The sequence below is a fragment of the Legionella gratiana genome (genome assembly GCF_001467695.1).
In the GTDB taxonomy this organism is placed as follows: Bacteria; Pseudomonadota; Gammaproteobacteria; order Legionellales; family Legionellaceae; genus Legionella; species Legionella gratiana.
Window position 1 is genome coordinate 790,783 of the sequence record NZ_LNYE01000029.1, and the last position, 57,407, is coordinate 848,189.

Below are 57,407 nucleotides of genomic sequence, written 5' to 3' on the forward strand. Positions count from 1 at the left end.
CGGTAATATTTGCAATCACTTCGATTTGCAACGGTAAAAACTGAAAAGGTTCGATAAATTGTTTAAACTCATCCGCAGCTGCTTGCATGTATCGTGAATGAAATGCACCACTGACTTTTAAAGGGACACACATCAAAGCTTCTTGAGCGAGTATTTCATTTGCCCTAGCTATATCTGCTGCGAGTCCTGAAAGAACAATTTGTTTCGGTGAATTAAAGTTAGCACAATCTATAGAATCTAATCCATTGATTTGCAACAATGATTTAATTCTGTCTTCTGCTAAATTAACCACTGCGAGCATCCCGCCTCCGCTGGCTTTGGCCATCAACTCACCACGTTTTTTCACCAGCTTCAAACCAGTCTCAAAATCAAAAACACCAGCAGCAAACAAAGCGGTATACTCCCCTAAACTATGGCCTATTAGATAATTAGGTGTTGGTTCTTCAGAAGCTCGAGCTAGAAAAGATAAAGCCTCGATAACATATAGTGCAGGTTGTGTATACTCGGTATTATTTAATTGCTGTTGTGGATCATCCAAACATAATTCTTTGAGAGAATACCCTAAAATTTCATCGGCTTGCTTGATTTGTTCGGGAAAATATGAAAATAATTCAATTCCCATGCCTTTTATTTGAGAACCTTGTCCTGGAAACATATAAACAGTCATTAATGCTCCTTTTCAAACGATAAATCCAAATGTATAAGCCATAATAAAATAGAATTATCCATATTGTCATTAAATAAATTCGCCTACCCCTATCTGGTATTTGCCAGGAATTGCTCCACTTGATAAAAATAAAGTGGAACTCAGTCAATTAATCTGTCTCTTGATCCTATCTCATCAAGAGACAGCTGCTTGCGCAGAGAGGGAGGGATTTCTCAATACCGTCGCCTTCCGCAAAAGCGGGAGGTCTAAAAGTAACCTATCTTTGCTCTAAACTTCACCTTGCAGTCATATGCTTACGAGACCCCCTGCTTACGCAGAGGGTGACGATGCTCTCAATACCGTCTTCTGAGCATAAAGGATTAATCGCTTATTCCATGGGTAATTTTATTAGTGATATGAGTAATCCTTTTACTCGAATTGGACTCATCCAAGAATTATACGTTTGGCGTAACTCGCAACAGACGACTCAATGGACATTGAGCCCAAGCAGGCTCACTCAAGTAGCAGATATAAAACATCCACGTACCGAATTACTTAAAAATCCTCCACCAAAGGATCTTTATAAAGCTTATACCTACTACCAGCACTCTGTAAATGTACCATTTTTAGTAGGGAAGACTTTCGTTTGAGAAACTCAGAATTGCATCAATGATTTTTAGGGCAAATAAATTGTTCCTTGCAAATAAAGATGAGCTGCTCCATAGAGAATAACTCGTTCGCCTTTGACCTCACATTGCAATTTTCCTTGCCGCGCTCCACCTTGCACTGCATTAATTCGAGATTTTTGCAGTTGCTCAGACCAATAAGGTGCAATCACACAATGAGCTGAGCCTGTTACTGGATCTTCAGGAACATTGCATCCAGGGTAAAAACATCGTGAATAAACATCAGAATTTTTTCCTGGCGCCGTTAAAATCAAGCCTCTATAATCTAATTGAGCAATAGCATTCAAATTAGGTTCCGCCTCTTCCACCTCTTGTTGCTTTTCATAAACAAACATTAAATCAAACTGGCTTTTCAAAATGTGTAACGGTTTTTTTAAATTCAGCGCATGTAATTCTGGAAAATTTTCAATGGGAAAATAAGGTAATGCCGGAAAATCCATCATCAGTTCATTTCCATTTTTTCGAACAACAAGCTCACCACTTAAACAATTAAATTTTATCTCTTCTCCTTTGAATCCTAATTTCTCAAAAATAATATAGGCACTAGCAAGAGTTGCATGACCACACAAAGCTACTTCTTCATTTGGTGTAAACCATCTGATATAAAATCCGTTTCCTTCGGGAATAAAAAAAGCAGTTTCTGAAAGATTGTTTTCTAAAGCAATATTTTGCATTTCTTGATCAGTAAGCCAACTCGTTAATGGACAAACGGCGGCAGGATTTCCCTCGAAAAGATTTGTAGCAAAAGCATCGATTTGATATATAGATAAATGTCTCATGAGATCCCTTGAAAAATGAATAACAAGGAATACATATGAGGGATAATTTTAGAAAATTCAAGAGCACAATAAGTTAGCTTATAAAAAAATGGCACAAGCATACACTTTCGATAACAAACACATCCCTGTGACAGCTATTAATTAAGGCACAGCACGAACCGTTTACCGAAATAAAGATAAAATTCTATTCAAAATAGCTTTTCCTCTCCTTCGTTGCATGAAAAATAAACACCCGGGTTACGGCTGTCCTTAGCCCAGGTTTCATTTAACCGGCAGCGAGAGCTGAGAATACTTACGTACCCCTTATTACTTATTCAGTAATAATAGTAACGTCTTGTGCTTTTAAGCCTTTTGGTCCTTTATCAAGCACAAAGGATACAGGATCATTTTCATGAAGTGTTTTAAATCCAACACCTTGAATATCTTTGTAATGAACGAAGATATCATCACCATTCTCATTAATAATAAATCCAAATCCTTTTTTCTCATTGAACCATTTTACATGGCCCGTTTCTCTTTGCGACATTAGCGATCCCCTTTGTCTTAAGCCTTTACAATCCAACTAGTACAGATGTTTATTTCCAGCATAAAAAATACGTACTATTCCCAAGCTGGGTTATAATAAACATTTTCTATATGTACGAAATTCCGGTACATATAGATTAGCATAGCAGTTTTTTATTGATTGTTAAGGATTTTTTTAAAAAATTGCTATCTTTATCTTTTTTTTTTATATTGGAAATACATAATGAATCATACAAAATCAGCTTTTATAAAATTAGCACTTGATTGTCAGGTATTAAAATTTGGTGAATTTATATTAAAGTCAGGGCGAAAAAGTCCCTATTTTTTTAATGCAGGTTTATTTTATCAAGGAAGCACTTTACGACAATTAGGTCAATTTTATGCAAAAACCTTGATCGAACATCATGCCCAATTAGATCATTTATTTGGCCCAGCCTATAAAGGCTTACCACTGGCTACGGCTACAGCTATAGCCCTCTCTGAATTAGATAAAGAAGTAACCGTTACTTTTAATCGTAAAGAAATAAAAGATCATGGAGAAGGAGGCCAATTAATTGGCGCCCCTCTTACAGGTAAAACGGTGATTGTTGATGATGTTATAACCGCAGGCACTGCTTTTAGAGAATCTCAAGCTTTGATTAAGGAGCATGGTGGTCAGCTGACTGGAGTTATCATTGCTTTAGATCGTTGCGAGCGTGGGTTAACAAACGAATCAACACTTTCTGAAATTAAAGCACAAGGTATTGAAGTTTACTCTATTATTACTTTATTTGATTTAATTGATTACTTAAAAAGCACAAATCAATACGAACAAGTAAAAAAACTGGAAGAATATCAATCAACTTATGGTTGCTAAAATGACTAGATAGATAGATATCAATTCATCTTCAACTGTGAATCCCCCTTTAAAAACCAGTGGAAATCCTTCTTCTGGTTTTCCATGTCGCATCAAACAGAAAATAAAACACCCCAAAAGATAACTAAATTAACAAATTGGATATATAATTAACAATAGAAGTATGTTGTTTATGAAGTCCATTATGAAAAGCAAACATGATTCAGTTTTAGATATATTAAAAAACCTCCACGGTGAAAAACTCTCTGAACAAATACAAAAGACAGCTAAAAACTTATCGGATAAAATATCTCCTACACTAAAAAAGAGTCTTCAAGAAAAGTTATCAGAACCGCCATTTTTAGATGATTCGAAAAAAACGAAACCACCTGATAAATCAGAGTGTCCACATCCAAAATCTCATAGAACTCATAAAGCAGACGATGCTATTAAATGGGCTAAAGTAGCCGAACATTGTATTAGTAATTTTGAATTAGCATTTAAAATACAAACTCTCGAAGCTGAAACCGGATTAAAATACCCTCATTGCACCGAAGAAAAGAAGTTTTACTGTGACAACCGCTCTCAATTAGACTCGATTATAAAAGAAGCTGGATCTGCTTATGAACTAGCTATTGGCCCTGTAAATAAGGGACATGACTTAGCCAAAACACCATTACATGATGCACCATTAGCTTCAATTTCATCACAGGTCTCTGAAAGCACCAAAGAGTCATTGAGTCCATTTCAACCCAATAAATATTCACTTTTTCATGAACTAGAAAATGCAAAAGCATTTATGAAAGCAGCCCAAGACCCAGATTATCGTGAATATGCAAATCAAAATTTCGCAGGTGCATTTATTCATCTTTTTAAAGGTCTTGTAGAAGGAGCAATCGTACATGCTACGCCCTTTGAAGATGCAATTGTTAGTTGGGGTCCTCTCGAATTGGCTACCGATAAAATCAAAGGTACTAAAAAAGATGATGAAAACAATTTATTAATATCGAAACTATATAGAGCCATTAAGAATTCATTTGCTAAATCTCCAGAAAGTGAATTAGTTGCTCAAAATCCATCATCCTCTTTAATGGATACCTCTTTATTAGCCGCTACCCCAATCACAACAAAATCTGATGAGACTGCCCCAAGTATAATAGAACCCTATTCGTTTGAGGATACATTAAAAACAACGGCAAAAAACATAGCAGAAACTATTCCTGAGCTCTCGAAAATTATTGAAGAACAAATTCTCAAATACATCCTCGAATTTAACACCGCAAAACTCGAAAGCAGCGAAGAGACATCTATTTTCAAAACAATTCAAGAAAATAGCTGGGTATTTAAATTCATTGAAAAAGATATCTCCAAACATCCACGTTTATATGCAAAAGCAGTCATTATAAATCCTAATGCAAGTACCTATCTTAGTGAGAAACAGAAGAACGATTTTGATTTTATGCTGGAAGCCGTAAAAGCAAATGGATTAGTGTTAAAAGAGGTTGGAGAAAAACTTCATCATCATAAACGCTTTAAAGAGTTAGTCATTTGTGCTGTTCAACAAAACGCAAGAGCCATTGAATATGTAGACACAGAACTTAGGAATGATCCCGATTTAATGTATAACTTGTGGGGAACATCTAAAGGAGGAGGCTTAACCCATGCAATGATTATTCAATATGGAGGTCCTGACGTTCGCAATAACGAATTATTTTCTGATAAAGAGTTTATCAATGTAGCAGTGCGTCAAAATGGTCTTGTTTTAGAGTTTTTACCTAAATACCAAAATGATCCCGATATTGTTAAAATTGCTGTTCAACAAAATGGTCTAGCCTTAAAATTTACTACACTGCGTGACATTTCTATTGTCTTTCCTGCGCTGAAACAAAATGGACTTTCCTTGAGATTTGCTGGCAAAGTCTTTCAAGATGATGAAGAAGCGGTAACTCTAGCAACAACAAGTAATCCAAAAGCCATTTTATTTGCCAGTGAAAAACTAAGAAATAATGAATCATTTATTCTCAAACTCATCAAGAAAAACCCGCGTATTTCTAAATACATCCCCTCTGAAATGAAAAATAGTCCAAAAATACTAACAGCATTGGAAGACACATTAATCCTAGAAGATAAATTAAGAAAAAATAAAACAGATATGGTCTTTTTCGGTTCCCCTAACTCCAAAACCACTACTAAAGAAATAAAGGAACCTGAAAAGAATCCAAAGAAAACACCTTAATTAACGTGAGTTCGACCTAGAGTATTAATACCCAATGCCAATAAGTTGGCGGTGAGTATACATTGTTTATAGAAACATTTTATAACAATTTAGCAATAAAAATACCGACTCCCATTGACAATAATTAAATAAATAGATTAACATTTTATTAATGTTATATCACGCTAATACATTAATATGAAAATACATACTTCAATAAAGCATTCAGCTCTGCCCAATTTAATGCAAGCAATCAGCGTACTGGAAAACAAAGAGGAAGCGTTGCAATTTTTTACTGATTTATGTACTCCAGCAGAATTGGAAGCAATGGCAGATCGTTGGCAAGTGGTTCCATTATTGCGACAAGGTATTCCTTATAGAATTATTCATGAGCAAACTGGAGTGAGTGTAACCACTATAACCCGCGTTGCACGTTGTTTGAGTTTTGGTACAGGCGGTTATGAATTAATCGCGAAGAGATCGGAGTTATCGTGAAAAATCGTTTACGTTTAGCCTTACAAAAAAGGGGGCGCTTATCTGAAGAGTCTTTAAGTTTGTTACAACAATGCGGTTTAAAGTTTCGTATTAAGCCTAATAGCTTACTCACCCACGTAGATAACTTCCCCATCGATCTACTTTTTGTTCGCGATGATGATATTCCTACTTTAGTTTTTGATGGACTATGTGATGGAGGCATCGTTGGTGAAAACGTACTTTTGGAAAGTGCCCTTGCCAATCCCGAAAAACTCTATAAAACCATAGTACAACTGGGTAATTGTACCTGTCGCTTATCTATAGCTATCCCCGAAGCCATGAATTATCAGGGACCAGGAAGTCTCGATGGAAAACGAATTGCTACCAGTTACCCTAACTTACTGAAGCACTATTTAAACAAACAAAAAATATGTGCGGAAATTCTTGTTTTATCAGGCTCCATTGAAGTTGCTCCTCGTATGGGGATGGCCGATGCAATATGTGATTTAGTTTCAACAGGGCAAACCTTAGAAGACAATAAACTGTATGAAGTGGATACCCTATTGCAAAGCCAAGCAGTATTAATCCAAGGCGCTCAAAAAAAATCGCCCCTATTTCAAGATTTATTTGAAATGCTAGCGCGCAGAATACTCGCGGTACAACAAGCCCAAGAACGAAAATATATTGTCTTTCATGCACCAAAATCAGCTCTTGAAGCAATAGCTGAAAAACTTCCTGGAGCTGAATCACCGACTATTTTGCCCCTACCTGGAACTATTAATAAAGTCGCTGTCCATGTTGTTTCCAGTGAGCGAATTTTTTGGAAGACATTGGAAACCATTCAAACACTGGGCGCCAGTTCTATATTGGTTTTACCCATAGAAAAAATGTTGGAGTAACTTTATGTTAACGATAAAAAACTGGCAATCTTTATCCCAAACTGAAAAAATGCAATGTCTTACTCGCCCCTTGCAAACCTCTTCAGTAAAAAATCAGGTACAAGAAATTATAAAAAAAGTACAATCTTTTGGCGATAAAGCATTACTTGCACTTACAGAACAATTTGATGGAGTTCGCTTAGAAAATCTTCAAGTTTCAACACAACAAATAAAAAATGCCTGCATCAGTTCCCAAGCTTTAAATGCCATGAATGAGGCAATAAAAAACATCGAGAATTATCATCAAGCGCTGTTACCAGAGAATAAACGGATAAATACCACTACAGGAGTAGATATATACAGTACTTATAGACCAATTCAGCGTGTAGGATTATATGTTCCTGGTGGTAATAAAACGCCTTTAATTTCTTCATTACTCATGCAAGCAATTCCTGCAAAAGTTGCCGGATGTCCTGTGAAAATATTGTGTACTCCACCTAATAGTGATGGTTCTATAAATAAACATCTTCTTGTTGCCGCACAGTTATGCGGTATTGAGACTATTTATACTATAGGTGGTGCGCAAGCAATTGCCGCTATGGCTTATGGTTCTGAAACCATCACCAAAGTTGATAAGATCTTTGGCCCGGGAAACAGTTATGTTACCGAAGCAAAAACTCTTGTTTCATCTGATCCTAGTGGCGCAGCTATAGATATGCCAGCAGGACCTTCTGAAGTAATGATCATCGCTGATAAGAAAGCAAACCCCGCATTTATTGCTGCTGATTTATTAGCACAAGCAGAACATGGAACTGACTCACAAGTTATTTTAATTTGCGATAATCTACAATTTGCAGAACAGGTAAATCAACAATTAAAAGAACAATTAAAAGCCTTATCAAGAATACACATCATGAACCAATCATTGGCAAATAGCATGATTATTGTCTGTCCTGAAATGGAAATGCAATTGAGTATTATTAACACTTATGCCCCAGAACATTTAATTATAAACCGTGAAGACGCAGAGTTATTGATCGATTCAATCAATACCGTAGGTACCGTATTTCTTGGTCCTTGGGCAGCAGAGACTCTTGGTGATTATGTAACCGGATCGAACCATGTTTTACCAACCAACGGTTTTGCTCGAAATCACAATGGATTAAGCACACTGGATTTTCTCACTTGTTTTAATGTGCAATCCATTAATCAGGAAGGAATCAAAAATATAGGTCCTGCAGCGATCACTCTAGCACACCTTGAAGGATTGGATGCACATGCACAAGCGGTAGCAATCAGATTAAATTCACTGGAGGTTTAAATGTCAGTACTTAACTTAATACGCCCTGAACTATTAAATAACCAAGCTTACATTCCAATTAGTGGTCAAATCAATCATCGTCTACACGCAAATGAGCTTCCCTGGTCTGCATTAAACACAGAGATCGATTTAAATTTTTACCCTGAAAAAATGGCTCAACAGCCCTTATTGGAACAGTTAGCAAAGGTGTATCAAGTAGATGTAAATCAACTTGTTTTGACCCGTGGATCAGATGATGGAATTGATTTAATCACTCGTTTGTTTTTAAAAGCGAGGCAAGATGCATGCATGCAATTTCCACCAACCTTTCCTATGTATTCATTTTATGCTCATTTACAACAAGCCCAACTGATTGAGTGTCCTTTAGATTCCTTAAATTACTTTGAAATTTCAGGAGAAGAGATTCGTAATTGTTGGCAGAACAATTGTAAAATGATTATTCTGTGTAACCCTAATAATCCTACCGCCAGTTTAATCGACCTCGCTCAAATTGCAGCACTATGCAAAGAATATAAAGACCGCTCCATAATTGTTGTTGATGAAGCATATATAGAATTTACCCAGAATCAAAGTGCAGCATGTCTCATTCCTCAATTCGATAATTTAATCGTCTTGAGAACTTTATCCAAAGCCTATGGGCTTGCGAATCTTCGCTTAGGGAGCGTTCTAGCTCAAGCAAATGTTATTCAAGCATTAAATAAAATCATGTCGCCTTTCCCACTTTCCACTGTTGTAATTGATATCGCGCTAAAAGCATTGGCAACACCGGAATGGTTTTTCGAATCAATTAACAAGATTATAAAAGCGCGCACTCAATTGATTCAAGAATTAACACAATGCCCTCTTATTGAGAAAGTTTACCCAAGCCAAACCAATTTTATTCTCATTAAAACGTTATATGCTCGTGAGCTCGTCTCTTGGTTTGCTCATCACGGTATAGCAGTGAGAGATTTTTCACCCCATTCCTCTTTACATGATCATTTACGTATCACCGTAGGAGATGAAGCACAGAATAGGTTTCTTCTGAATACCCTATCTTCTTTTCAACCTAACTCATCCTCAGAGGGATGCAAATAATGCTTTAGGATTTAAAAATGCAAAAAATTTTATTTATTGATCGTGACGGGACTTTAATTGAAGAGCCTTATGATTTTCAAGTTGATTCATTGGATAAAATCAAACTTACGTCCGGCGTAATCCCCGCTTTACTGCAACTGCAGAAAGAAGGGTTTCGGTTCATTATGGTAAGCAACCAAAATGGTATAGGTACACCTGCTTTCCCCGAAGATGCTTTTTTAATGTGTCATGAATTTACTTTGGATCTCTTTTCATCCCAAGGTATTTATTTTGATGAGATTTTTATTTGCCCACATATGCCCGAAGATAATTGCTCGTGTCGTAAACCCAAAACGGGTTTGTTAGACCAATTTATGAAAAAAACCCTAATTGATAAAGTATCTTCTTGGGTCATTGGCGATAGAGAAACGGATCGTCAGTTAGCGGACAATTTAGGAATAAAGTTTTTACCGATTAATCAAGAACATGGATGGGAACAAATTACGAGCACGATACTTAATCACAAACGTACTGGATTTATTCGAAGAAAAACACAAGAAACAACGATAGAATTATCAGTGCTATTGGATTCTGACCAGACCAGCTCTATCAATACCCCTATACCTTTTTTTAACCATATGCTCGAACAAGTAGCAAAACATGGTGGATTTAATCTAGAGCTCTATGCTAATGGTGATGTAGAAGTTGATGATCATCATTTAATCGAGGATACTGCGATTGCTTTAGGAGAAGCACTGAAAGAAGCACTTGGAAACAAATGGGGCATTAATCGCTATGGGTTTACTTTGCCTATGGATGAGTCTATTGCTTCTATCGCCATAGACATAGGTGGTAGAGGTTTTTGTGTGTTCCAAGGGCAATTCACTCGTGAATTTGTTGGCGGTATGGCCACAGAAATGGTTCCTCATTTTTTTAATTCGCTGGCCAATGCTTTAGGCGCAACGATTCACATTGAAGTTACCGGTAAAAATCATCACCATATGATCGAAGCCTGCTTTAAATCACTAGGTAGAGCATTAGGCCAAGCGTGCGCAAAAACAAATCATTCTTTACCGTCGACTAAGGGGGTTTTATGATTGCTATTATTGATGTGAGTGGCACTAATCTAACTTCCTTAACGAATGCATTACAACGGTTAGGATTTAATTATCAACTCACTCACAATGCCCAAGAAATCAGTAACGCAAGCCATGTGATCCTTCCTGGAGTGGGTACAGCATCTTATGGCATGAATGCATTGCATCACTATGGATTAATTGATGTCATTACCTCATTAGAACAACCATTATTGGGTATATGTCTCGGTATGCAATTATTACTTGAAAGCAGCGAAGAAGGAAACGTGCCATGCTTGGGACTGATTCCTGGAAGAGCCCAGCGGTTACCTCGGAAAGAGGGTTATCCAGTGCCCCACATGGGCTGGAATCAATTGCAATGGTGTAAACAGACACCCTTACAGTTTGGATTAAATGAAAATAATTATGTTTATTTTGTGCATAGTTATGCACTTTGCACCACTGAATATGCTTTGGCTTATTGTGAATACAATGAATCTTTTACGGCAATCATTCAAAAGAACAACATTTGGGGTATGCAATTTCATCCCGAAAAATCAGCTGAAACTGGAATGACATTGCTTAAAAATTTTTGCAGTACATAGATTTAAATTATTACTACGTAAGCTAGAACTTATTATTATCGGAGGCTGTATGATCCTTATCCCAGCAATTGATTTACAAGCAGGTCGTTGTGTGCGTTTACGCCAAGGACAGTTTGATCAAGTCACTCAATTTGATATATCACCTATAGAACGTGCATCGTATTTCTCCAAATTAGGAGCAAAACGATTACATGTTGTTGATTTAGATGGAGCTAAAACTGGAACCATGCAACAACTCTCGTTAATTTGCGCTATGCAAAATAGGGGAATTACAGTACAAGCAGGTGGTGGAATTCGCTCCTTAGAACAAGCAAAAATCTGTTTTTCTGCAGGAATATCACTCTTAGTGATAGGGAGTATAGCGATTACTGATCCTGCATTAACCGCACAAATTATTAATGAAATCAGCCCCCAAAATATAATCCTTGCTCTCGACATTCGCATGAAGAACAACATCCCTTTACCTGCTACTCACGGCTGGCAAACTACTTCAACTATGAATTTATGGGAAGTTGCTTCCTATTATCAACAATTGGGTATTACGCAAATCTTATGCACTGATATTGCCTATGATGGCATGATGCAAGGACCAAGTTTTGATCTTTATAAAGAAGCGGTAGAACGTTTTCCCAATATTGCTTGGCAAGCTTCTGGAGGCATTCGTCATCAAGATGATCTGACCAAGCTGCACGCACTAGGTATTAAAGCAGCGATCTTGGGACTGACTATGTACCAAGATGCGTTTAATTTGAAATCAATGTTATCAAACCCTGTAATGACAACGGAATGAAATACCTAAACGACATTTTATTAAAGAGTACACATTATGTTAACTAAACGAATTATTCCTTGTCTTGATGTACGCGAGAATCAAGTCGTCAAAGGAGTTCAATTTCGCAACCATCAAATTGTTGGTAATATTCTCGAACTCGCTGCCGAGTACTCCGCATCCGGAGCAGATGAACTGGTCTTTTATGATATTACAGCAAGTTCAGAACAACGTTCTGTTTGCCCTAAATGGGTGCATCAAGTTGCAGCAATAATTAACATTCCATTCACCGTTGCTGGTGGAATTCGCTCTCTTGATCAGGCAAAATCACTATTAAATGCCGGAGCCGATAAAATATCCATTAATAGCCCTGCATTGGAATCTCCTCATTTAATTAACGAATTAAGTAGTAATTATGGAAGCCAATGTGTCGTTATTGGAATTGATAGTCAATGGATAAATGATGATTATTATGTTTATCAATATACGGGAGATGAGAAAAAAACAATTAATTCCAAACGCAAAACATGTGAGTGGATTAAAGAAGTTCAAGACAGAGGTGCAGGAGAAATTGTATTAAATTGCATGCAAGCGGATGGCGTACGTATGGGGTATGACTTACGGCAGTTACACGTGATGCGGTCTTTATGTGAGGTACCCTTAATTGCATCGGGAGGGGCTGGAGCGTTACATGATTTTACGCAAGTCTTCCTTAAAACCAAAGTAGATGGAGCTTTGGCAGCTAGTGTATTTCACAATAAAATAATAACAATCCACGACATTAAATTAGCATTAAAGAAAGAAAATATTGAGGTACGATTATGAATCATATGGAAATTAACGCTTTAGATTGGAAAAAAATGAACGGCTTGTTACCTGCCATTATCCAAAATGCAGAAAATGGTAATGTTTTGATGTTAGGTTATATGAACCAAGAAGCTTTAATTGCGACATTAACTACAGGTCAGCTTAATTTATACAGCCGAAGCCGTAAACGATTATGGCGTAAAGGCGAAACTTCCGGCAACAGCATGTCGGTTCAGCATATTAGTGTTGATTGCGACAATGACAGCTTATTAATTCAAGTGCTACCTAAAGGACCTGCTTGCCATTTAGGATATGCTAGTTGTTTTCAGCCTACAAATAACACCAATCTTGGTTTTATACATGAATTAATTGATCTCATCAATGAACGCGCTGATTCGCAAAATGAAAACAGTTACACAGCAAAATTATTAGAATCTGGGCTCAGTAAATGCGCTCAAAAAGTAGGTGAAGAAGCTGTGGAAACAGTCATCGCTGCTGTAAACAATGATCGTGAAGAATTAGTGAATGAATGTGCCGATTTAATCTTTCACTTATTCGTTTTATTAAAAGCTTGTGAGTTAAATTTTTATGATGTATTACAATGCTTACAAGATAGGAATACGACTGTCCATAGTTGAAAATTTATGTACGTCGTGATGGCACTACGTTAAGCGTTTTTGACTAAATTTTTCTCATCTTGATAATCCCGTGGCTTTGGCCACGGGGCGTAGGCATCCTTAACTTAGTGCCATTAATACATGCCTAATTCATTGACGTCTTTATCGAATAGATCTTACACAACCGCCAACAAAACCGCTGTCAGATAATTTCCTTCAGGAAAAGATGCTAATGTAGGATGGCAACTTGCTGGACCATAAACCCCTAATATACGCGCTTGTTTTCCTACAGCTCCTGCTTGAATACTCACCAAAGAACAAAACTCTTGAGATGAAAGCGCCGCGGAACAATTACAGGTCATTAATAAACTCCCTGTCTTCATATGCTTAAATACTTCGCGATGTAAATAACGATAGTAATTTTTCGCACGTTGTAAATGCTGTTGTGAAGGAACTAACTTGGGAGGATCCAAAACAATGACATCATATTCCCCTGCTTTTGTTAAATAATCACGGGAATCAGCTTCGATAAACTCGATTTGTGTTAACTCATTTAATAATGCATTCTTTCTACCTTGAGCAATAGCCTGAGCAGAACTATCTACAGCAGTAACTTTTAGTGCACCTGCTTTAGCAGCATGTAAGGCAAAACCACCGGTATACGAATAAAGATCTAATACATTTTTACCATGAGACAACTGAGCAATACGCTGATGATTCTCACGTTGGTCAAGAAATAAGCCTGTTTTTTGAGCTTGGGCAAATTCAACTTCATAAATTATCCCTGCTTCGAGAACGTTTGCATGATGATGTGTTTCTTGTTCACAACTTTGTTGCCATCCATCCTGACTTAAAGGTTTTTTTTGGGGCATCCAAATCAATTGATCCGTAGGAAATAATTTTTGCAGTGCCTGGCTAATGATTTCTTTATTGAGCTCCACCCAATAAGCGGAACTCGCAATAACACATGTTTGATTAAACCGATCTATGGTTAGACCAGAAAGTCCGTCTGCTTCGCTATTAAACAATCGATAGGCAGTAGTTTCTGTATTAGGTAAATTTAAACACTCTCGTATTAACTTCGCTTGTTTTAAGCGATCAATAATTAAAGAGTTTAAATTACTTGTATTAATAGACTCCGTAGTAAGTGCTAATACTCTAACCCGATAAAGCGAGTACTCATTGAAAACTCCCACCCCAATAAGTTCTCCATCTGCATTATGGATATCAACTAAATGACCTGTAACTAATTTTCCATTTGTTTTTGCAATAGCTTTGGGAAATATCCATGGATGTCCGCGTAGGACAGTATTTTGTTTTGCTGCAAGCAAAGTAATTTTTGCATTCATTTATCTATTTCCCCAAAAACAAAAATCGGCTAATCTACACAAAGACCGAAAGACCTGCAATAATCTTTATTTCATAAATCTGAAAAGCGGAGTCTCGATCATAATAAACTAATTGAAAAATAAAAATACAAGGCCTATTATGCCACAAAAAATAATACCACTATTTGATGGAGATCATAAAAAAGGTCTTGCTCTGAATCTAAAACATAATTTTAATTTATCTATTATGGTTATTCATAGTGAATACATTCCTGCTTTAAAGAAAAATACATCATGTTTAGCAATTAATTCATTCTGGTAAAAATATGGAAAAAACACCCAAATTATCCTTTGGCCTTACTCTAGGTGCTTTAGGGGTAGTATTTGGCGATATTGGTACAAGTCCATTATATGCTTTAAAAGTGACAATGGATAATCTACCAATCACTCAATCAACAATTCTTGGGGTTTTATCCCTCATTTTTTGGTGTTTGATAATTATCATTTCGTTCAAATACTTAATCATGATTTTTCGCGCAGATAACGATGGAGAAGGCGGAATTCTTGCTCTTTTAGCGCTAATGAAACATAAAAGTACTAAATATGTACCTTTATTTTATATCGTAGCCATTTTCGGAGCAGGTTTACTCTTAGGCGACGGCATGCTTACCCCTGCTATATCCGTGATCAGTGCTGTTGAAGGCCTTAGCACGCTTTCACCCGCATTTGAACCTTATATACTTCCTATTGCTGTAGTGATTCTGATATTCATTTTCATGTTGCAATCAAGAGGAACTGGGCGGATAGGAAATCTCTTTGGCCCCTTGATATTTATATGGTTCCTTACTCTAGCCATACTTGGTGTTGTACAAATTGCTAAAGCGCCCATGGTTCTTACTGCAATAAATCCTTATTATGCCTTTTCCTTAATACAAAACACTGGATATAAAGGCTATTTATTATTAGGAGGTATTTTCCTGGTTGTTACTGGAGGAGAAGCACTTTATGCTGATATTGGACATTTTGGCAAAAAACCAATTCGTATGAGCTGGTTTACTGTGGTCCTTCCTTCCCTAGTTTTAAACTATTTTGGACAAGGAGCTAACTTACTGTTACACCCCAAAGCCATTGACAACCCTTTTTATATGATTGCACCTAATTGGTTTTATATTCCTTTAATTATTCTTGCTACTATTGCAACCATAATTGCATCACAAGCAGTGATTTCCGCAACCTTTTCTTTAACAAAACAAGCGGTTTTACTGAGCCTATGTCCACGCATCCCTATAGTACAAACATCCAAAGATTATTCGGGTCAAATTTATGTACCCCAAATTAACATCATCTTGTTTATTGGAACCTTAACATTTTGCTTTACGTTTAAAACATCAGATAATCTTGCCCACGCTTATGGGATTGCAGTAAATACATACATGCTCTTAATTGATGCTATGGTTGCCTATGCTGCTCTATCCATTTGGAAGTGGTCAAAATTTAAAGTTGCGTTGATATTTGGATTGTTTTTAAGTATCGATTTCGCATTTCTGGGTTCAAATGCTCACAAATTTCTCACTGGCGGTTGGGTTCCAGTGACATTTGCTTTGCTTATAGCGACCATTATGTATACTTGGAAATTTGGCTTGGAGTATCTACAACAAAATTATTATATGAATAAAGATGATATTTCTAAAATTATCAAGCAACTCGAATATAAAAGTTTAAATCAACTTACTGATTTAACAGCAATTTTTATAACTGATGTTTACGATAAAAGTGGCGGAAGCTTTCTCCATTTCTTAAAACTATGCCGAGCAGTTCCTAATCGAGTACTTATTCTTAATTATATTGTAGATAATATTCCTTATGTACATTACAGCCAACGTTATGAAATCACTTGCTTACACGAAAAAGTATTTAACTTAACTTTGCATTACGGATTTATGGAGACAATTTCCATACCCAGAGCATTGGAAAGAGCTTCGAGCAAAAATCTTTTTCCCTTTAAATTAAATATTGACCGAGCTACATATATGGTGGAAATTCCCAATATTTCAGCATCTAAGACAAAAAAATCATTGACTTTTTTCTGGCAGGAAAAATTATTTGCTTTTTTAATACGCAATTACTCAACTAATTTGAACATAGATTTTTATAAATTACCGTACAATAGAACTATGGCTATTGGTACTTATTATATTATGTAATTCAGGAGTTTTTATATGTGGTTTAACAACGCTCTTATCTATCAATATGAACTGGATGACACTTGTGATCTCACTGCTTCTTTGACTGAAAACAGTCTAAAGCCTTGCCCTCCTCATGCACGATTTGTTTATGGTTGGCTCCCTACTTTTGGGGATGAAATGATTCAGGAGGTTGCTGCTAGTTCCCTAATTTGTTTAGGTAAAGAAGAACGCCTACTTCCTCGTGGTGTCATTAATAAAATGCTTGCTGAGAAAATACAACGGCTCGAAGTACAACAAGGACGCATGGTAAAACGAGCTGAAAAAGCGCAAATGGCAGAAGATATTGAGTTTGAACTGTTGCCAAAATCATTTTGTATCCAAAAAAAGCTTCTTGCTATTCTGGACAGTGCCAGTAAAAGAATCATTATTAATACTTCCAGTTCAAATCAAGCATCGCAACTCACTTCATTCCTACGTAAATCAGTGGCAGATATCTCTATTGAACCTCTTGCCCATACAGAAAATCTTGCTTTACGATTTGCAGAATGGATTTATTCTCCAGAAACACTTCCTCAACATTTTCAATTAGCCTCAGATTGTTTACTCTTCTCTCTTGATGATGAAAAAAAGCGTGTGCATTGTAAAGGCTATGAGTTACCCGCCGAAGAAATCGTGACTCTCCTCTCGCAAGGCATGGCTACTGCGGAAATCTCCTTAATCTGGAAAGAACGAATCCAGTTGACCTTGACACATGACTTTACCTTTAAAAAGCTGAAAAGCCTTGATTACCTCATCGATGATTTTAATGAAATCAAACAACTCGATGAAGAATATCAACAACGTGATGCGGCACTTGCTTTGCTATCTGGAGAGCTTCGAGAGTTAATTAATGATCTTTTAGCAGCACTGATAGTAAAAGAAACAGAGTCTGTTGTATTAGAAACCGCATAAGCACTCTAAAAAGCGTCCCAAAAGAGTTTACGGTGGCCCAAAATAACTGCCCTCTTGGCTAGAGTTCATCGTATTAATCTTCACGCTTCTGAATAATGCTTTCTTACAATGACGTTGGTGGAAGATTTAGCCTGCCAACTCTATGAATAAAGGTAATATTATGGGATAATTATTAGCCAATTTTAACAAAATTAGTCTACCCATTATGAAAATAAAAGCAATTTCTTTAATGATCTTTACTTTTTTTCCTGTCGCTTTATTCGCTAATACTGCGACTTGTCCCTTATCAAATGGAATCAATGTACACACCACACAGCGAATCTTAAATATTTGCCAACACGGCACTGTAATTAAGACTTTTAAAGTAGCTCTCGGAAACAAAGGTGTCGGTAAAAAGAAATCGGGTGATAATAAAACTCCAGTTGGTCTATATAGATTAGCTCATCCAAGAAAATCCAATCAATTTAAAGTATTTATTCCAATTCTCTATCCGACTACAAAGCAATTAGCCGCAGGATATACAGGTAGAGATGTAGGGATCCATGGGCCAACTCAATCATCATCTAGTCGATTTGGTTGGTTAAGCAACTTACCCTACTCAACGCGTGGATGCATTGCTGTTGGCAAAAATAACTATATCGAGTATGTAGCTAATTGGGTAAAAGCCAATCCTGGAGCTAAGGTTTTAATTATTTAATTTATATGATTTGTAGAGGACATTGCATCGCAATATTTTTTCGTCGTTCAACTTTTAGGATTTGAGCTCTGGTTCATTTTCTGCCAAAGCTTATACACCTCAATACCCTCGGGATCGGCGTGATGCTCCATAGGCATGTTACGTTCTTGCCATGATTTAGCAAACTCCCCATAGAAATTATCTAGGGTAAAATATTTGCGATGATCCTCGTAATATTTTTTGTATTCATCTCTTGTAGTAATAAAGGTCACTTTCAATGGGCTACAATAATACATTGCCGCCAAACACATTGGGCAAGGATGAGCTAAAATAAAAAACTCACAATCTATTAAGTGTTCTGTCTTTAGCTTAGCAGTTGCTGTGCGTATTGCTACAATTTCCGCATGCGCAGTTGGATCCTTAGTTTGTGCAACCTGATTGGTGCCTTCGGCAACGATTACATTGTTTTTGGTAATAATACAAGCGAAGGGACGACCTCCTTGTTTTACATTCTCTGTTGCCAATTGAATTGTCCGTTTGATGAAATTAGTCATGATTTTCCTTAGGTATTTTTATCCTAATTATAGCGCGTAATCGAGTTGCAACACTTTGGATATAGTCCTACAACACTTTTGTTTCAGGATTTTAACCTCCGCATTGAATCAGAAGAAACGATGGTCCATTGAGTCATATGTGGAAACAGCAATCGTTTTTATGATGATGTACACTTTTGGCCTCGATTATTTCTCATTATATTTTCAACACGTTAACCGCAAGAACACCGAGAATTAGCGCCCCAATAACGTTAAATATCACTGATAAATGTTCAGGTATTTTTCTCGCTATCCCCATACCCACTATCGTTGAGAAAAAAGCCCAACCTCCAATTGAAACCAAGTAAGGAACTAAGGGTTTATTGGAAACGCCTAAACTAACTCCAATAGCTAAAGCATCTAAGCTCGTCGCAATCGCAACGATAATTAGTTTGGTAAACCTATGAAATTCTACAGATTGAACACTATTATTGCTGTTTCTCCAATCTTTAAATCCTTCATAAAGCATATGGATTGCAACAATAAACAATAATGAAAAAGCAATCCAGTGAGCAATGGAGCTAAACTGTGAAATAATTGCTTCACCAGCCACAGCTCCTATTAAGGTAGCAATTAACTCCGCTCCGCCCGATGCAAAGGCAAATTTTAAGGAATCACCAAATCGATGAGGCCTAAGCCCCATCGCTATCGCTGCTGAAAAGGAATCAGCACTTAAAACTATTCCTAATAGTATTGGTTCAATAATACTCATGTTTTTCCGATCTACTAAACGTTTTATAACATTTATTTTTGTACTCACATTATATACAACCTTGGCATGAGGTCGTTAGAAACCAAGGCTTTTTTCGAATAAACGTTCAGAAAACAAGCTATAGTGATATACATGCAATAAAGAAGTTGTCCAAATGCCTATCACCTAAGGAATTAGTTATGAACACGTTAATTATTAAAGCATTACCCATTGTTTTGTTGAGTTTTACCTTGTCCGTATCGTTTATACCTACAAATGCGTCCGCTCAAAATGCTCATGTTGCCACAAAAAACGCACAGGAAAAAGAAATACAGCGAGCCACAAAATTTGTTGAACGACTATCAACTCAAACAATGGTTCCACTAAAATACACTATGGTCGGATATTTAGAATCTTGGGGAACGATAAGCATCGAAGAGGCAATCGCTAATAACTATAACGTAATTGTCATTGCATTTGGTACTATTGATGGCGATAAAGTAGGCATGAATCTAAACTGTGGTCCAACTATACCTGATGGTTGTTTTTTGCCTTCTGTGCAATGGTGGCCTGAACCACCTGAGTGGATAACGAACTTTACAAATAGTGTCTCATTTGCTCACAGCAAAGGTGCCAAAGTCTTACTTTCTTTTGGTGGTGCTAACAACACCTTTAAACCGGGAATAACTAATAGTGCAAGCCTCGCACAGAGCATAGTACATTATTTAGAAAGTCTTAATTTAGATGGCATAGATTTTGACTTAGAACATATCTCAACAGCTGATTTTCCTGGAAACGCTACAGATCGACAACAATATTTATCTGCTTTAATAAAGCAAATAAAACTTCTTAATAACAAACTAATAATAACTAGTGCACCTCAAATAAACCCAGTACAAGGTTCCTCTGGAACAGAAATACAATTTGTTAACACTGGATCTGAAACTGTATATAACGACGCAATAAGTAATAATCTCTTCGATTATATATTTGCACAAGCATATAACACTCCAGGTTTTACGGTTGACAACCAATGTGTTGTTCAATGGCAAAACGTAGGTGATGAAACATACCCTGCGTTTATTAGTAAAATTGCTCCATGTTTAGAAAAATTATTGCCTAAAGGTTCGAAAACAAAAATCATGGTAGGAGAGCCTGCTAATTCGAGTGAAAGCGCAGGACGTGGTGCATTAGAACATGGAACATACAATGACATAGCAAATGAATATAAAAACATTAAGGGATTACCGTCATTTGGTGGTGCGATGACTTGGAGCATCAATGAAGATAGCAAAACTTACGATAATAAAGGTCCTAGAACACCCTATGCATTTTCTAGCGCTTTATTGCCAATATTATCAAATTAACAAATTTGGGTTATTTTGCCTCAATACAAAGTCACAGATAACACTGAAAACCTTATGAGATGAGTCATGCTAGAAAATTTGTTACTAAATATAGGCAACCTCTCACAATGTGGTCGGCATTGGGGAAAAGAGGTAGATTTAAGTCAAATAACCCACTTTTCTGGAAAATTTGATTCATTGGAAACAAGCATAAATGGAGTCCTTGGACTCAATGGCAATGAACCTGGCCAAGGACCTTTTTGTATCTTACATAATATTGAAAATAGTCCGATTGATATGATTTGGACTACAGGACTTACTGGTTGCATGGGATTAGCCATTACTGGCAGAGATAGTTTGGGTCAATTAAATGTTTTCTTTAGCCATGCTCGACATTATGATAAAGCCGACGCAGCTCATGATGAAGAAAATCCCATTTATTGGGCACGTCGTTTTATTCAACAACACCAGGATGTACGTATATTTTGGGGAAGTGATTTTTTCTTTGGTACTCGCTATATGTATGAAGGGACACATCATCGCCAACAAGCACAAATAAAACTAAGCAATGCGTTAGGGTGCTGGGTTCGTTTAAATGATTCTGTTATATCCAAAGAGTTGGTGTTCTTACCTAAATTAGGTCTTTTAAAACCAGGAAGACCTTCTGAAGTTTATGTTCAATTAGAAAAAGAAAAAGACTTGCAGCACAAAATCGCGTTTTCTCAAAGTAAATGTTTGCGACAATTTGAATTTGATAGAGCGCTTAAAGAAAATATTGATCAACAATTACAGCGCGCAAAAAAAGCTCGGAATAAATCAATTAGATTTTATTTTCAAGATCAATTTCGTGACACTCAAATTGCTGTTTTGCAACTTTTATCAGACGCTTATCATGTGGGTAATTTTGACATTATTCAATACCTTGCTGTTTTTGCTCGAAAAAAAGAATCACCGTTTTCTGGCCCGAAAACTGGCATTAGCTCAAATACTGCAAAGCTCATACTCGCAGCATTTGAAGATTCACTTGAAAAAATTAGAAATATGAATCAAAACGGATGTGGTTTAGCAGAAAATGGTTTTCAAATAAGTTATAAGCAATTTCTAAAACTCACTAATACAATGGATTCTAGTGAATTTATTTCGTATAAGGGCTGAAAAACCAGCTAAAGAGTATTCATAAACTAAAATTTTCTTGAATGGAAAAAAATCAGTTTTTGCAAGCAAACAGACTAGGTGCACATCTTAGAGACGATTTTTAGATGTTATTGATTAAATTTAATAGCCAAACAAGCTATAATCTATATCAATAAAATGTTTGGAGTGGATTATGAACTATCAGTACCATCATGTTGGGATACCTGTCAAAGAACCTCGGCCTGATGAGCGTTATAGTTCGGTGATGGATATGTATACATCTGGTGGAGAGTTACCTGGAAGAATTCAATATCATCGATTTGGTCCAAATTGTCCATTACACCCGCTCATTCAAACAATTCCTCATATTGCCTATAAAGTGGAAAACCTAAGCGAGGCAGTTAAAGGTAAAAATGTCTTATTAGAGCCCTATTTTCCGATGAAAAATTTTAAGGTTGCTGTAATCGAAGAAAATGGAGCAGTGATCGAGTTTATAGAAACAAGTTTATCTGAAGACGAAATATGGAATACCTCCAAACATCAAGAGTCAATTCTATACCCTGATCTTTAGGTCATTTGTTTTAGCTGTCCTGTCATTACTTAACGTTTTTTTCGCGAAAGCGGCAATCCATTTCGCTTTTCGCAAGGACGAGAACAAATTTTTTTAAGTCAATCAATCCACTAAACACACATTTATCAAAAACTCTTTCTTTGTAAAATTATATGCAAATTAGTACAAGCATCAATTATAGCATCGATACACTCGTGATGATCCTCTATGTTTTGTATGGAAAAATCCATTCGACCAAAGTTCATATACACATCATGATGTGCTGTATTAAGCATACATTCAGTATAAGTAGAAGAAGCAATATATTTTACATCAGAAATTTCAGCTTTATAAAAATAGTCAATTTTATAAAAATAATTATTATTTTTATAAATAATACATTTGGTACTTTTACTATTTTCAAATGTAAGCTCTAAAAAAGCATTATTAAAACAAGGACAAGCAATCGCTTCACTCATACTAATACAAAGGAAAAACAACACTCCAAAGAATTTAACGCCATACTTATTTTTGATATGCATATCCTTCCTTGTTATGCGAATTCTTCTTAGTGTAATTGTAGACTAATATTACCCAATAATTTTCATCCTCCCACTTGCCAACTTAAGGAGATCGCTCTTTACGCGAAAGCGGAAATCCATTTCTGCACAAACGTAAATTCTCCCACAGATGGGGACGCTACTCCAAGTAGTGATCAAGCTTCTGTGTTAGCAAGAAAAAAGCAAACGATATAAATTTAAGTTGCAAAAAACAGCAGTTGTATTAATATATTAGAATATAATAACATTCGAAATATACTATGCCCTCTAGAAAATTAATTTCCGAGAAAATGGCGGAATTTTTAAGTGCGATAGCTCATCAACACCGCATTCGAATCATTGAAGAACTGCATGTATGCGAACAAAACGTCAACAGTCTGCAAGCCATTTTAGGCACGAGTCACTCAGTAGTATCACAACATCTGTCTATTTTAAGAGCCAAAAAGGTAGTAAAACAACGTAAAGAAGGGAACCAAGTTTATTATCAATTGACTCAACCAGAATTAGCAAACTGGCTACTTCAGGGGCTAGCCTATCTTGAAGGCGGGTTGCAGTCTGATGAAGTTATCCGCTCGGCAGTTAATGAAGTAAAAACTATCTGGACTCAAACTCCAGATAGTCCTTTTAAGGATAGTGGATCAAATATATAAAAATATCATGCTCTAGATACTTAAAAGGTCTAAACGTTGCACTAATTAGTAAGCAACATGCGTTTATCTGTGGAGATATAGGATATGTTCAAAGAATTTAAAAGCGACCTTATGGCAAGTATCGTAGTATTCTTTGTCGCTCTGCCATTATGTCTTGGTATTGCTCTGGCATCTGGCGCTCCTTTGTTTGCCGGTATCATAGCAGGGATAGTTGGTGGGATCGTAGTTGGTATAGCCAGTGGCTCACCACTAGGGGTTAGCGGACCTGCCGCGGGATTAGCAGTTATTGTATTTACCGCCATCAATACATTGGGGTCTTGGTCCGCATTCTTATTGGCTGTGATTTTGGCTGGTATTATTCAAATTATTATGGGCTATGCAAAAGCTGGATTTATTGCTTATTTTTTTCCTTCTTCAGTCATAAAGGGGATGCTTACTGGTATAGGACTATTGATTATTTTAAAACAAATCCCCCATGCCGTAGGTTATGATCATGATTTAGTTGGAGACCTTTCATACTTTCAAACAGATGGTGAAACCACATTAACCTCGATTAGCAGTGCATTCAATGCAATTACACCAGGGGCAATTTTAATTTCTACCTTATCAATAGTAATACTGATATTTTGGGAAACTGTTTTAACCAAAAAACATAAAATTTTTCAATTAATACAAGGTCCTATTGTGGTTGTTTTATTAGGAATTGCAATGAACCTAATGTTTCAATCGAATATATTAAATTTTAGTCTAGCCCCAGATCATTTAGTGAAAATCCCAGTTGCGAATAATTTAATCGAATTTTTTAAACAGTTTACCTTCCCAGACTTTTCTGCAATAACCCATCCCCAAGTCTGGAAAACTGCTATTGTTTTAGCCATTGTTGCAAGTCTAGAAACACTCCTTTGTGTGGAAGCCACTGACAAGTTAGATCCTTTTAAAAGAGTGACGCCAACCAATAGAGAACTAAAAGCACAAGGACTTGGTAATATAGTGTCAGGACTATGTGGTGGATTACCTGTTACCCAAGTCATTGTTCGTAGCTCTGCAAATATTGCATTTGGAGGAAAAACCAAGCTTTCTACAATATTTCATGGTATTTTCTTATTAATCAGTGCCGCTACCATTTCTCAATTTTTAAATTTGATTCCTCTTGCAAGCCTTGCAGCTATACTGATTATAGTAGGTTATAAGCTAGCTAAACCTGTATTGTTTAAACAATTATATCAATTAGGCTCTGAACAATTTATCCCTTTTATAGCCACTATTGTTGGCATTTTGTCCACTGATCTACTTAAAGGAATTAGTATTGGAATGGCATTTGGTATTTTTTATACCTTACGCCACAGCTATCGTAATGCCTATTATATGAAAGATACAATCACCAAGGAAAATGAGCATACGGCTCATCATCTAGTATTGGCAGAAGAGGTATCTTTCTTTAATAAGGCAAGCATCATTCAGGCTCTTGATGCGATCCCACCTTATTCAAAAGTGATTATTGATTGCTCAAACTCAAAATCTATTGCCTATGATGTAGTGGAATATATACGTGATTATAAAGTAAATGCAAAACTAAAAAATATTGTTGTTGAAACAATCGATTTTATTGAACCTGCTTAATACTCAGACCCTACTTAGGAGTATGAAAAATGAAAACATTGACTAAAGAAATGCAAAAAGCGATAACGCCTGCAATTGCATTGCATTTATTGCAAGAAGGTAACAAACGGTTTGTAAATAACTTGAAAGTTAATCGCAACCTGCTACAGCAGGTTAATGAAACCTCTGATGAGCAAAATCCCTTTGCAATTATTTTAAGCTGCATCGATTCTCGGACCTCTGTTGAGTTAATTTTTGACCAGGGCTTAGGGGATGTATTTAGTGCACGCATTGCAGGAACCATCATTAATGAGGATATTTTAGGCAGTATGGAGTTTGCTTGTAAAGTAGCCGGGGCTAAGTTAATAGTGATTTTAGGTCATACAAAATGTGGCGCAATAAAAGGTGCATGCGATCACGTGGAAATGGGCAATTTGACGGCCTTATTAAGTAAAATACAACCTGCAATTAATGCTGAAAAAACTATAATCGAAAATCGCACTTCAAGTAACGAGGAGTTTGTGGAAAAGGTTACAGCTATTAATGTGCAAAGAACGATCCATGCCGTTATGGAGCGAAGTCCCATTCTAAAAGAGCTTATTGAAACAGGTGAGTGTGGAATTGTTGGAGGCAATCATAATATTTCAACAGGTGAAGTAAGTTTCTATCAAAATACTAAATTTGGTTTCTTTAGGACTGAACCTGATATTACCAAACGTTCTGAAAATATCCTCTCAGTAAAAGCAAAACTTTAGAGGATACGTTGGTTTAATTTAGTTGTTTTTTTGAGGTCTTAAAACGGCATTTAAGATGTGATCAAGAGACAGGGACGAGCAAAAAAAATTATTTGGACCCTTGAAAGAAAACCATCACGACCCTATTTTTAGATTATCCAAAATACTAATCAAGGAGATACTATGAATACTTTACGAAGAACCTTACCTATGTATCAAGAAATGAATAGCTTACTGGAGAATTTTTTTAATACACAACGAGATGATGCCTCCTTTATTGAAACAAGTACGTGGTCTCCTCTTGTGGACATCAAAGAAGAAAAAGACCGCTTTGTTGTGCTTGCTGATATTCCTGGTGTAAAAAAAGAAGACATCGATATTTCTTTGGAGCAACATGTGTTGACTTTAAAAGGAGAGCGCCATTTTGAAAAGTCAGAAGAGCGAAATGGTTATACACGCAGAGAGCGAGCGCAAGGCCAATTCTATCGCCGTTTTAGTTTGCCACAAACCGCTGATGATTCAAAAATCACAGCACGTTATGCGCACGGAGTACTTGAAATTTCAATTCCTAAAAAAGAAGCAGCTACTGAGAAAAAAATAGCAATTACCTTAGAAGAGTGATTGTTCAAGCAACGTAGGTAAAGCCTACGTTGCTCCATGGTATAGAACCTAAAGGTTTATAAATATGATTGAATGCTATTTTTGATATCCCATTTAGAAAGGAGATTTAGATGAAAAAGAAACTACTTCCTATTTTAATCTCTGTTCCTCTTATCACTATGATATCAGCAGGAGCCATAGCACTTGAGACGAACCAAAATAATCAAGTGCAAAAGAGTAATCAGCAAGTAACCGTGGATTCTTTTGATAATGACCCCTTTTTTCAATCTCCTAATGATATTTTAAAGCAAATGGATCAAATGCAACGAGCTATGGATCAATTTATGAAAAGTCAATTTTCACAAATGCAACATAACTTAGTGAATCAACCCAATCAAATGCCATTTGGTAGTACCAATAACATTGAAATCAAAGAAAGTAAAAATGAGATCATTTATAAAATAAAACTACCTAAAGGTGCTGATAGTAAAGTCGATATCTCTGTGAAAGAGGGACAATTAATAGTGAGCTCAAACGTAACGCAAAAAATTACACGTGAACAAGATAATAGCAAAAGTGTAAGCTATTCTCAGAGCAATTACAGTCAAACATTTCAACTACCACAAGGTTATGATCCGAACTCTATGACTACAAAAACGAAAGATTCAAATTTGATTGTTACATTCAAAAAAATAATATCGACATCGTCAATCCTCTAAGAATAAGCGTTCACACTTTTTTAGGGTAACGCCAGCTTTGTAGCGTTACCCTACTCGTTTCATTCCTATCAATGCATTAGAGAAATTTGATAAATTGGATACTTAATCAAAGTTCTTTTAAAGAAAGAGTAAAATCAGACTCAATTAATAGACTATGATTTCGAGGAATAATTTCCCATTTAAATCCTTTTGTAGAAAGTTTTTCAGATGCGATTATGATGTATTCTGAAATAGAATTATCCCTACAAAAATACATAGTTTCCGGTTTAGCCTGAGAAGAAGGGCAATAACGAAACGCTACTATATGTTTTCCATTAGTAATACAAATATTAAAGTAGCATACAGCTCTTTTATAATTTTTTCTTACTAAGTTATTAATAAGAGTTAAGACTTCTAATAATACTGTATGTATATCCAGAGAGTTTCTAATCTTTATTTGTTTGGACATTTGCAAAAATAAAGCAAATATCAATTCTGAATCAGTTGTTCCTTTTATCCAATTATAAATATCATCCTCCAACAAATTATGAATTTGACGTCTTATTTTTTCAAAATGGGGAATCCAACCATTATGCATGAATAACCAATTTTTATAGATAAAGGGATGACAATTAAATTGGGAAATACCTCCTGTACTTGCAGCACGCACATGGGCAAAAAAAAGTGATGATTTTGTTTTTTTTGCCAAATAAGATAGGTTTTGATCATTCCATGCGGGAAATAGTGAAGTAAATAATGCCGGTTTTTTATCAAATGGGGTATACCATCCAACCCCAAAACCATCTCCATTAGTCACCGTATGGGACTCCTGAGAAATAAGGCTTTGTTTTACAAGAGAATTTTTTGGTCTAATTAAAAGATCAGATAATAAAATACTTTCTTTCCCTATATAGGCAACAAATCTGCACATGTTCTTTACTCAAAATAGGTATATAAGTATTTTAGGAAATAATAATTAGAATTTCTAAAATACCTGGCAAATTAGTGAACATATTTTTTAAAAATAGATTGTGTTGACAGTTGAGTACCCACTGTCAACACAACCTATAAATTTATTTTTCTCATCTAAACTGTTCCAATGATTCTATTTACGAGGTGTTTTCTTCGCTAATAATGTCTCTATCTCATGATGCATCAAGGGCTTGCTAAAATAAAACCCTTGGACGTCCTCACAATTCTTAGATTGTAAGAAAAGAATTTGACTTTCAGTCTCAACTCCTTCCGCAACCACCTGAAATCCGAGAGCTTCGCCCATGGATATGATTGCCTGGATAATTTGTTCATCGCGATGATCGATATTAATTTTATCAATGAATGATTTATCTATTTTGAGTCGATCAACCTCAAATCTCCTTAAATAATTCAAACTGGAATAACCTGATCCAAAATCATCTAAAGTGAGTTTTACTCCCAACTTTTTTAATTCCATAATATGTTTATTTTGAACTAAGTTGATTAAAGCATTTTCTGTCAGCTCAATTTCAAGATATTTAGCTTCAAGACCTGTTTCATCTAATATTCTTTTTACCATCTTTGGTAGTTCAGGTTGTCTAAGCTGCTTGGTCCCCATATTGACTGCAACTGCAATTTTAGATAATCCCATATCTTGCCATTTTTTATTTTGTACACACGCTTCTTTTAATATCCAGTTTCCCAAAGGAATAATAAAACCAGTCTCTTCTGCTGCTTCTATAAAATCAGTAGGAAGCAATAACCCTTTCTTTGGGTGATTCCACCTAACTAATGCTTCAATAGCGTGTAATTTTTTTGTATTCAGCTGAAACTGAGGTTGATAAGTCAAAAAAAATTCCTTATTTTTTAATGCCTTATGAAAATCAAATTGAAGCTCCCAATTTTTCTGCCTGATTTTGAGTTTTCTATTGTAAAAGTTGGAGCGATTGCCACCGATTTCCTTAGCTGTATACATGGCAATGTCTGCATTGGCTAGTAATTCCTCTGGGTTATTTCCGTCCTCAGGATACAATGCAACGCCGACGCTTGTACTCATAAAGACTTCATGGCCTTGGATGATAAAAGGAGCATCAAATTGTTTTAGAATAGCTTTCACAAACTGTTTGATGTGCTCCATTGTTTTAAGAAGCGTGACTACCATCACAAATTCATCACCACCAATTCGAGCTATTGTATCTGTTTTTCTCAATCGAGACTGCAATCTTTTGGCGATATCAATAAGCAATGCATCACCAGCGTTATGGCCTAAACTGTCATTAATTAATTTAAAATGATTCAAATCAAAATAGAGAACGGCAAAGAAAGTACCCTCTCTTTTTGCCTGGCTAATCGCATACTCTATTCTGTCATATAATAATATTCTATTGGCCAGCTTGGTAAGTGGATCATGTGTCGCTTGATACCGAATTTTAGCTTCCATTAAAGCACGGCTAGTGATATCTCGGAAGCTAAAAATATGCCCGATATCATGTTCCCCCATTTTGTATTCTTGTTGAATAAGCTCAAAGACTTGGTGTGTTCGCGTCGTTAAGTTAATGGTTTTATGAGTTTTCTTGATCTTATCCTTGGTAATTCTTACAAAATTCATAAAGTGTTCTTCCTCTTGAAGTTGCTTGGAAATAAACTCCAAAATAGGTTCCACTTTTTTTTGCTCGAGCAACTCTGAAGGAAGTTTCCAAAACTTAATTAAGTTCTGATTGTAATCAATAATATTATAATCATGACTAAACACTAAAATCGCATCGGCTGAAGATTCCAATGTTCCTCGAGTTACTGATAAAGAGGCCTGCAAAGATTGAGTTCGCTCTGAAATACGTCTTTCCAATAAACTCATATTTTCGCGTGTTTCATGAGTAAGCTGCCATTTTTTACTTAGAGCAGACGCTATTTGACGTATGGCAATGGCATCGAAGGGTTTTTTTAAAATAAGTAAATTATCCTTTTCCCCAAACTCTGCAATAATTTGCTCCCAACTGTAATCTGAATAAGCAGTGCAAATGACAATTTGAATCGTTGGATCCACCTCCCAAACACGCTTGATAGTCTCAATACCATCCCATCCAGGAGGCATTCGCACATCGATAAATGCTAGCGCGTAGGGTTTGCCCCTGGCAATGCCTTCTTTTATTTTTTCAAGCCCTTCCTGACCTTGCATCGCACTGAAAATTTGGAAAGAAACTAACGCTTCACCCATTTCCTTTTTAGGCTCAGGGCTTTCAAAAAGCTCTTTTTCGAGCTTGCTCAACTCATCGTTTTCGGCCTGCTTCTTGGATAAAATTTTCAGAAGAGATTGATGAATTTCTGGCATATCATCGATGATCAAAACTCTTATCGGGTCATTTTTATTGACAGCCATTATTCTTCCTTTATCTTATCTCTAGCTTTAAAAGCTCGCTGTAAGCGTACAAACTAGCTTATCGCCTCCATACCATAAATAAAAAGCCCTTTCACTAGTGTTGCTGTATTGTAAAGCCAAGTTATAATGCTTAAAATCTTTACTCAAAACCACGGTATAATTATTATAGCTTATTCCTGCTTCATCTGGAAAATCTTTAGGCAGTTCATAACGCCCAGCTAGTGCTAGGATATTGATGCCTTCTATATTAAATAGATATTTGGCGGGGACAGTGAAATTAATACCACCATCATAATAAACCCCTGTACGGTTAACATTATAGACATTATCTGAATAACCAAAGTTGAATTGTAAAAATTTAAAGTTAAATTGTCCTATCCATTCATTATAATTCCAAATTTTATCGGAAGGAAAAAAATAACGATAAAATGCTATGTCCAAATTAACGTCTTCCTTGATTTCTTTATAGAATCCAATTCCAGGATCCACTTCGAGATTAATGTCAGTGCCTATAAATTTGTTATTAGATGCCCATACGGTTGCATAGAGACCAATAGGTGTCGTGTAGGTAAATCCTCCCTGCACAGCAGGCAAATTTTCAGTTTGTGTTAACCCTCGAAAGACATAATTTGAGGTTAAATCTATCGTGCCTGTAATATTATCCACAAAGGTATCAATAATTCCTTTGCCTTTTACTGGTTTTGTTTCGGGTTGTGCCTCAGCTCTCATTGAAGGAGACCGTGACTTTGTTTCAGACTCTGAAGAATTGGCTGTAGATTCTACAGCAGAAAACGCTACAGCAGTGACAAGATAAAAAATCAAAAAAAACAGTTTAAGAACAAAACGCTCCATGCTTGCCTCTTCCTTTAAAAAAGGAGAAGTTAGAAAATTATTGCCTCTCAGTCAATCATTTTGTTCGGGTATTTCATGAGGAATATCAAGAGTAAATGTTGCCCCCTTACCTTCTCCTTCACTATAGGCTTTCAATGAAGCGCCAATTTCTTTAGCTAAAATTGAGCTACTGTGTAATCCGATTCCGTTGCCATCTAATTTCGAGGTATGGCGAAATAAAAAAATGCTTACCAGCAAATCCTCTGCAATACCAATTCCATTGTCAGTGATTTTCAACCGTACCCCGGTTTTCGTTTTTTCAACATATAAATCTACAGTAGGGTTCTTAGGTTCCGCTGCATTGACTGAGTCAATAGCATTCGTAATGAGATTATTCAATATATGCCAAATTTTAAAGCGATCTTGCTCAATCAAAGGCACAAGTGCGTAATGCTTTAGCAACCTAATACCGTGTTTTTTTAATCGATTTATATGAATATCGAGCACACTCTCTAATAATTCAGTAATATCTATTTTTTCAATTACAGTAGCGGCATGGTGGAACTGAAAATTTCTTATCACCGCAATGATCTTGTCAACACTATCATTCATGGATTTCAACTGGACTAAATAATTCTCACTGTCAATGCCCCAATATTCACCGAGCAAAACCATATACTTTGGAATTTTTTTTCCTTTTTCATCGTGAGTTAAAAAATCACCAATATTATCAATATGCTGCTTAAAAAGGTCACTAATCTGTTCTAAATAATTCAACCTGGAATTCTTTAATTCATCCTGCATTAGGGACAAAGTGACCAACACGCTATTTAAAATGTTGCCAATGTTATGCAGCAACATTCTTGAAACATCGGACATCCCTGCTTCTCTGGCAATCATCATGAGTTTTTGATTAAGAAGAGCCAATTCTTTTTCATGTTTTTTTCGTTCTGAAATATCCCGAAGAATGTATATCTTGGAATGATTATCAAGCAATGAGGTTTTCAATTCGATAGGAATCGATTGTTCTTTATAAGTAATTAAGTACTCCTCTCCTAAGCGTGTACCCATTTGCTCTGAAAGTGGCGTCTTCTCCACTTCCCCTTTTATATTAATTGCTTTCAGTGAAAAAATTGTATCAATGGATTGACCCTGAATTTCCTCAATCTGACATGAAAACGTTTTTTTAACTGCGTGATTAATTAATTTTATAACTCCTTTACCATTGGTGATAATAATAGGCTCAGGAGTGTATTCAATAATATTTCGTTTTTCCAACTCAAGTTTTTCTAATTCCTGATTAACTTTGTTAATGATTTCCATTCTATTTTGCAATTTTTGTTGCGAAGTCTGGATGACATCGAGCAAAAAATTTACTTTTGTCGCCATGGAGGTCAACTCATCATTGCTTGCGATGTCAACTCGTTTTTTATAATCACTTTCTTCAGCAATTTTTGTAATTTGGCTGTTAAATGATCGCACGCGTTTTATGATAGTAAAATTAATTAGCAAACCTAAAGCACTCAAACTAACAAGTCCTGTCAAAGCAAGAAGACCAAGGAAGAAATAAATTGCAGTGACACTATTTTTATAAATAGTTCTTAGCATTTTAAACGATATAATAGCAATAGGCTTATTCTTAACGTCATGTATTAATAATTTGATAGTAATACTATTCGGTTGAATGTTTACCAACTGTTTCTCTTTTAATAACTCAGAGCGGATGGATAATTTTTGAGAATCGGTGAAATAACTGATGCGAAGTGGCAATTCCAGATTTTTGGAAAAAGAAGCCAAGTTTTCCCTAGTGAATTCGCGTGTTAATACCAGGTATCCAGCTATTGGTCCAGTTTTATCACTATGCAATATCTTAGAACTGGCAACAAAGTGCAATTTGTTATTAATTAGTATCAACCCACCAACTTGCTTTTGTATGGGTTCACCTGAAAAAAAATAGCTGCCTGGATAAAAATAGTTGTTAATGCTTGCTTGCGGCATAGGCATTATTTTATTTGTTTCAAGATCGTAACCTTTGCCAAAAAACAACTTAAATTTGGGATTAAAAATAAAAAAATAAGACCATTTATTATCAAAGAAAGTTTCATCCATTAAATTTCTTTCTACATAATCAGACTCTTTTCCCAGGCTAAAAAAATAAGTGTCATCCCAATGCCCCCAGTCACTCGAGGTGATTTTAAGGCGTCTCACCTCTTCATTAAATATATTGCGGACTCGGCTAATATTCTCATTAACCAATTTCTCTTCAGTTTTTAAAGCAGCATCCAATAAAATGCTTTTGGAAATGATCAAACCTACCAAACCTATTGCCAAAAAGATGGTTATAAGAATTAAATTTGTTTTTAGACGAAGAGAAAATGGAACGGTTTTTCTTATCTCCATAGCAAGAAGTCCTTTGGGATTCTACTCCCTTAATCATTCCTAAGCACAACAAACACCAATAATTTACAAAAGAATCATAAATGTAAGCATTACATATTGTTAAAAAAAATCCAATAAAAAATATTGAGACAACCCTATTACCAGCAGTGTCATCCGCAGTATATTTAAACTCGCGTAGTAGGAGCCAACTGCTTTTCCTAGGTTAAAATATCCTAAATTTCTATTTGCCGTCCTACTTCAAAGACTGATTCTGAGGGTAAATGAAAATAATTACTTTTTGGAAGAGCATTACGATGCATAAACGCGAAAATAGTTTTAATGTATTTTAATAGGATATTATTGCCCTGGATAATTACTGTCTCATGACCAATATAATAAGTTATCTCTTTGAGGTTAATATCCTGACCATGGAGCGATAAGTTTTTTAGCAGTTTAGGTACGTTAGGAGACTCCATAAAGCCATAATTAGCAATGACATGCCAAATATCTGTTGCCACTTCTTCAACTTGTAATTGTTCACTGCGTTTACACCATGGGATCGATAAGCTGTTAATTTTTAAAATAATCACTTTATCCTGTAATACATAATTTTTCTTTACATACCAAATCATAAATGGAGGGATATACTGTTCTCTGGAGGTAAGAAAAACAGCGGTTTTGGACACACGTATCACTCCTTCCTTTTGAACATTCTCCAGAAAAGTACTGATAGTGATATTTTTTTCTTTTTGTTTGTTTGCAATGAGTTGATTTCCTTTATGCCAAATATACATAACAAAATAGATTAGAAGCGCAAATGTGATTGGAATGTATCCACCCGTGGTAAATTTAGTAAGGTTGGCCACAAAAAAAGCAGTATCTATAATTAGGAATACTCCAGCGACAAGTCCTGTTTTAATAATATTCCATTTCCATAGTTCACGTAGAGAAATAAATAAAAGCACGGAGGTTAAGAGCATGGTAGTAGCAACTGCAATACCGTAGGCAGCAGCCAATTTTTCAGAGCTTCCAAATCCAATAGTAAGTCCAAGTGTCGCCAACATTAAAAGCCAGTTAACGATTTCAATATAAATCTGGCCATACCCCTCTGATGAAGTTTGTGTTACTCGTAATCGAGGCAGCCATCCTAACTGCATCGCTTGCCTAGTCATAGAAAATGCCCCAGTAATAATCGCCTGACTGGCAATAATTGTTGCGATTGTTGCTAAAAATATTAATGGTAATAAAAAATCCTTTGGACACAACATATAAAAAATATTATGCTCTGTGGATATTCCTTCCAAAACCAAAGCGGCTTGTCCTAAATAATTTAAAATAAGACTTGGGAAAACTAAACCGAACCAGGCATAACGAATTGGAGATGCTCCAAAATGTCCCAAATCAGCGTATAACGCTTCTGCACCAGTAACACAGAGAAAAACCCCACATAAAATTAAAAATCCTGTTACTCCGTTTGAAAATAAAAAACTCAGACCATAGATAGGATTAAGAGTCGCCAATATAGAAGGATGTTGTATAATCCCCCATCCACCTAGAACACCAATGATTACAAACCACGCTGCCATAACAGGGCCAAATGCTTTGCCAATTTTAGCTGTTCCTTTAGGCTGAATAGCAAAAAGAAGAATAAGAATTGTGATGGCAGTAGGTAAAATATAATGTTTCAGCGATGGGGAGAGTATCTCCACTCCTTCTATAGCAGAAAGTACAGATATAGCTGGCGTAATTGCACCATCTCCATAGATAAGCGCTGCTCCCATAAGCCCAATCGCAATGATGATAGGTCTTTGTTTTCGCTTTAAACTTAGAAGAGACATTAAAGCAAGAATACCTCCCTCTCCATCATTATCAATTCTGAAAGCAAAGCTAATGTACTTAATAGAAGCAATCATTACCAAAGTCCAGATAATCAATGATGCTGAACCCATAATAGCATTAACATCTGGGGTTCCTCCTCCCGCGAGTAAAATAACTGTTTTAAACGTATAAAGAGGGCTTGTTCCTATATCTCCAAAAACTATCCCTAAAGCCGACAAACTCAATGCTTGCAATGTAGGGTTAGAGTCTTGGTGTTTTTCAACTTTTTTTGATCGCATATCGTTTAACGCTTTGTATTTATTTATTCTATTTAACCATGTCCCAATAAATAAAATCTATGGAGATAATAATGAGAATATCTAAAATCGCTGATAAATTAACGTGAGTTCGACTAAAAGGCATTTCTATACCTTTTACGTCGCTAAACGAACGTTATCCCGTAAAGCTTGTCCCAGTGAAAACGGGAATGCATTGCATTTATACGGGGTCCAGTTCTAAATAAAAACAGTTCGATATAAAAAATCACTTTATTTATGTCGCACTCACGTTAAATTAGTGATTGGATTTTAAAAAGAATAATTGTCCATTTAAATTTATTAATTTATTTCTCATCTAAACTGTAATAGTAAAAGAACGTTTTACAGGAGTTAATTTTATTCTCTTTTGAGAGACAATGATGAAACAATTAGACTTTAATAAATCCTCAGAAGTTTCAATTGGAGTAGAGTTAGAGTTTCAAATTATTGATCCTAACTCATTTTCGTTAACTTCTCGTGCAAATGATGTTCTAGAACATATTCAATCAAGTGATTATAAGCGAAAAATCAAACCTGAACTTACACAAAGTATGATTGAAATTAACTCTTCGATTCACTATGGAATTAAAGAATTATATCAAGAATTACATCAATTATATAATTTTTTACTGCAGATAGCGTCACATTTGAACATTTTTTTCTGTGGTGGAGGCATTCATCCTTTTCAAAAATGGACAACCCAAAAGATATTTCTTAACAAGAAAGAATATAAAGATTTTGGGGAAAAATACGAATTTCTTGCAAAAAGAGCCACTGTATTTGCGCAACATATGCATATAGGGTGTACTAATCCAGAAGATGCTCTTTATCTTGCTCATGCGCTGAGTCGTTTTGTTCCTCACTTTATTGCTATTTCAGCTTCCTCACCCTTTTATCAGGGAGTTGATACAGGATTTGTCTCTTCAAGATCTACTATGTTTAAAGCTTTTCCTTTCAGCGGAGCAATGCCCTTTCTCAAAAATTGGAACGAGTTTTCTCGATATTTTTATGAAAGGCATGAATTAGGAATTATAAAAAGTATGGATGATTTTTTGTGGGATATTAGAATACAACCTAAATTCGGAACGGTAGAAATTAGAGTGTGTGATACACCTTTAACGTTGGAAAAAGTAGTATTAATAGCTGCTTATTTTCAATCCTTATCTCTTTATCTTTTGAAAGAACAACCCATAAATATTAACCAAGATTTATATTCTTTATATGATTACAACCATTTTCAGGCAAGCCGATATGGATTTAATGGGCATTTAATCGATGGATCTAAGAAGCGAATCAGCCAAGATATATTAACCACTATAAAAAAAATAAAAAAATATACTCAAAAATTACAAAATAACGAATTTATTGAATTACTAAGAAACGTAGTAAAAAATAAAAATAATGATGCTGAACATTTAAAAGAAATTTTAAATCGTACCAAATCTTTGCAAAAAGTTGTTTTTGTTCAATGTCAAGAATGGGCAAAACTTGTTTGAAGTTAAAGTTCCCTCTTTTCTAAAAACACATTGGAAAATGATAAGGCATCTCTTTAACCTCCAATTATCACAAAGAGTTTGACAACCTATAAACAGACTTATCCACAGAAAATGTGTATAACTTAGAGAATGAGACACTATCAAAAATAACGAAAAACCTAGATAAAACAAGAGCTGGTTAAAAAAATTAAGAAAAGAGTCAATCTTTAGGTGAAGAAATATCCACAGATTAGATATTTGGGAATAATTAAGACATAGCTATTTTATACAAAGAAAAATTAAAAAAACAGACTTGACTCGAACTATTTTTCTTAAAAAGAATCCCTAATTCATTGCATGATCAACTGATGGAGCATGTGTCTGTGTTTATATCATCATTGTTTTTTTGGATACAACATGTATCAATCATCAAAAAATCAGGTGCAAATTGACGAGATAATCGGGAAACCCGATAGTAAAACCAAGAAATTTAAAAAAAAAATCGCGCAAATAGAGCGACTTCCCGATCTTGTGATACCTGAAGATTACAAATGTCCTCTTTCCAAATGCCTTATGATAGAACCTATCCAACTTGACGATGGGCATTTTTATGATCGAAGTTCTATTATAATGTATTTAGAGAATAACCCGCGTGCTGTTTGTCCGTTAAATCGTAATTATAAAGTAGAACTTCGTTTTTATCCTACGAATGTTTTCATGAAAAATGAAATTGAAAATTATGTTAACCAACAATTGCAGACTTTATCGGAATCAGTAAGCCCAAGGTTAAATTAGGCCTGATGCTGGTGGCAATTTTTCATGTTAAAATGGAAATGGATTTCCGCTTTCGCGAAAATGACGAAGCACTTAAGTCAATGGCAGTGGGGATGACCTTTTACGGAGAGTCTTATTTTAAAATTAAAGACGTCCACTAAAATGGGTTCGGATCATTTTAAAATGATTTGATTTTAAATGATTTTTTAGAAATTAAAAATAAATAAATTTAAAATTAATAACGTTGAACTTTCATATCAAGACTTTTAACTATAAAGGATGATTTATTAGTAGTTCCTATCTTAGTAATGAGCAATGAAAAGGCAACATTCATATGCAACTCAGGAATATTGTAAGTTTGATTGACTCTCCAGCACGGCGACCCAAAACAAAGATCTTCTTTAATTAAGGTTGGGGGATTTAATGGTTTAGGATGAAGTGTAAGTTTGTAATGCTTAATTATTTTGGATTCATTAAAATAAAAGTCATTCATGGGTTCCCAAGCAGAAGGAGAGAAGTTTTTTTCGGCCTCTTTTTCTTCATCGGGTGTAGTTTGATAACTAATTGACATGGTATACATTAATACCTTCTGGACCCAATCTGTTACTTCATTAGTAGTAACAGCATATACTAGCGATGATGCAGAAAGTGAAATAAGTACTATTAAACGAAGTAGTAATAATTTGAACATACACTTATCCCTTTAGTTAAGCAGGATCTATAAGACATAAATCTATTATTTATATAGTACAATCAACATCAAGTAATTTCCAGGAAAGCGATTTTTGAAGGGTACGGTTGACTATAATAGGATAAAAATACCTAAGGAAAATCATGACGAATTTCATCAAACGGACAATTGAATTAGCAACAGAGAATGTAAAACAAGGAGGTCGTCCCTTCGCCTACGTAAACCTTAAATTACGTATCATTAAAACTTACTGATAAGGAATATTAGTTTTACACTTCTTTTAACTAAAGACGATATTTAGTTATTAAAATAATAAAATAGTTTTTTTTCCTACTATAATCAATACAAGCGATACAGGAGAAATAACATGAAAAAAATAGAATGTTCCAAAATGAGCACTTGTCTCTGGACACTGCGCTTCGAAGTACTAGGTGTCATCTTATTGATTATCGCAACCTGCTTAACTATCTTTACTGGCGATAGTCTAGGAATAGCTGCTTTATTTGCTGCAGGCGTTATCTTGTGTCTATTTAATAAATTTTGTTGCTATGTTTGCTCATCAAAGCAATCATCTTGTCCTGTTTGTGATACACCGCATTCTGATCACCCCGAAGAATCCGCTCAAATACAGGAAAAAATAGAGATTGAAGCAAAACAAACCCTGGATAATGAGGGTGGAAATCAAATAAAAAGAAAAGGATAACCTTCGCATTGTTACCAAATAAAAACTAAAGAAAGTGTTCCATATTTACCTAACTGATATGCAAGACAAAGTAAAAATGAAAAGCAATCTCAGCTTCCTGCTTATGCTTTTCATTTTTGAAACAACCTAAAAGGCCATTAGAAAATTACACCGGCAAGGATCAATTGTTCTATCATGTTCCAGGAATAGTTGCCAGAGTAAAGCTAGAATTAAAATATTAGTGAATTGCCACGCTAATATATGATGCTAATGGGCTGGTTCAAGAAGCATTAACTCTCTTTAACGAGTTCAACTTCTTCTGCCTGCGGCCCTTTTTGTCCTTTACTTGCCTTAAACAGAACAGTTGCTCCTTCAGGTAAAGTTTTGAAGCCACTACTTTGTATTGCACTGAAATGCACAAAATAGTCCTTGCCACCACTTTCAATAAAACCAAAGCCTTTGCTTTCATTAAACCATTTTACTTTACCACGAAGTTTGTCTACCATTTTTGGTTTCCTTCCAGATGTTTGAAATAAGCTACACTAACTTTATTCAGCAAGTCTCATTGTGTCAAGTCGCTTATCTCATTATCTTTATAACAAGCATCCATTTCGACACAGTGAAAAGAAATCGTCAGTATTAATCAAAATTGAATCAAAATAAATTGTCTCATGTTATACTAAAAAAATTAGTAACATAGAGCTCCATGGAAAACTCAGCTGCTTTGCAGATTTATGCTAGAGCATTTACAAAAATGGATAACATGGTTTATCTCATTGATAAAGATGGTTTCCTTATTGATTGTAATGCTCATTTAGTACGTTTTTAGGTTACGCTCATATTGAAAATAACTCAATAGGCTCAATTTATAAAATGATGCGTAGACAAGGCTTGTGAACCACCCTTTAAATAGCAAAGTAATCTTATTTTAATTATGAATTTTTATAATTAAAAATAGGAACTATTGACAATTGGTTGGTTCCCATTACTTGCAAGGTTGATTGGGAGAGAAAATGAATAAATTCGCTATATTATTTGTGCAACAAGAACAAAGTACATTTAAATTTGACATGAAACACAACTTTATTGATTAATTTTTAGTTAATTAGTATAATTAAAGATCTTTATAAGTATTTAACGATAATTTTTTTATGATCCCTAAGAAACTCTTAACCTATACAAAAACAATTTTTGAATATTCACATAGTACCGTATACATCAAAGATAAAAATTGTCATTACCAGTATATGAATAATAATGGGCTCAAGCGATTACAATTACAAGAACAAGAGATTCTCTGCATGCCTGATAAAGTGCTCCCTTTTGGAAAATATGCTGATTTTTATAATAGCCATGATTACTCCGCAATGGAAGAAAGCATTTATTTTCAATTAGATGATTGCATTACTAAAACTGGTGAAAAAATCTTTGCGCTATCGCACAAATTACCGCTTAAAGATGAAGATGGAAGAACACATGGCGTTATTGGTTTTACAAAATTTATGGATTTCCATGAACTGATTAGTAATATTAATTCAAAAAATACTTTTTTAGCGCCTAATCTTAAAATCAATATTAATGTTGAAGATTGGTTAAAAACAACGATTAATTTGTCTCGAAGAGAGATGGAGATCTTGTATTATTTTTTACAAGGAAAAGCTATTAAGATTATTGCTGCATTGCTTAGTATCGCTGAAAGAACGGTTATTTTTCATCTTGATAATATAAAAAGCAAATGGGGCTGTTATCATAAAGGAGACATTTATACTAAAGCCTTCGAAAAAGGCTTGAAGAATCTTACTATTATCTGGGATTTGCTAGCAGTGCGTTCCTAACAATCCCTGAAGCTTATACCATCTCTAAAAACCCAATCTAGCCCTACTCTCCGACCTTGCGCAGCATGTTCGCGGAAACCTCTGTGCTAAAACACTGGACCCTGCAGATATGCCGCTGGGTATAGTCAGAGATACGACCAAGAGACAGTAACAATCCCAATATAACAAGTAAATAACGTGAGTTCGACATAAAAGGCATAGAAATGCCCTTTTACGCCGCTAAACGAACGTTATCCGTAAAGCTTGTCCCCAGTGAAAACGAGGATGTACAGCATTTATATGGGATCCAGATTCTAAATAAAAACAGTTCGATATTAAAAATCACTTTATTTTTTATATCGAACGTTAAAATAGATTATAAGTAATAACCTAAGTTTTCGTATTCTATATCTTCTAAGAAGACTTTTATTTTTCTTATAATATTAGCTTCGCTTACATTCAAAAGTTTATTCTGATGCTGATTAATAAAATCGTTTAATGCATGGGGTATGTCTTGAGATTCTTTCTCATTCATTATCCGTTTTAGTTCATTCATCATTTGTTGTATTTTTGTAAAACGACCAACTGTTTTTTTAAAAATGGTATTATTACGATAATTAGAATACTGACTAGGAAGATATTTAAGTAAATCCTTCAAGTCTTCTTTGATATCACGCTGAATATTTAATTGTTTTGAATAAGAAATTTTTTCGTTTTCAATTGGATTTTGAAAAAATAGAAGATTAGTAGTATTTGAGTGATGATCTATTGGATGTTGAGCCAATTGAAGCATCGGCACGTTAATGGACACAAGTTGCGTAAATTGTTTTATTGCAGAGTCAATATCTATTCTATCTGCTTGCATTTGGGCTAACATTTGCTTCAAAAATGGTTCTACCCATTTGGCATTCTCAGGCAACTTAAGTTTTTTTGCTGCATGTTTACTGTTATAAAAGGGAGAGCCACTTAAATAGCTTTCTGTACTTTGCCCCCATAAAAAAGCAATTATTCTTCCCATTGAAAAAATATCAGCTTTATTATCGTGCGGTAAATTAGTAAATAGTTCAGGCGCTGCCCAAAGAGGACTTCCAGGGAATAGATTATCTTCTTCACCTGCCTTTTTTGCGAGTCCGTAATCAAAAATATTTACTGCCATAGGTTCATCTATTTTCACATGAATATTCTCAGGCTTTATATCTCGATGAATGATCCCTTTATCAATAACTTGAGTTTTTAACGCCAATAATAAAGCATAGGTTAACTTAATTTTTTGGCTCTGCGTAAGATAATTAGAACTATCCATTAATTTAATAAAGACTTTTTCTAAATTCTTCCCTGGCATTCGCTTCATGGTAAGGTAACATTTGTTATTATCATAGACGGGTGGTTTTATACTTAAATGTCCTGCTTTTCGACAAAAATCAAATTCTTTTTCAATTAAATTTTCTATATTCAAATCACTATAGTTTTTTTTAAGCTCTTCTAAATTAAATTCCTTTGTTACAAAGCGCTTATGGCGGTTGGATTTTTTAGCTACTCCAGTTTCATCTTGTCGATATAGAGTAGTAGGATAAACAGACGCAAATCCGCCTTTTCCTATCAGCTTCTCTTCAATAACTGAAAAAAGATATCCTTGTTTTTCCTGCCCTTCTTTATCAAATTGATTCCGAGAACCTCCAATAATTTTTCCAGCATGGGGAAGTAAATTTTGTTCTTGTAATTCATTGATTATTTCGTTTATATTGCCATCAAGCATGTTTTAATTACTCCACAATAATTATCAATATGTATTGGTTATCTCTTACAATTGAGAAGATAATGTAATCAAACTTTACTCATTTTGACTTAAAATAGTAACTGATAAATTCTAACAGTTATGAGTCTTATTAGTTTCACCTATAATCGCCCGGCATGACAAAGAAAAACAGAACCTACAATGCTTGACTCCTTTCGTCTCATTTTTTACAAGAAATCATTTCTGCATGACTGTTAAAAAATGACAGTTATTTATCTCATTTTAATTGTGTATAGTTTGTTTATAATTTCACCTTAATGATGTATTTTTCAATTACCTGAAAAGATTTAATTCTTCAGTATTGTCAGATAACACTACGAATGCCTTTTTTACTAAAAAGCGACCCCGGTCAATGTATTTAGAAAATAATTTGACCGCAAGTAATGATTTTCTTCCTATTGAGGTGGAAACAGAGACTTCAATGAATACACTAACCTGGAGTTAATTATGGCAAAAGAAGTAATTTTTATTGATTGGGATGATACTTTAGTAAATAGAGCAAATGCAGAAGAGTTTGAATCGGTTGTAGACGAAAATGAGAGCGTATATCAAATGTCTCCTATGTTCATGGGAGCAATTGAAGCGCTTAAGGAACTGCAAAAAAAATACCATGTCGTAATCCTCAGTTCTCGAGGCGAACTGAACAAATTAAGACAACTACAATTACAAAATTATGATCTAGAATCATCAATCATGCCATTAGACAATTTCATGTTTGATGAGGATGAGACTCGTTTATTCTTTACCCAATATGGTGAAACAAACTTTCCTGATAAGGCAAGTTTCATTTTATACGTACAAAAAATGTGTGGTAATAAAGTCAAGGTATTTATCGATGATGATCATACAGAAATAGAAGCCGCGCATGCAGTAGGAATTCCCACTATTCACGCAATACATAAAAATGATTTGGAAAAATCCGAGCAATTTTTTGCGGGCTTAATTCATCAAGTAGATAATAGGGACCTTTGTTATGCGTTGAATGAACTAGCCGCTGAAATACGTAGCAATTCTCGTTCACTATCTTTTGGAAGCAAGATTGCTGGTTTCTTTTCAAAACACCTTCCATCAGCAAATAATTTAGAATTTTTTGCATCCCAATTACAAAAAAAACCTGCCAAAGACGTTAGCGAAAAATTTAATCAATATCTTGAAAAGATAAATTATAATCCAAATAAAAAAGATAATCTAACAACAAGTTTTACTAAAGCTAAAACAGTAATAGATAATCATGTTACTACCCTGATTGAAGCGAAACATGATCACCAACAATTTTCATGTAACGTTTAATAGAATATGACCTCACATTAAAGAATGAAAATTGATTCTTCAGTGATTCTAAGTTAGGTTCAATTTCGCAATACATAAAGGCCGGTTGTAGCAAAAGCGATTGGTATAGCCGGATCCATCAATGATCTCGTTTCGGAGGAAATCTGAGGACAAACCACAGAAACATCACTTTTTCTTTTGTCTAGACTTATTAAGCATTTCAGACTAAGCTAATTAAAATGCCACTTGATTTAGAGCCAACTGTATAAAATACTATGGGATTTTCTCGCAACGACTGCTGCTTAAAATCGTTCAAAGGTAAAATTTGTCCCAGCATTTGTATCGATAAACTTACTACTAACTCACTATTAAGATCTAAATGCAAAGCATATATGAAAACTTAATTCATGCGTTAGCACCCTACTCACAACTATTATTTATCATAATAGCAACCCTATTTACTCTTCTGGCTAGTCAGTTATTTTTAGCTAAGTATTTCCCCAAATCTATATACTATTGGAGAAACCTTCCTTACCTTTCACTCTGGGCATACACAATAGCGCATAGTCGTTTTATAAAATATCCTTTTTCTTTAGCCATCATATTTTCTGTAATGCCTTTATATCCTAGGGATTATTGGTTAATTTTTCGGAAAGCCGTGTACTTTTACCATTTAAAAAAACTTTTTAGTAAATTAGATGATATTGTTGATAATGCATCACCTGAAATGATTATCACTTTAGGAGATGCTTCTTTAGGTATTCACTTAAATACTTTTTTAAAAAAATTATTAGATCACGATGATTTATCTGTACTTAATCAATTTATCGATCAAAAGTTAATTACAAAAAAGGAATTACATGCATTCTGCAATTTATTTGCTAACAGATTAGCATTACAAGCTCGATTAACTTTGCAATTTATTTCGAACCAGAATATAAAATTAAGAGAAAAAATTGCGCAAACAAATCTTGAAATATCCGGAGCCTATCTCGCTTTGTTGATCCACTTTATAAAAAAAGATCCTAGAGTTCTTGATTCTATCGAGCGGAATAGAGGATTAACTTATTCTGCACTAAAACTCATATACCCTAAAGCCACTCAAGGCGGTGAGCTTATTCAAATTACTCATGATATCGTAGATTTTCGATATGATTTAATTCAACAGCCCAAAATTGGTAAAATTTGTGCCAACGTATTTTTAGCAAAACTTGCTAAAAATCACAATGCTGATACTGAATTCTCGTTAATTTTAAGTTTACCTCCTAGGCCTGTTGGTATTTTTGAATTATCAAATACCACCAGATTCCAATTATTTATCATGGCACGTGACTTTAAGAGCAACTCATTTAAAATTAATATAGTTTTTGGCCTACTCTACATCTTGTTCTGGGAATATATCAAAAGAGCAGGTTTTAATGCTGATAAGCTAAAATACCAAAAAAGCGAGTTATAGTAGTGTAGGCATGTCTATTTCAAACAAATTCATACCATAGTCATAGCAGCAACAAGTGGTTTAGCGCCTGCATTCATAAAGGTCCTTACAACCTGGAAATCGAAATCTTTTGAACCCGGTCCCTGGTATTTAAGATAATGAGCTAACCCCTTCGTAAAACAATTAGGTGTTACTTCTCCAGCTCTGCATATATCAATCAGTTTCAACCATGATTCAGACTTCCATCGATTATACGATGCTATTTCAAACAAATTCATGCCATCGCCATAACGGCTAACAAGCGGATCAGCACCAGCATTTACAAAAGATCTTACAATTTCAAAATTAACACCGGTTGATCTTGGACCGTTATATTCAAGATACCGAGCAAGTTGCTGAGAAACATCATCTTTATAAATCATATTTATTACTGTGGTCATTATTTAGTCTAAAATCATCAATCTAATTGCTTATTATCACATCATTATGTTAACAAATTATTATTAAGCTCCTCTAAATTACGAATAGCTCCTTCGTTAATTGAGAGAACAAACTACTTTTTGATGATAAAATTAATACAAGTTGTTTATTATATTTGAGAGATTATTATGAGATGAGTTTACAGTAATCGTCGTTAAGCGTTGTTATGTGACTAGGGCGAGTTTATTGGCGTTAGAGTATAGCCGATTATCTCAGATTTGGCGGTATAGTAAGTAACAAGGTCTAACAGCTTAAGACCCACATGATTTATACTGCCCTTATAAATTCCTTTATTCGGATCGAATAATTCGAATACGCTATGGCCAGTCTTTTTAATTCCTAACCTATGCGTAGGATAGGGTGATTGTGGCGTGAAAACTGCGACCTTTTCAGCCCTATTTTTAATACAACATCCTGATTAAGCTCTAACATCTTAAATAAAGCAATTAAATGGTTCAAATCAATAGAGCAGTAAAACAGTCTTGGCTCGATACCTGGCAACTTATATGTATTATACTCTGGACTTTCAGAGCCATACTCTCGATAAGCTTCGCCATTAAGTTGAAAACTAAGTCGGCGTACAATTGGTAAAATCACTTTTAAATTATTTTCCTTAAGCGCTACTCGTGTATTATCGTCTCTTAAAAATGCCAAAACAAGCGCGTGACATTCACCAGATTTATCGAGCCCTTTTTCTCCTTGTTGTTTGGCAAATTCTAATAGATCATACTGACGAAATGGATAAATAGTTAGCGGATTAGCAAATAAAGTCTGTGACTGTTTATTGTTAGAGAACATAGTATTAATTTATTTTCAAAGTGCATTATTATAATTCATTTTAAATCATCCACACAATTAAAATTAGGGGGGATACCTAAAGTTGTTTTTATCGAGTATTTAATTTTTGCTTGCAACGATTAATAAAAGTAAGTTAAGTGATAAATATGCGAGACAGGGTAAAGAATTTATAATAGGAGATGTTAATGAGAGAAATGAGCTTGATAATGAATTAATGATGTATAATAAAATACTAGATATAGTAAATAAGACCCTTGATGATCTGCATAATTCCAGACCAGTTGATATTGTTGATAAAATGAATGATTTACTTAAAGACGATAATAAAGATAACAAACAAATTTATGATATATTGTATAATAACATGCCAAAAGAAATTCAAGATAAGCTTCCACCATCACCAGAAAAAAGTAATCAAATGAAATAAGACCTTTAAAAAAATAATGCCATCTAGCCAGCAAGGCAACGAAATTCAGGGTAAATACTATTAATACGTATACTGTATTTTGCTTTTGCACGATGAAGTGCTGCGAGAGTACGGTTTGATAGTTCCAGCTTTGACTCGTTGCTCTCACCTAACAAAGCCGCCATGCATTCAAGTAGCATCTAATTTGCGAGGCAGAGAACCTATCGATAACCATAAGACTAACTTGTTCACGAGGCGCCTATTTTAAGCATTTTGAGCAATCCAATTTACAGCATGATCAACATCAGCAATTTTTTCTTCGCTTGTGGTTTTGCTCTTCTGGAAAAAGAACAATGCGCGATTTTCTGTTACTTTTGAGTGAATTAATTGCCCAGCAATGAATAAGAGCCCGATACCTGTCAAAGCAATTGCGATATTTCCAATTATTGTTCCCCATGAAATACGGTAGGCACTCATTTCTTGGTCTTTGCTGTGTAGTAATGCTGAAAATCGTGATTTAAATTCTGTAAAATTACGTTGTTCGGGTTCCTGGTCAAAAAATTCATTTGCCATGATCGTCAGTTTATTAGCTAAATCAATCGCAACTTGGCCTTTCGATGCACCTTGATCTCTAAGCAGTACGCCATAATCATACATAGCTTGAATTTCATGCAAAAATTCAGCCTTAGGATTCTCTAAATAAGGAACTAAGTCATAATATCCCTTTAAAGCAGCAAGTACAGATGCTCTGAGGCCACTATTATTTTTAATAGTGAGATCTGCTCCATTACGAGCCAACAATTCAACCATCACACGGTTATTTTGCTTGCTCGCACGATGCAATGCTGTTTCACCATATTGATCTTTTGCATTTATATCTATTTGTTTAGTATCGATCAACCATTGGATCAGGCTCACATTACCAGACGACACAGCACAATGAATAAGAGTCTCATTTCTGTTTGTTAATGCAGTTAAACTCAACCCTTTGCTAACAAGATAATCAACGGCTGGTAAATTTCCAGAATAACATGCAGTATGCAGAAGCGTAGCTCCCTGGTTGTCTACAAGATACAAATTAGTTTCTGAAAGTAATTGTTCAATAGCGTCTATAGTTGCATTGTGATTTTCCGACAATAATAAATGAATTGGTGTGCGGCCGAAATAATCTTTGCCTTCCAAAACTGCCGCGTTTAGACCCACTAGCTCAGCGATCTCGTTATTATTTGCACCATTCTGATTATGATGAACAAGAATATGGAGTACAGTAGGTTGAAAGCCAGAGCGACCTCGCGCTGTAATATCGGCTCCCTGTCTCGCCAAGGTCATTGCGGATTGTTTGAAACTATCAAAGCTACATAGCTCAAGTTCGATAGCATCCAGTAGTGATTGCCATGCAGTTTTATTAAAATAATCTTTAGCTGTTAAAACAGCGGCGTTTAAACTCACTAGCTCAGCGATCTCGTTATTATTTGCACCATTCTCATTATGATGAACAAGAACATGGAGCAAAGTAGGTTGTGAGCCAAAGCGACCTCGTACTGTAATATCTGCCCCCTGTCTTGCCAAGGCCATTGCTGATTGTTTGAAATTATGGCTAGTCGTTCCAATCGATAATAATTCTTTTAGCTGCTCTGTTGGTCTAGGCATAAAATAACCCCGCTGAAAAATCAAAGTGCGCAATAATAACACAAAACTTGCTGTGAAATCCATTTATTAGAATTCATCGAACCTCCAACCCCCTGGTTCTTGGCGTTCTACTTGTTATTTAAAATATCTAATAATCAACATGCTGGAAACGGGCATTGGCTTTACCCCAGTCATGCAGTAAAGCTGCCATGCAAACCAATGCTCGGATTACGGGAAGTAGTCGCCAATCATACGTATCATCTCGATGAACCTGCTGATTTGAAGTATGGTTCACTGGCACCCTGCATTCACGATCAAATTTATTCTTATCTACCACCACCCAAACCAATTCTGTGCTCAATCTTGATCTAATCCAATGACAGCTCACCGCTGTATTTTTACTGGCGGTTTTGCGCAACAGCTTTTTAACTGCGAGCAAACCTTCCTGAGTGATCATGGTTTGCCAAGTATGTCACCGATACGATCGGCAAAAGCATCCAAGACACGGCGGGTTCTAGCGAGTGCTTTCTTCTCGCATTGGGAAACAAAGACAACCATCATAGCAAACCTCCCTTATTTTTTTCGGTTTCCCAATCTGTATTTAAGGCCATGGCTTTTACTTGATCAAACATAAAGTCCAGTGCTTTATGATCGATAAATGCTTGTAAACACTGCTGACGAAATTCTTGTTCGTTACTGTTCTTCCTTAGCACAGATAAAAGCCCAGGGTAGAATAAGAGCATCCTTGATTAAATCGGCCACATCAAATACCAGTGCACCGCGACGTGTTTTACCGTGCATTACTGCAAGGCCATGAGGAATTCCACAAGTACCCACAACGTCGTTGCGGCCAATCCATAGGCAAGGTAGTTGCCATGATTTAAAAAAGTATTGGCTTTATCTGTGGCCTCTCGTTCACGATTAAATTTGCCATACTGAGTTCGATTTGCAGCATAGCTGTAAAGTTTTTTAGTTAACTCAGCCTCTGCTTGCATGAGTTGATTAATGTCTTTCGCATTTTTGATTTTTGTGACACAGAGTAACAACTCTTGTTGCAAATCGTTACAATTGAACCCATCAAGAGTAAGGTCTCTGCTTTTTTTCCAGTGAATTTTGAGATATTCGATACGGGAGAGTTTCGCGAGCACATTTTGAGCAGCAATTTTAAGTTGCGTGTCAGTCCGTTGAGCCACCCAACGAGATCCTAGTACCATAGCCTCTATCTCATCATCTGAAAACATCAAAGGAGGTAATAGAAACCCAGGTTTAAGTACATACCCAACTCCAGGTTCTCCTTCAATAGGTGCACCAAAGGATTGCAAGGTACTCATATCTCTGTAAAGGGTACGCAGACTAATGCCTAATTCCTCCGCAAGACTCTTACCACTAACAGGCAAACGATGACGTCGTAATAATTGAATTAAATCGAATAAGCGTTCAGTTCGTGACATTATTGCACTAATGCTACTGCCAAATTATGGCAGTAGTATAGCATAAGAGTTGAATCATAGTATTTTCCCTACTGCAGTATCGCGAACATCACCTTCATAGCCATCGGGATCATCAAATAACATATCGATATAACCATTGTTTCTATAAAATTTAAGAGCATTAGGTGAAGACTCTACATGCAAACTTTGATAACCTTGGCTTCTGAGCCATTTTTCACATAAAGTTAAAAATTGGCTGCCATATTGATGATTTCTTTTTGCCTCATCAATAACTATGATGCGCAAAGCAACTCGCTTTTTTGACCATAATTGCAAATGTGCATAACCTATGATTTCAACGCCCTGATATAAAACAAAATGAACATGAGCATCATGTGCAAAAGTCCAAGTGTACGGATCAGAAAGCTCTGCTTTGTCAAAAAAGTAAAATTGTCTTAAATGGCGAGCAGCATTCCATTCACGTGTTGTTAACGCCTTAACCATCCTTAATCCATTAAACCCTGCTCTTTTGTCTATTGCGACAATAAAATCCTCTTTACCTAAACAATAGGCCGTGATGTCGCTAGGATATTGGCGTGCCAAGTCTTGTTTTAGACGCGCATAGGCATCTCTATCCTCGGGATGAGTTCTCATCCAATCCCTAAATTTTAAATGCCGTTCGATTTCAGGATTGCCCAGCTCAAAAACATGTGCATGATGTGTTCTTTGATTACCTCCTTTTTGAAAATAGCGTCGAAAAGGGATGCCGTACTCTCCTTTTGCTTCATAACCAAGTATTTGCATGGCAGCATTAGCCCTATCCACGTTGCTAAGATCCAAAACAACAGGAATCATATCGATGACCGGTTTCGCCGCTAAACCAGATACTGATGTTGACCCTATATGATAAATTTCAATACAATTATCACCTAATACCTCTTTAATTCTCCCCGCTTCTTGCAAAAATTGCATAGGCCAATTGGCATCATAAGGACACACTTCGATGAGTCGTTGCTCTTGTTTGACTGGCATGATTTATTCTCTCTTTTGAATATGCTGAACGAAATAGGAGATCAATTAAAGTATATAATTTATTCATTGCTGTCCCCATTTACTAACGACTCTCGGTACTCTTCTTCCTGGTGATCTGGCAAAAAACCACCGACCTGAGCATCCCATAAGGTTTTGTATAAACCATTAAGATTGAGAAGTTCCGTATGTGTGCCGTCTTCCACTATATGCCCCTTATCGAATACTAAAATGCGATCCATATGAAGAAGGGTTGATAAGCGATGAGCAATAACCAAAGTTGTTTTTCCCTGCATCAACTCCCAGAGACTCTCTTGAATGTTGGATTCTGTAATAGAATCCAACTGTGAAGTAGCTTCATCCAGTATTAAAATTGGAGCATTTTTTAATAGTGCGCGGGCAATTGCAATTCGTTGACGTTGACCTCCTGAAAGCTTAACTCCACGCTCGCCTACTAAAGTTTCATAGCCTTCTGGCAAAAGACTTATGAATTCATGGGCATGTGCTTTTTGAGAGGCAGCAATCACTTCTTCATCAGAAGCTTCAAGTCTTCCGTAATGTATGTTATCCATTAAGCTGCGATGAAAAAGCGTTGGGTCTTGTGGAATCATCGCGATGGTTCGTCTTAGACTTTCTTGGGTCACTGCGGATATGTCTTGGCCATCAATCAGAATTTGACCATCCACAACCTCATAAAGTCGTAAAATCAAATTCACAAACGTTGATTTGCCACTTCCTGAATACCCTACCAAACCAACTTTCTGACCTGCTTCAATAGTCACTGATTTATTTTGGAAAAGAGAATACCCACCGTGGTATTGAAATTTAACCTTGGAAAACTCAATTTTTCCTTGAGTCACTATTAATTGAGAGGCCTTATTTTTATCCTTAATTCCATGGGGGAGCACCAATGCGTTTAAACTTTGCCTTGCCTTACCCAATGCTTGGTTAAACTGATCTACTTGGTACATGGTGTACCACATCATATGGCCCAATTCCATAGACAGGCCAAGAATCAAAGCAAAATCACCGATGCTCACAAGACCTTTGCCATACAAATGAATCAAAGCAAAAGAAGCAAAACCCATCATCACCGCAATCATTCCACCTTGTACGCAGCATAACAAAACAATAAAGATCTCTTTTTTTTGAAATGCCTGCTGCACCACATGAAAAAAGCGATTCATCCGTTCCACTTCGTATTTTTTCTGTGAAAAAATACGTATATTGGACTGGTTAGACAGGCTATCAACCAATTGTCCAGAAAGCTGCGATTCAGAGCTAGCATGGTTATCAGACAGTTGGACTAATCGTGCGGACATCCAGACACTAAATGAGGAAAAAGCAATGAACCAAAAGAATAAAATATAAAAGAACAAGGCATTAACCGAATAAGCTGTAATAAATGATACCATCAACAAAGAAGCGCCACGAAGAAAATCCACAGACACTCGATGCAAGATAATCTCGAGATTATCAGCAAGTGTTGTAATTTGATCGGCGATTCTCCCCGATAAATTATCCTGAAAAAATTGTGCACTTCCTCCTAACACATACTCAAAAGTTTGGCCAATAATTTGGTTTTTAATACGTGCTTCGTATTTATAGTTCAAAAATCCAAGTGTTCGCCAGGTTATATTGTCAAAAACAATAAAGTTCAATACCAATAATCCAGCTATCCAATACAAAGAGGACATGTCTGTATTTGCGTTTACTGCCAAAGTATTGATGAACGATTTAATTAATAAGCTATTAAATGGCCCCCAAAATCCAGCCAATAAAGCAAGCAGGATAAATAAGATAACTATGGCTCGATACGGTTTTAAAAAATGCCAAGTAAAACTGCCCAAATGATTAGGCAAATAATTAGCGTTCATAGTTCATTACCTCTATGTGCCTCATTAAAACACTGTATTTTTCCTTGATAAATCTGATACTTGGTTTCAATGTGAATGGATTCTAAAAAGTCATGATCGTGGGATATAACAAGCAGTGCCCCGGGAAATTCATGTAATACCTCAATAATATGAGTGCGTGTTTCCAAGTCTACATTGTTAGTTATCTCATCTAAAATAAGTAATTTAGGCGGATTTGCAGCAATTAATGCCAAAGAAAATCGTACCTTTTCACCACCTGAAAGATTTTTGATCTTCATTCCTATTTCTTCATTTTTACGAAATAAAAAATTATTTAAATGAGTACGAATTTCAGTATGAGAGGCATGCAGCATCTTACAGCGCATCAAATCCAATACCGTTTCTTCGGAGTTCAAGTGCTGATAATGCTGATCAAGGTACCCTATAGTCTTGCCGTTAGGAACAATCCATTCACCCGTCCTATTAATTTGAGAAGCTCCTAATATCGCTTTGACAAAAGTTGACTTACCTGATGCGTTATCCCCATATAACGCTACTCGCTCGCTGCCATTAAGGTGAAAATTAATATTATCCAGAATCAAATCCCCATACTCATAACTAATGGAAGCATTTTGAATTCGTATCAAGGGTTTATGATGCTCCAGACCCTTTAATTTAAATTTGTGCTTGATAGCCTCAGGTTGGTAGAGAGAAGAGAGCTCTTCTAGTACTTGTTGTTTCTTATCATTCATGTAACTTAGCCTTTTATCTCCTGTAGTCATAGCCTTAGCTAATTTAGTATGAGAGCGAATTGTTGGCCATTTTCGTTGTGCTATTTTCTTCTCACCTTGAATCCGCGAACGTTTATTTCGTTCTTGCTCTTTCATTAATGCAAGATGCGTCTCTTTTTTCTGCCGCGTAAGCGTTGCTAACTCGTGATCAATAGATGTTTTTCGCTCTGCAAGCAGCCGTTGATAATCAGGATAAGCCCCTCTAAAAGCGGTTATTTTTCCTGACTCAATATGCCATAAAGTATCTGTGACTGTCTTGATCAACTCTGTATCATGAGAAGCAATAACGAGTGTTCCCGGATAATGTTCGAGCATGCGCATTAAAGAACGACGATTGCGATTATCAAGATGATTTGTAGGTTCGTCTAACAAAAGTACATTAGAATTTTCGGATAAAACTTTTGTCAATAACTGGTTAAGTTTTTGACCACCACTTAACGTTGGAAAACCCTCAATTACTTGAGGTAAATAACCAAAATGAACGTCATGCGGTACCTTAATATCGCCTTGAGAAGGCAGACAAAGACCACAAAGTATCTTTAATAACGTTGACTTTCCTGCTCCATTACGACCAATCAGTGTAATGCGATCACCAAAATGAATTTCGCCATTAAAGGCTTCAAAACAAACTTTGTGAGAATAGATAAGGCTTATGTCGTTAAATTGAATCGGTTTATGGTACATGATTTACTCTTAAGTATGTCTTTTCAGGACAATAAAAACAGAAAGTCAAAAATGACTTAGTTCACTTTGCCCTATAGATGGGCGCACTTAAGCTGTAATTTTCATGACGCTTTAACCTACCTTTGTGTTATTAAGAGAAACGACATCTTATTTTAAATTAAAGTATTAAAAAATGTCAATGCTCTCTCTACAATTTGGTTTTTATGAATGCATGCATAGAGGGAAATAAAAACTAACTTATAGGACTTTTAAATCGTTTAGCATATGTTAGTTTTCCAAATAAAACAGCAATTATAATTAGGGTTGACAATTCATGTTCACCGACTACATGCCTTGGCTTAATTGAATTTAAAGAACAGAATAGTTATCTTAATAACTTAAGCTTATTGAGAATTCGAAATGTCCAGATCTCTGTTTTTAATTGTACAAATTATAAGTATAATAACTGGCCTTGTCTTTCTATTTATTGCATTTAATATGCTTCGCCCCAAAGAGAAAGAACAAAGACTTATTCAAGATCAATTTTTATTTTATTTAATCTTAGGGCTCTTTTTTATTTTTTTCACTTTTTTACTCGAATATTTTGGATAAATGAAAAACGACAAAAGCGCTTGTCTGTTTTTATAGATTCTTTTATCGAGAAAAATGATACAATTAGCCTCCAAAATTCACTGCATTTGAGCTTAATCATTGATAGGATTTAACATATGAGACCTGCATTAACCAAGATTATTCTAAGTAGTATTTTCTCCGTGATTTTTATAAGTCCAACATTTGCACATTCTAATAAAATAAGCTCGGTAGGAAATCCCGTGGATGTAACAAAAACCACAAAAACTATCTATGTGATTGCTTCGGATGATATGCGATTTAATTTTTCACAAAAATTAAAATTTCATGATGGTGAAATTATCACTTTTAAAGTAACCAATGTAGGAAAAGTAGTTCACGAATTCTCGATTGGTGATGAACAAGAACAAAAAGCACATCAAAAAATGATGCGTGATATGCCAGGAATGGTTCATGAAGATGGTAATACAATTACGATTAATCCGGGTGAAACTAAAACATTGACTTGGAAGTTTAAATCAAATCCAACCCAGAATGTTGTATTTGCATGTAATATCCCAGGCCATTTTGAAGCAGGTATGTATCAAAAAATGAAGGTTTTGAATGCTTAACCTAGAAAAAACACACTGTCTTGCGGAGCATGGATATGCATAATTACTTTTTAGAATTGCACAATTTATTTAATGACGCAACAGGCCTTTCATGAGAACAATAGCTTATCTAAAACATCATTCAGACAGTATTCCAGAACTTGCCAAAATTTGGTATGAAGTATTAGGACAAATTTGGATCCCTGATGTACCTATTTCACGTGTAGAAGATAATTTACGTAATCATTTAAACACAGAACAAGTACCACTCACCTTCGTTGCTTTCGATGAACATAAGCCTGTTGGAATGTGCTCATTACGAGGCAATGATGGTATTCGTCCTGAGTTAACTCCATGGCTCGGTTCTTTAGTGGTTTCGAAAAATTATCAAAAACAAGGTATCGCAAAGCAACTTATTGATATAACTAAAGAAAAAGCGAAAACTTTAGGCTTTAAAAATCTTTATCTTTTTGCTTTTGATCCAACTATCTCAGAATATTACAGTCGTCTTGGCTGGTGCAAAATTGGAATGGATGAATTTAAAGGACATCCTGTAACCGTCATGGAGATAATGCTGTGACGATTAGACTCTTTTGCTTGATTTGAGTTTTTATCGCCTATGCTCGCATTTTGATGAAGCACAATGCTTCAATGAAAATCGATTTTCGCTTTTGCGAAAATGACAAGACCCCTTAAGTTAACGTAAGTTCGGGATAAGAATTTTATTAGATCCATACCTGGTTTCGTTCGGTCGGGTGTGACCTCAGATTAATGTAAGCAAACAATGACACAATTCACTCAATAGTCATTTTACTTATCACCCAAAGTATTCTTATTTTGCCTTCTATAAAGACCAACCTATGATTGATAAAATGGTTAAAATGACCAGCCTTTACAATTAGGATGCGCGTGGAACAAATCATTAATGGT

General features: G+C 35.5%; 58 protein-coding genes and 1 pseudogene (1 of these 59 running past the window's edge). 33 read left to right on the plus strand and 26 right to left on the minus strand.

Features of this window, described 5'->3' with window-relative positions; genetic code table 11:
* A protein-coding gene (gene fabD, locus Lgra_RS16545; protein ID WP_058500251.1) for an ACP S-malonyltransferase crosses the window boundary here: on the minus strand, positions 1-667 show its 5' portion. The gene continues 164 nt to the left of window position 1, outside the view; the window shows 667 of its 831 coding nt (coding positions 1-667); its start codon is at positions 665-667; its stop codon lies beyond the left edge, outside the window.
* 326 nt (positions 668-993) lie between these two features.
* On the opposite strand from fabD, the gene Lgra_RS16550 reads away from it, so the two are divergent.
* Complete coding sequence (locus Lgra_RS16550; protein ID WP_058500252.1) at positions 994-1,296, plus strand: hypothetical protein; 303 nt, start codon at positions 994-996, stop codon at positions 1,294-1,296.
* 26 nt (positions 1,297-1,322) lie between these two features.
* On the opposite strand, the gene Lgra_RS16555 is transcribed toward Lgra_RS16550, so the two are convergent.
* Both Lgra_RS16555 and Lgra_RS16560 read right to left on the minus strand, forming a co-directional pair.
* The gene (locus tag Lgra_RS16555) at positions 1,323-2,111 is read right to left on the minus strand and encodes a PhzF family phenazine biosynthesis protein (RefSeq protein ID WP_058500253.1); all 789 of its coding nucleotides are present in this window, start codon (positions 2,109-2,111) and stop codon (positions 1,323-1,325) included.
* A 310-nt stretch (positions 2,112-2,421) separates the two neighbouring features.
* Positions 2,422-2,637, minus strand: a complete 216-nt coding sequence (locus Lgra_RS16560; RefSeq protein ID WP_003631957.1) for a cold-shock protein — start codon at positions 2,635-2,637, stop codon at positions 2,422-2,424.
* A 222-nt stretch (positions 2,638-2,859) separates the two neighbouring features.
* On the opposite strand from Lgra_RS16560, the gene pyrE reads away from it, so the two are divergent.
* The 11 genes from pyrE (at position 2,860) to hisIE (ending at position 13,310) form a co-directional block, all read left to right on the plus strand.
* Positions 2,860-3,492: an orotate phosphoribosyltransferase gene (pyrE, locus tag Lgra_RS16565; RefSeq protein WP_058500254.1), complete on the plus strand. Its 633-nt coding sequence runs from the start codon at positions 2,860-2,862 to the stop codon at positions 3,490-3,492.
* A 184-nt stretch (positions 3,493-3,676) separates the two neighbouring features.
* Positions 3,677-5,707 carry a DUF4116 domain-containing protein gene (locus Lgra_RS16570; RefSeq protein ID WP_058500255.1) on the plus strand — a complete coding sequence of 677 codons (2,031 nt, stop codon included), beginning with the start codon at positions 3,677-3,679 and terminating at the stop codon, positions 5,705-5,707.
* Between the two features lie 177 nt (positions 5,708-5,884).
* Entirely contained in the window at positions 5,885-6,181 is a 297-nt protein-coding gene (locus Lgra_RS16575) for a YerC/YecD family TrpR-related protein (protein WP_058500256.1), read from the plus strand.
* Positions 6,178-7,059, plus strand: a complete 882-nt coding sequence (gene hisG / locus Lgra_RS16580) for an ATP phosphoribosyltransferase (RefSeq protein ID WP_058500257.1) — start codon at positions 6,178-6,180, stop codon at positions 7,057-7,059. The genes Lgra_RS16575 and hisG overlap by 4 nt, the downstream gene beginning before the upstream one ends.
* Before the next feature lie 4 nt (positions 7,060-7,063).
* Positions 7,064-8,359: a histidinol dehydrogenase gene (gene hisD, locus Lgra_RS16585; protein WP_058500258.1), complete on the plus strand. Its 1,296-nt coding sequence runs from the start codon at positions 7,064-7,066 to the stop codon at positions 8,357-8,359.
* Positions 8,360-9,436, plus strand: a complete 1,077-nt coding sequence (gene hisC, locus Lgra_RS16590) for a histidinol-phosphate transaminase (RefSeq protein ID WP_058500259.1) — start codon at positions 8,360-8,362, stop codon at positions 9,434-9,436.
* A 17-nt stretch (positions 9,437-9,453) separates the two neighbouring features.
* Entirely contained in the window at positions 9,454-10,512 is a 1,059-nt protein-coding gene (gene hisB / locus Lgra_RS16595; protein WP_058500260.1) for a bifunctional histidinol-phosphatase/imidazoleglycerol-phosphate dehydratase HisB, read from the plus strand.
* Positions 10,509-11,096: an imidazole glycerol phosphate synthase subunit HisH gene (gene hisH, locus Lgra_RS16600; protein ID WP_058500261.1), complete on the plus strand. Its 588-nt coding sequence runs from the start codon at positions 10,509-10,511 to the stop codon at positions 11,094-11,096. Before hisB ends, hisH begins: the two co-directional genes overlap by 4 nt.
* 49 nt (positions 11,097-11,145) lie before the next feature.
* The gene (locus Lgra_RS16605) at positions 11,146-11,886 is read left to right on the plus strand and encodes a 1-(5-phosphoribosyl)-5-[(5-phosphoribosylamino)methylideneamino] imidazole-4-carboxamide isomerase (RefSeq protein ID WP_058500262.1); all 741 of its coding nucleotides are present in this window, start codon (positions 11,146-11,148) and stop codon (positions 11,884-11,886) included.
* 36 nt (positions 11,887-11,922) lie between these two features.
* Positions 11,923-12,690 (plus strand): imidazole glycerol phosphate synthase subunit HisF, encoded by a 768-nt coding sequence (hisF, locus tag Lgra_RS16610; protein WP_058500263.1) that lies wholly within the window; start codon positions 11,923-11,925, stop codon positions 12,688-12,690.
* The gene (hisIE, locus tag Lgra_RS16615; RefSeq protein ID WP_058500264.1) at positions 12,687-13,310 is read left to right on the plus strand and encodes a bifunctional phosphoribosyl-AMP cyclohydrolase/phosphoribosyl-ATP diphosphatase HisIE; all 624 of its coding nucleotides are present in this window, start codon (positions 12,687-12,689) and stop codon (positions 13,308-13,310) included. Before hisF ends, hisIE begins: the two co-directional genes overlap by 4 nt.
* A 155-nt stretch (positions 13,311-13,465) precedes the next feature.
* On the opposite strand, the gene Lgra_RS16620 is transcribed toward hisIE, so the two are convergent.
* On the minus strand, positions 13,466-14,638 hold the full coding sequence (locus Lgra_RS16620; protein WP_058500265.1) for a class I SAM-dependent rRNA methyltransferase: 1,173 nt from the start codon (positions 14,636-14,638) through the stop codon (positions 13,466-13,468).
* Between the two features lie 305 nt (positions 14,639-14,943).
* On the opposite strand from Lgra_RS16620, the gene Lgra_RS16625 reads away from it, so the two are divergent.
* From Lgra_RS16625 to Lgra_RS16635, 3 genes are all read left to right on the plus strand, one after another.
* A complete protein-coding gene (locus Lgra_RS16625) occupies positions 14,944-16,821 on the plus strand; it encodes a potassium transporter Kup (RefSeq protein WP_058500266.1) in 1,878 nt (625 codons plus the stop codon).
* A 15-nt stretch (positions 16,822-16,836) separates the two neighbouring features.
* Positions 16,837-17,754 (plus strand): recombination-associated protein RdgC, encoded by a 918-nt coding sequence (locus tag Lgra_RS16630; protein WP_058500267.1) that lies wholly within the window; start codon positions 16,837-16,839, stop codon positions 17,752-17,754.
* Between the two features lie 205 nt (positions 17,755-17,959).
* Complete coding sequence (locus tag Lgra_RS16635) at positions 17,960-18,451, plus strand: L,D-transpeptidase family protein (RefSeq protein ID WP_058500268.1); 492 nt, start codon at positions 17,960-17,962, stop codon at positions 18,449-18,451.
* 47 nt (positions 18,452-18,498) lie between these two features.
* On the opposite strand, the gene Lgra_RS16640 is transcribed toward Lgra_RS16635, so the two are convergent.
* Together Lgra_RS16640 and Lgra_RS16645 are read right to left on the minus strand one after the other, a co-directional pair.
* A complete protein-coding gene (locus tag Lgra_RS16640) occupies positions 18,499-18,984 on the minus strand; it encodes a nucleoside deaminase (RefSeq protein WP_058500269.1) in 486 nt (161 codons plus the stop codon).
* Between the two features lie 196 nt (positions 18,985-19,180).
* Positions 19,181-19,783: a manganese efflux pump MntP gene (locus tag Lgra_RS16645; RefSeq protein ID WP_238584476.1), complete on the minus strand. Its 603-nt coding sequence runs from the start codon at positions 19,781-19,783 to the stop codon at positions 19,181-19,183.
* Between the two features lie 131 nt (positions 19,784-19,914).
* On the opposite strand from Lgra_RS16645, the gene Lgra_RS16650 reads away from it, so the two are divergent.
* From Lgra_RS16650 to Lgra_RS16660, 3 genes are all read left to right on the plus strand, one after another.
* Positions 19,915-21,081, plus strand: a complete 1,167-nt coding sequence (locus Lgra_RS16650; protein WP_058500271.1) for a glycosyl hydrolase family 18 protein — start codon at positions 19,915-19,917, stop codon at positions 21,079-21,081.
* A 66-nt stretch (positions 21,082-21,147) separates the two neighbouring features.
* On the plus strand, positions 21,148-22,215 hold the full coding sequence (locus Lgra_RS16655) for a hypothetical protein (protein ID WP_058500272.1): 1,068 nt from the start codon (positions 21,148-21,150) through the stop codon (positions 22,213-22,215).
* A gap of 172 nt (positions 22,216-22,387) precedes the next feature.
* On the plus strand, positions 22,388-22,765 hold the full coding sequence (locus Lgra_RS16660) for a hypothetical protein (RefSeq protein ID WP_058500273.1): 378 nt from the start codon (positions 22,388-22,390) through the stop codon (positions 22,763-22,765).
* 125 nt (positions 22,766-22,890) lie between these two features.
* On the opposite strand, the gene Lgra_RS16665 is transcribed toward Lgra_RS16660, so the two are convergent.
* Positions 22,891-23,286, minus strand: a complete 396-nt coding sequence (locus Lgra_RS16665) for a hypothetical protein (RefSeq protein WP_058500274.1) — start codon at positions 23,284-23,286, stop codon at positions 22,891-22,893.
* Between the two features lie 278 nt (positions 23,287-23,564).
* Here Lgra_RS16665 and Lgra_RS16670 point away from each other — a divergent pair, with 278 nt between their 5' ends.
* The 5 genes from Lgra_RS16670 to Lgra_RS16690 all read left to right on the plus strand — a co-directional run bounded on the left by Lgra_RS16670 (position 23,565) and on the right by Lgra_RS16690 (position 27,606).
* Positions 23,565-23,954, plus strand: a complete 390-nt coding sequence (locus Lgra_RS16670) for an ArsR/SmtB family transcription factor (RefSeq protein WP_058500275.1) — start codon at positions 23,565-23,567, stop codon at positions 23,952-23,954.
* 84 nt (positions 23,955-24,038) lie between these two features.
* A complete protein-coding gene (locus Lgra_RS16675) occupies positions 24,039-25,574 on the plus strand; it encodes a SulP family inorganic anion transporter (RefSeq protein ID WP_058500276.1) in 1,536 nt (511 codons plus the stop codon).
* 29 nt (positions 25,575-25,603) lie between these two features.
* Positions 25,604-26,308 (plus strand): carbonic anhydrase family protein, encoded by a 705-nt coding sequence (locus Lgra_RS16680; protein ID WP_058500277.1) that lies wholly within the window; start codon positions 25,604-25,606, stop codon positions 26,306-26,308.
* Between the two features lie 162 nt (positions 26,309-26,470).
* A complete protein-coding gene (locus Lgra_RS16685) occupies positions 26,471-26,908 on the plus strand; it encodes an Hsp20/alpha crystallin family protein (RefSeq protein ID WP_058500278.1) in 438 nt (145 codons plus the stop codon).
* A 110-nt stretch (positions 26,909-27,018) separates the two neighbouring features.
* A complete protein-coding gene (locus tag Lgra_RS16690; protein WP_058500279.1) occupies positions 27,019-27,606 on the plus strand; it encodes an Hsp20/alpha crystallin family protein in 588 nt (195 codons plus the stop codon).
* 106 nt (positions 27,607-27,712) lie between these two features.
* On the opposite strand, the gene Lgra_RS16695 is transcribed toward Lgra_RS16690, so the two are convergent.
* The 5 genes from Lgra_RS16695 to Lgra_RS16715 all read right to left on the minus strand — a co-directional run bounded on the left by Lgra_RS16695 (position 27,713) and on the right by Lgra_RS16715 (position 36,261).
* Positions 27,713-28,516 carry a class II glutamine amidotransferase gene (locus Lgra_RS16695; protein ID WP_058500280.1) on the minus strand — a complete coding sequence of 268 codons (804 nt, stop codon included), beginning with the start codon at positions 28,514-28,516 and terminating at the stop codon, positions 27,713-27,715.
* Between the two features lie 174 nt (positions 28,517-28,690).
* Entirely contained in the window at positions 28,691-30,934 is a 2,244-nt protein-coding gene (locus tag Lgra_RS16700) for an EAL domain-containing protein (protein ID WP_058500281.1), read from the minus strand.
* 27 nt (positions 30,935-30,961) lie between these two features.
* Entirely contained in the window at positions 30,962-31,786 is an 825-nt protein-coding gene (locus Lgra_RS16705; RefSeq protein ID WP_058500282.1) for a TorF family putative porin, read from the minus strand.
* Between the two features lie 51 nt (positions 31,787-31,837).
* Positions 31,838-34,165, minus strand: a complete 2,328-nt coding sequence (locus Lgra_RS16710) for a CHASE4 domain-containing protein (protein WP_058500283.1) — start codon at positions 34,163-34,165, stop codon at positions 31,838-31,840.
* A gap of 212 nt (positions 34,166-34,377) precedes the next feature.
* Positions 34,378-36,261: a potassium transporter Kup gene (locus Lgra_RS16715; protein ID WP_058500284.1), complete on the minus strand. Its 1,884-nt coding sequence runs from the start codon at positions 36,259-36,261 to the stop codon at positions 34,378-34,380.
* Between the two features lie 395 nt (positions 36,262-36,656).
* Between Lgra_RS16715 and Lgra_RS16720 the strand changes: the two genes are divergently transcribed.
* Both Lgra_RS16720 and Lgra_RS16725 read left to right on the plus strand, forming a co-directional pair.
* Entirely contained in the window at positions 36,657-37,775 is a 1,119-nt protein-coding gene (locus Lgra_RS16720) for a YbdK family carboxylate-amine ligase (protein WP_238584477.1), read from the plus strand.
* A gap of 396 nt (positions 37,776-38,171) precedes the next feature.
* A complete protein-coding gene (locus tag Lgra_RS16725) occupies positions 38,172-38,549 on the plus strand; it encodes a U-box domain-containing protein (RefSeq protein WP_058500286.1) in 378 nt (125 codons plus the stop codon).
* A 214-nt stretch (positions 38,550-38,763) separates the two neighbouring features.
* On the opposite strand, the gene Lgra_RS16730 is transcribed toward Lgra_RS16725, so the two are convergent.
* A complete protein-coding gene (locus tag Lgra_RS16730; RefSeq protein WP_058500287.1) occupies positions 38,764-39,219 on the minus strand; it encodes a hypothetical protein in 456 nt (151 codons plus the stop codon).
* A gap of 367 nt (positions 39,220-39,586) precedes the next feature.
* Here Lgra_RS16730 and Lgra_RS16735 point away from each other — a divergent pair, with 367 nt between their 5' ends.
* Positions 39,587-39,922 carry a hypothetical protein gene (locus tag Lgra_RS16735; protein ID WP_058500288.1) on the plus strand — a complete coding sequence of 112 codons (336 nt, stop codon included), beginning with the start codon at positions 39,587-39,589 and terminating at the stop codon, positions 39,920-39,922.
* A gap of 269 nt (positions 39,923-40,191) precedes the next feature.
* Here Lgra_RS16735 and Lgra_RS16740 read toward each other — a convergent pair whose 3' ends face one another.
* Complete coding sequence (locus Lgra_RS16740) at positions 40,192-40,407, minus strand: cold-shock protein (protein WP_058500289.1); 216 nt, start codon at positions 40,405-40,407, stop codon at positions 40,192-40,194.
* A 200-nt stretch (positions 40,408-40,607) separates the two neighbouring features.
* Between Lgra_RS16740 and Lgra_RS18515 the strand changes: the two genes are divergently transcribed.
* A complete protein-coding gene (locus tag Lgra_RS18515; RefSeq protein ID WP_274519573.1) occupies positions 40,608-40,730 on the plus strand; it encodes a hypothetical protein in 123 nt (40 codons plus the stop codon).
* 322 nt (positions 40,731-41,052) lie between these two features.
* Positions 41,053-41,736: a LuxR C-terminal-related transcriptional regulator gene (locus Lgra_RS16745; RefSeq protein WP_058500290.1), complete on the plus strand. Its 684-nt coding sequence runs from the start codon at positions 41,053-41,055 to the stop codon at positions 41,734-41,736.
* A 355-nt stretch (positions 41,737-42,091) separates the two neighbouring features.
* On the opposite strand, the gene Lgra_RS16750 is transcribed toward Lgra_RS16745, so the two are convergent.
* Positions 42,092-43,471, minus strand: a complete 1,380-nt coding sequence (locus Lgra_RS16750) for a protein kinase domain-containing protein (protein ID WP_058500291.1) — start codon at positions 43,469-43,471, stop codon at positions 42,092-42,094.
* Positions 43,472-43,957: 486 nt separating this feature from the next.
* Between Lgra_RS16750 and Lgra_RS16755 the strand changes: the two genes are divergently transcribed.
* The gene (locus Lgra_RS16755; RefSeq protein ID WP_058500292.1) at positions 43,958-44,800 is read left to right on the plus strand and encodes an HAD family hydrolase; all 843 of its coding nucleotides are present in this window, start codon (positions 43,958-43,960) and stop codon (positions 44,798-44,800) included.
* Between the two features lie 637 nt (positions 44,801-45,437).
* Positions 45,438-46,235 carry a hypothetical protein gene (locus tag Lgra_RS16760; RefSeq protein ID WP_238584478.1) on the plus strand — a complete coding sequence of 266 codons (798 nt, stop codon included), beginning with the start codon at positions 45,438-45,440 and terminating at the stop codon, positions 46,233-46,235.
* 29 nt (positions 46,236-46,264) lie between these two features.
* Here the strand turns inward: Lgra_RS16760 and Lgra_RS16765 are convergent, their stop codons facing one another.
* Positions 46,265-46,654 carry a hypothetical protein gene (locus tag Lgra_RS16765; protein ID WP_058500294.1) on the minus strand — a complete coding sequence of 130 codons (390 nt, stop codon included), beginning with the start codon at positions 46,652-46,654 and terminating at the stop codon, positions 46,265-46,267.
* A gap of 379 nt (positions 46,655-47,033) precedes the next feature.
* Positions 47,034-47,492 (minus strand): hypothetical protein, encoded by a 459-nt coding sequence (locus Lgra_RS16770; RefSeq protein WP_238584479.1) that lies wholly within the window; start codon positions 47,490-47,492, stop codon positions 47,034-47,036.
* A 106-nt stretch (positions 47,493-47,598) separates the two neighbouring features.
* Here Lgra_RS16770 and Lgra_RS16775 point away from each other — a divergent pair, with 106 nt between their 5' ends.
* Positions 47,599-47,919, plus strand: coding sequence for a hypothetical protein (locus tag Lgra_RS16775; RefSeq protein ID WP_058500295.1), 321 nt, complete (start codon positions 47,599-47,601; stop codon positions 47,917-47,919).
* A gap of 243 nt (positions 47,920-48,162) precedes the next feature.
* Here Lgra_RS16775 and Lgra_RS16780 read toward each other — a convergent pair whose 3' ends face one another.
* The 9 genes and pseudogenes from Lgra_RS16780 to Lgra_RS16810 all read right to left on the minus strand — a co-directional run bounded on the left by Lgra_RS16780 (position 48,163) and on the right by Lgra_RS16810 (position 55,317).
* A complete protein-coding gene (locus Lgra_RS16780; RefSeq protein ID WP_162264331.1) occupies positions 48,163-49,548 on the minus strand; it encodes an ankyrin repeat domain-containing protein in 1,386 nt (461 codons plus the stop codon).
* 127 nt (positions 49,549-49,675) lie between these two features.
* Positions 49,676-49,888: a hypothetical protein gene (locus Lgra_RS18405; RefSeq protein ID WP_238584480.1), complete on the minus strand. Its 213-nt coding sequence runs from the start codon at positions 49,886-49,888 to the stop codon at positions 49,676-49,678.
* Positions 49,889-49,915: 27 nt separating this feature from the next.
* Positions 49,916-49,984: pseudogene (locus tag Lgra_RS18540) on the minus strand (hypothetical protein); the annotation flags it as partial.
* The gene (locus Lgra_RS18545; RefSeq protein ID WP_338011227.1) at positions 49,981-50,088 is read right to left on the minus strand and encodes a hypothetical protein; all 108 of its coding nucleotides are present in this window, start codon (positions 50,086-50,088) and stop codon (positions 49,981-49,983) included. The gene Lgra_RS18545 and the pseudogene Lgra_RS18540, both read right to left, overlap by 4 nt.
* The gene (locus Lgra_RS17905) at positions 50,085-50,240 is read right to left on the minus strand and encodes a hypothetical protein (protein WP_157068275.1); all 156 of its coding nucleotides are present in this window, start codon (positions 50,238-50,240) and stop codon (positions 50,085-50,087) included. Before Lgra_RS17905 ends, Lgra_RS18545 begins: the two co-directional genes overlap by 4 nt.
* Positions 50,241-50,327: 87 nt before the next feature.
* Positions 50,328-50,978, minus strand: coding sequence for an HTH domain-containing protein (locus Lgra_RS17635; protein ID WP_083502925.1), 651 nt, complete (start codon positions 50,976-50,978; stop codon positions 50,328-50,330).
* A gap of 54 nt (positions 50,979-51,032) precedes the next feature.
* On the minus strand, positions 51,033-51,989 hold the full coding sequence (locus Lgra_RS16800) for a bifunctional GrpB family protein/GNAT family N-acetyltransferase (protein WP_058500298.1): 957 nt from the start codon (positions 51,987-51,989) through the stop codon (positions 51,033-51,035).
* 59 nt (positions 51,990-52,048) lie between these two features.
* Entirely contained in the window at positions 52,049-53,863 is a 1,815-nt protein-coding gene (locus Lgra_RS16805; RefSeq protein WP_058500299.1) for an ABC transporter ATP-binding protein, read from the minus strand.
* The gene (locus Lgra_RS16810) at positions 53,860-55,317 is read right to left on the minus strand and encodes an ATP-binding cassette domain-containing protein (protein ID WP_058500300.1); all 1,458 of its coding nucleotides are present in this window, start codon (positions 55,315-55,317) and stop codon (positions 53,860-53,862) included. Before Lgra_RS16810 ends, Lgra_RS16805 begins: the two co-directional genes overlap by 4 nt.
* Positions 55,318-56,024: 707 nt before the next feature.
* On the opposite strand from Lgra_RS16810, the gene Lgra_RS16820 reads away from it, so the two are divergent.
* Together Lgra_RS16820 and Lgra_RS16825 are read left to right on the plus strand one after the other, a co-directional pair.
* Positions 56,025-56,498 (plus strand): cupredoxin domain-containing protein, encoded by a 474-nt coding sequence (locus tag Lgra_RS16820; protein ID WP_058500302.1) that lies wholly within the window; start codon positions 56,025-56,027, stop codon positions 56,496-56,498.
* A 91-nt stretch (positions 56,499-56,589) separates the two neighbouring features.
* The gene (locus Lgra_RS16825) at positions 56,590-57,057 is read left to right on the plus strand and encodes a GNAT family N-acetyltransferase (RefSeq protein WP_058500303.1); all 468 of its coding nucleotides are present in this window, start codon (positions 56,590-56,592) and stop codon (positions 57,055-57,057) included.
* Positions 57,058-57,407 lie beyond the last annotated feature (350 nt).

What these genes read in the sequence shown, in the direction of transcription:
- Lgra_RS16655 (WP_058500272.1), top strand. Translation starts at nt 21,148, where the DNA reads ATGCTAGAAAATTTGTTACTAAATATAGGCAACCTCTCACAATGTGGT.
- Lgra_RS16605 (WP_058500262.1), top strand. Translation starts at nt 11,146, where the DNA reads ATGATCCTTATCCCAGCAATTGATTTACAAGCAGGTCGTTGTGTGCGT.
- Lgra_RS16805 (WP_058500299.1), bottom strand. Translation starts at nt 53,863, where the DNA reads ATGAACGCTAATTATTTGCCTAATCATTTGGGCAGTTTTACTTGGCAT.
- hisH (WP_058500261.1), top strand. Translation starts at nt 10,509, where the DNA reads ATGATTGCTATTATTGATGTGAGTGGCACTAATCTAACTTCCTTAACG.
- hisC (WP_058500259.1), top strand. Translation starts at nt 8,360, where the DNA reads ATGTCAGTACTTAACTTAATACGCCCTGAACTATTAAATAACCAAGCT.
- Lgra_RS16825 (WP_058500303.1), top strand. Translation starts at nt 56,590, where the DNA reads ATGAGAACAATAGCTTATCTAAAACATCATTCAGACAGTATTCCAGAA.
- Lgra_RS16725 (WP_058500286.1), top strand. Translation starts at nt 38,172, where the DNA reads ATGTATCAATCATCAAAAAATCAGGTGCAAATTGACGAGATAATCGGG.
- Lgra_RS16625 (WP_058500266.1), top strand. Translation starts at nt 14,944, where the DNA reads ATGGAAAAAACACCCAAATTATCCTTTGGCCTTACTCTAGGTGCTTTA.
- Lgra_RS16650 (WP_058500271.1), top strand. Translation starts at nt 19,915, where the DNA reads ATGAACACGTTAATTATTAAAGCATTACCCATTGTTTTGTTGAGTTTT.
- hisIE (WP_058500264.1), top strand. Translation starts at nt 12,687, where the DNA reads ATGAATCATATGGAAATTAACGCTTTAGATTGGAAAAAAATGAACGGC.
- Lgra_RS16660 (WP_058500273.1), top strand. Translation starts at nt 22,388, where the DNA reads ATGAACTATCAGTACCATCATGTTGGGATACCTGTCAAAGAACCTCGG.
- Lgra_RS16740 (WP_058500289.1), bottom strand. Translation starts at nt 40,407, where the DNA reads ATGGTAGACAAACTTCGTGGTAAAGTAAAATGGTTTAATGAAAGCAAA.
- Lgra_RS16695 (WP_058500280.1), bottom strand. Translation starts at nt 28,516, where the DNA reads ATGTGCAGATTTGTTGCCTATATAGGGAAAGAAAGTATTTTATTATCT.
- Lgra_RS16555 (WP_058500253.1), bottom strand. Translation starts at nt 2,111, where the DNA reads ATGAGACATTTATCTATATATCAAATCGATGCTTTTGCTACAAATCTT.
- Lgra_RS16720 (WP_238584477.1), top strand. Translation starts at nt 36,657, where the DNA reads ATGATGAAACAATTAGACTTTAATAAATCCTCAGAAGTTTCAATTGGA.
- Lgra_RS16745 (WP_058500290.1), top strand. Translation starts at nt 41,053, where the DNA reads ATGATCCCTAAGAAACTCTTAACCTATACAAAAACAATTTTTGAATAT.
- Lgra_RS16735 (WP_058500288.1), top strand. Translation starts at nt 39,587, where the DNA reads ATGAAAAAAATAGAATGTTCCAAAATGAGCACTTGTCTCTGGACACTG.
- hisB (WP_058500260.1), top strand. Translation starts at nt 9,454, where the DNA reads ATGCAAAAAATTTTATTTATTGATCGTGACGGGACTTTAATTGAAGAG.
- Lgra_RS16730 (WP_058500287.1), bottom strand. Translation starts at nt 39,219, where the DNA reads ATGTTCAAATTATTACTACTTCGTTTAATAGTACTTATTTCACTTTCT.
- Lgra_RS16700 (WP_058500281.1), bottom strand. Translation starts at nt 30,934, where the DNA reads ATGGCTGTCAATAAAAATGACCCGATAAGAGTTTTGATCATCGATGAT.
- Lgra_RS16710 (WP_058500283.1), bottom strand. Translation starts at nt 34,165, where the DNA reads ATGGAGATAAGAAAAACCGTTCCATTTTCTCTTCGTCTAAAAACAAAT.
- Lgra_RS16750 (WP_058500291.1), bottom strand. Translation starts at nt 43,471, where the DNA reads ATGCTTGATGGCAATATAAACGAAATAATCAATGAATTACAAGAACAA.
- Lgra_RS16670 (WP_058500275.1), top strand. Translation starts at nt 23,565, where the DNA reads ATGCCCTCTAGAAAATTAATTTCCGAGAAAATGGCGGAATTTTTAAGT.
- Lgra_RS16630 (WP_058500267.1), top strand. Translation starts at nt 16,837, where the DNA reads ATGTGGTTTAACAACGCTCTTATCTATCAATATGAACTGGATGACACT.
- Lgra_RS16705 (WP_058500282.1), bottom strand. Translation starts at nt 31,786, where the DNA reads ATGGAGCGTTTTGTTCTTAAACTGTTTTTTTTGATTTTTTATCTTGTC.
- hisD (WP_058500258.1), top strand. Translation starts at nt 7,064, where the DNA reads ATGTTAACGATAAAAAACTGGCAATCTTTATCCCAAACTGAAAAAATG.
- Lgra_RS16690 (WP_058500279.1), top strand. Translation starts at nt 27,019, where the DNA reads ATGAAAAAGAAACTACTTCCTATTTTAATCTCTGTTCCTCTTATCACT.
- Lgra_RS16820 (WP_058500302.1), top strand. Translation starts at nt 56,025, where the DNA reads ATGAGACCTGCATTAACCAAGATTATTCTAAGTAGTATTTTCTCCGTG.
- Lgra_RS16640 (WP_058500269.1), bottom strand. Translation starts at nt 18,984, where the DNA reads ATGACTAATTTCATCAAACGGACAATTCAATTGGCAACAGAGAATGTA.
- hisF (WP_058500263.1), top strand. Translation starts at nt 11,923, where the DNA reads ATGTTAACTAAACGAATTATTCCTTGTCTTGATGTACGCGAGAATCAA.
- Lgra_RS16665 (WP_058500274.1), bottom strand. Translation starts at nt 23,286, where the DNA reads ATGCATATCAAAAATAAGTATGGCGTTAAATTCTTTGGAGTGTTGTTT.
- Lgra_RS16620 (WP_058500265.1), bottom strand. Translation starts at nt 14,638, where the DNA reads ATGAATGCAAAAATTACTTTGCTTGCAGCAAAACAAAATACTGTCCTA.
- Lgra_RS16770 (WP_238584479.1), bottom strand. Translation starts at nt 47,492, where the DNA reads ATGTTCTCTAACAATAAACAGTCACAGACTTTATTTGCTAATCCGCTA.
- Lgra_RS18545 (WP_338011227.1), bottom strand. Translation starts at nt 50,088, where the DNA reads ATGATGGTTGTCTTTGTTTCCCAATGCGAGAAGAAAGCACTCGCTAGA.
- Lgra_RS16635 (WP_058500268.1), top strand. Translation starts at nt 17,960, where the DNA reads ATGAAAATAAAAGCAATTTCTTTAATGATCTTTACTTTTTTTCCTGTC.
- Lgra_RS16765 (WP_058500294.1), bottom strand. Translation starts at nt 46,654, where the DNA reads ATGACCACAGTAATAAATATGATTTATAAAGATGATGTTTCTCAGCAA.
- Lgra_RS16550 (WP_058500252.1), top strand. Translation starts at nt 994, where the DNA reads ATGCTCTCAATACCGTCTTCTGAGCATAAAGGATTAATCGCTTATTCC.
- Lgra_RS16800 (WP_058500298.1), bottom strand. Translation starts at nt 51,989, where the DNA reads ATGCCAGTCAAACAAGAGCAACGACTCATCGAAGTGTGTCCTTATGAT.
- Lgra_RS16780 (WP_162264331.1), bottom strand. Translation starts at nt 49,548, where the DNA reads ATGCCTAGACCAACAGAGCAGCTAAAAGAATTATTATCGATTGGAACG.
- pyrE (WP_058500254.1), top strand. Translation starts at nt 2,860, where the DNA reads ATGAATCATACAAAATCAGCTTTTATAAAATTAGCACTTGATTGTCAG.
- Lgra_RS17635 (WP_083502925.1), bottom strand. Translation starts at nt 50,978, where the DNA reads ATGTCACGAACTGAACGCTTATTCGATTTAATTCAATTATTACGACGT.
- Lgra_RS16685 (WP_058500278.1), top strand. Translation starts at nt 26,471, where the DNA reads ATGAATACTTTACGAAGAACCTTACCTATGTATCAAGAAATGAATAGC.
- Lgra_RS16755 (WP_058500292.1), top strand. Translation starts at nt 43,958, where the DNA reads ATGGCAAAAGAAGTAATTTTTATTGATTGGGATGATACTTTAGTAAAT.
- Lgra_RS16570 (WP_058500255.1), top strand. Translation starts at nt 3,677, where the DNA reads ATGAAAAGCAAACATGATTCAGTTTTAGATATATTAAAAAACCTCCAC.
- Lgra_RS16675 (WP_058500276.1), top strand. Translation starts at nt 24,039, where the DNA reads ATGTTCAAAGAATTTAAAAGCGACCTTATGGCAAGTATCGTAGTATTC.
- Lgra_RS16715 (WP_058500284.1), bottom strand. Translation starts at nt 36,261, where the DNA reads ATGCGATCAAAAAAAGTTGAAAAACACCAAGACTCTAACCCTACATTG.
- Lgra_RS18515 (WP_274519573.1), top strand. Translation starts at nt 40,608, where the DNA reads ATGGAAAACTCAGCTGCTTTGCAGATTTATGCTAGAGCATTTACAAAA.
- Lgra_RS16575 (WP_058500256.1), top strand. Translation starts at nt 5,885, where the DNA reads ATGAAAATACATACTTCAATAAAGCATTCAGCTCTGCCCAATTTAATG.
- Lgra_RS16680 (WP_058500277.1), top strand. Translation starts at nt 25,604, where the DNA reads ATGAAAACATTGACTAAAGAAATGCAAAAAGCGATAACGCCTGCAATT.
- Lgra_RS16560 (WP_003631957.1), bottom strand. Translation starts at nt 2,637, where the DNA reads ATGTCGCAAAGAGAAACGGGCCATGTAAAATGGTTCAATGAGAAAAAA.
- Lgra_RS16810 (WP_058500300.1), bottom strand. Translation starts at nt 55,317, where the DNA reads ATGTACCATAAACCGATTCAATTTAACGACATAAGCCTTATCTATTCT.